57 protein-coding genes and 1 pseudogene (1 of these 58 running past the window's edge) are annotated in these 57,671 nt (G+C 30.7%); 10 read left to right on the forward strand and 48 right to left on the reverse strand.

Features of this window, described 5'->3' with window-relative positions; genetic code table 11:
- Window positions 1-133 precede the first annotated feature (133 nt).
- The 14 genes from P3X86_RS18715 to P3X86_RS18780 form a co-directional block, all read right to left on the reverse strand.
- Window positions 134-583, reverse strand: coding sequence for a hypothetical protein (locus P3X86_RS18715; RefSeq protein ID WP_483294258.1), 450 nt, complete (start codon window positions 581-583; stop codon window positions 134-136).
- A gap of 265 nt (window positions 584-848) precedes the next feature.
- On the reverse strand, window positions 849-1,640 hold the full coding sequence (locus P3X86_RS18720; protein ID WP_483294259.1) for a hypothetical protein: 792 nt from the start codon (window positions 1,638-1,640) through the stop codon (window positions 849-851).
- Window positions 1,641-1,673: 33 nt separating this feature from the next.
- Window positions 1,674-1,970: a hypothetical protein gene (locus P3X86_RS18725; RefSeq protein ID WP_483294260.1), complete on the reverse strand. Its 297-nt coding sequence runs from the start codon at window positions 1,968-1,970 to the stop codon at window positions 1,674-1,676.
- Window positions 1,971-2,077: 107 nt separating this feature from the next.
- Window positions 2,078-4,639, reverse strand: a complete 2,562-nt coding sequence (locus P3X86_RS18730) for a PEP/pyruvate-binding domain-containing protein (protein WP_483294261.1) — start codon at window positions 4,637-4,639, stop codon at window positions 2,078-2,080.
- Window positions 4,640-4,858: 219 nt separating this feature from the next.
- Window positions 4,859-4,981: a hypothetical protein gene (locus tag P3X86_RS18735; RefSeq protein ID WP_483294262.1), complete on the reverse strand. Its 123-nt coding sequence runs from the start codon at window positions 4,979-4,981 to the stop codon at window positions 4,859-4,861.
- 52 nt (window positions 4,982-5,033) lie between these two features.
- Complete coding sequence (locus P3X86_RS18740; RefSeq protein WP_483294263.1) at window positions 5,034-5,642, reverse strand: TetR/AcrR family transcriptional regulator; 609 nt, start codon at window positions 5,640-5,642, stop codon at window positions 5,034-5,036.
- A 439-nt stretch (window positions 5,643-6,081) separates the two neighbouring features.
- A complete protein-coding gene (locus P3X86_RS18745; protein WP_483294264.1) occupies window positions 6,082-6,909 on the reverse strand; it encodes a flavodoxin family protein in 828 nt (275 codons plus the stop codon).
- Between the two features lie 360 nt (window positions 6,910-7,269).
- Entirely contained in the window at window positions 7,270-7,395 is a 126-nt protein-coding gene (locus P3X86_RS18750) for a hypothetical protein (RefSeq protein ID WP_483294265.1), read from the reverse strand.
- Between the two features lie 367 nt (window positions 7,396-7,762).
- On the reverse strand, window positions 7,763-8,224 hold the full coding sequence (locus P3X86_RS18755; protein WP_483294266.1) for a hypothetical protein: 462 nt from the start codon (window positions 8,222-8,224) through the stop codon (window positions 7,763-7,765).
- Between the two features lie 137 nt (window positions 8,225-8,361).
- Window positions 8,362-8,802 carry a hypothetical protein gene (locus tag P3X86_RS18760; RefSeq protein WP_483294267.1) on the reverse strand — a complete coding sequence of 147 codons (441 nt, stop codon included), beginning with the start codon at window positions 8,800-8,802 and terminating at the stop codon, window positions 8,362-8,364.
- Between the two features lie 597 nt (window positions 8,803-9,399).
- Window positions 9,400-9,933, reverse strand: coding sequence for a sigma-70 family RNA polymerase sigma factor (locus P3X86_RS18765; RefSeq protein ID WP_483294268.1), 534 nt, complete (start codon window positions 9,931-9,933; stop codon window positions 9,400-9,402).
- Between the two features lie 13 nt (window positions 9,934-9,946).
- Window positions 9,947-10,219, reverse strand: coding sequence for a sigma-70 family RNA polymerase sigma factor (locus tag P3X86_RS18770; RefSeq protein WP_483294269.1), 273 nt, complete (start codon window positions 10,217-10,219; stop codon window positions 9,947-9,949).
- Window positions 10,220-10,457: 238 nt separating this feature from the next.
- The gene (locus tag P3X86_RS18775; protein WP_483294270.1) at window positions 10,458-10,856 is read right to left on the reverse strand and encodes a hypothetical protein; all 399 of its coding nucleotides are present in this window, start codon (window positions 10,854-10,856) and stop codon (window positions 10,458-10,460) included.
- Window positions 10,857-10,884: 28 nt separating this feature from the next.
- Entirely contained in the window at window positions 10,885-11,715 is an 831-nt protein-coding gene (locus P3X86_RS18780) for a hypothetical protein (RefSeq protein WP_483294271.1), read from the reverse strand.
- Between the two features lie 234 nt (window positions 11,716-11,949).
- Here P3X86_RS18780 and P3X86_RS18785 point away from each other — a divergent pair, with 234 nt between their 5' ends.
- Window positions 11,950-12,072 (forward strand): hypothetical protein, encoded by a 123-nt coding sequence (locus tag P3X86_RS18785; RefSeq protein ID WP_483294272.1) that lies wholly within the window; start codon window positions 11,950-11,952, stop codon window positions 12,070-12,072.
- Window positions 12,073-12,241: 169 nt separating this feature from the next.
- Here P3X86_RS18785 and guaA read toward each other — a convergent pair whose 3' ends face one another.
- The 14 genes and pseudogenes from guaA to P3X86_RS18855 all read right to left on the reverse strand — a co-directional run bounded on the left by guaA (window position 12,242) and on the right by P3X86_RS18855 (window position 28,558).
- On the reverse strand, window positions 12,242-13,786 hold the full coding sequence (gene guaA / locus P3X86_RS18790) for a glutamine-hydrolyzing GMP synthase (protein WP_483294273.1): 1,545 nt from the start codon (window positions 13,784-13,786) through the stop codon (window positions 12,242-12,244).
- Window positions 13,787-13,799: 13 nt separating this feature from the next.
- Window positions 13,800-15,254 carry an IMP dehydrogenase gene (gene guaB / locus P3X86_RS18795; RefSeq protein ID WP_483294274.1) on the reverse strand — a complete coding sequence of 485 codons (1,455 nt, stop codon included), beginning with the start codon at window positions 15,252-15,254 and terminating at the stop codon, window positions 13,800-13,802.
- 182 nt (window positions 15,255-15,436) lie between these two features.
- Window positions 15,437-16,695, reverse strand: a pseudogene (gene larC, locus P3X86_RS18800) (nickel pincer cofactor biosynthesis protein LarC).
- Window positions 16,696-16,712: 17 nt separating this feature from the next.
- Window positions 16,713-17,459 carry a nickel pincer cofactor biosynthesis protein LarB gene (larB, locus tag P3X86_RS18805; RefSeq protein WP_483294275.1) on the reverse strand — a complete coding sequence of 249 codons (747 nt, stop codon included), beginning with the start codon at window positions 17,457-17,459 and terminating at the stop codon, window positions 16,713-16,715.
- The gene (gene larE, locus P3X86_RS18810) at window positions 17,452-18,273 is read right to left on the reverse strand and encodes an ATP-dependent sacrificial sulfur transferase LarE (RefSeq protein ID WP_483294276.1); all 822 of its coding nucleotides are present in this window, start codon (window positions 18,271-18,273) and stop codon (window positions 17,452-17,454) included. The genes larB and larE overlap by 8 nt, the downstream gene beginning before the upstream one ends.
- Before the next feature lie 45 nt (window positions 18,274-18,318).
- Window positions 18,319-19,722: a GntP family permease gene (locus P3X86_RS18815; protein WP_483294277.1), complete on the reverse strand. Its 1,404-nt coding sequence runs from the start codon at window positions 19,720-19,722 to the stop codon at window positions 18,319-18,321.
- A 157-nt stretch (window positions 19,723-19,879) separates the two neighbouring features.
- On the reverse strand, window positions 19,880-20,545 hold the full coding sequence (locus tag P3X86_RS18820) for a GntR family transcriptional regulator (protein ID WP_483294278.1): 666 nt from the start codon (window positions 20,543-20,545) through the stop codon (window positions 19,880-19,882).
- A gap of 232 nt (window positions 20,546-20,777) precedes the next feature.
- Window positions 20,778-22,418 (reverse strand): chaperonin GroEL, encoded by a 1,641-nt coding sequence (groL, locus tag P3X86_RS18825; protein ID WP_483294279.1) that lies wholly within the window; start codon window positions 22,416-22,418, stop codon window positions 20,778-20,780.
- Between the two features lie 28 nt (window positions 22,419-22,446).
- On the reverse strand, window positions 22,447-22,728 hold the full coding sequence (locus P3X86_RS18830; protein WP_483294280.1) for a co-chaperone GroES: 282 nt from the start codon (window positions 22,726-22,728) through the stop codon (window positions 22,447-22,449).
- 269 nt (window positions 22,729-22,997) lie between these two features.
- On the reverse strand, window positions 22,998-24,113 hold the full coding sequence (locus P3X86_RS18835) for an AI-2E family transporter (RefSeq protein ID WP_483294281.1): 1,116 nt from the start codon (window positions 24,111-24,113) through the stop codon (window positions 22,998-23,000).
- A gap of 95 nt (window positions 24,114-24,208) precedes the next feature.
- A complete protein-coding gene (locus P3X86_RS18840; RefSeq protein WP_483294282.1) occupies window positions 24,209-25,093 on the reverse strand; it encodes a DNA-3-methyladenine glycosylase family protein in 885 nt (294 codons plus the stop codon).
- Window positions 25,094-25,287: 194 nt separating this feature from the next.
- On the reverse strand, window positions 25,288-26,634 hold the full coding sequence (gdhA, locus tag P3X86_RS18845) for an NADP-specific glutamate dehydrogenase (RefSeq protein WP_483294283.1): 1,347 nt from the start codon (window positions 26,632-26,634) through the stop codon (window positions 25,288-25,290).
- 373 nt (window positions 26,635-27,007) lie between these two features.
- The gene (locus P3X86_RS18850; protein ID WP_483294284.1) at window positions 27,008-27,829 is read right to left on the reverse strand and encodes an Asp23/Gls24 family envelope stress response protein; all 822 of its coding nucleotides are present in this window, start codon (window positions 27,827-27,829) and stop codon (window positions 27,008-27,010) included.
- 84 nt (window positions 27,830-27,913) lie between these two features.
- A complete protein-coding gene (locus P3X86_RS18855) occupies window positions 27,914-28,558 on the reverse strand; it encodes a redox-sensing transcriptional repressor Rex (RefSeq protein WP_483294285.1) in 645 nt (214 codons plus the stop codon).
- Between the two features lie 594 nt (window positions 28,559-29,152).
- Between P3X86_RS18855 and P3X86_RS18860 the strand changes: the two genes are divergently transcribed.
- Entirely contained in the window at window positions 29,153-31,063 is a 1,911-nt protein-coding gene (locus tag P3X86_RS18860; RefSeq protein WP_483294286.1) for an ABC-F family ATP-binding cassette domain-containing protein, read from the forward strand.
- Between the two features lie 161 nt (window positions 31,064-31,224).
- Here P3X86_RS18860 and tsaD read toward each other — a convergent pair whose 3' ends face one another.
- Window positions 31,225-32,241, reverse strand: a complete 1,017-nt coding sequence (tsaD, locus tag P3X86_RS18865; RefSeq protein ID WP_483294287.1) for a tRNA (adenosine(37)-N6)-threonylcarbamoyltransferase complex transferase subunit TsaD — start codon at window positions 32,239-32,241, stop codon at window positions 31,225-31,227.
- Between the two features lie 166 nt (window positions 32,242-32,407).
- Between tsaD and P3X86_RS18870 the strand changes: the two genes are divergently transcribed.
- Entirely contained in the window at window positions 32,408-32,569 is a 162-nt protein-coding gene (locus tag P3X86_RS18870; protein WP_483294288.1) for a hypothetical protein, read from the forward strand.
- Between the two features lie 71 nt (window positions 32,570-32,640).
- Here the strand turns inward: P3X86_RS18870 and P3X86_RS18875 are convergent, their stop codons facing one another.
- The 5 genes from P3X86_RS18875 to tsaE all read right to left on the reverse strand — a co-directional run bounded on the left by P3X86_RS18875 (window position 32,641) and on the right by tsaE (window position 35,363).
- A complete protein-coding gene (locus tag P3X86_RS18875) occupies window positions 32,641-32,841 on the reverse strand; it encodes a hypothetical protein (RefSeq protein ID WP_483294289.1) in 201 nt (66 codons plus the stop codon).
- Window positions 32,842-32,912: 71 nt separating this feature from the next.
- A complete protein-coding gene (locus P3X86_RS18880; RefSeq protein WP_483294290.1) occupies window positions 32,913-33,674 on the reverse strand; it encodes a Yip1 family protein in 762 nt (253 codons plus the stop codon).
- Between the two features lie 51 nt (window positions 33,675-33,725).
- Window positions 33,726-34,217, reverse strand: coding sequence for a ribosomal protein S18-alanine N-acetyltransferase (gene rimI / locus P3X86_RS18885; RefSeq protein WP_483294291.1), 492 nt, complete (start codon window positions 34,215-34,217; stop codon window positions 33,726-33,728).
- Window positions 34,198-34,899 carry a tRNA (adenosine(37)-N6)-threonylcarbamoyltransferase complex dimerization subunit type 1 TsaB gene (gene tsaB / locus P3X86_RS18890; RefSeq protein WP_483294292.1) on the reverse strand — a complete coding sequence of 234 codons (702 nt, stop codon included), beginning with the start codon at window positions 34,897-34,899 and terminating at the stop codon, window positions 34,198-34,200. The genes rimI and tsaB overlap by 20 nt, the downstream gene beginning before the upstream one ends.
- A gap of 17 nt (window positions 34,900-34,916) precedes the next feature.
- On the reverse strand, window positions 34,917-35,363 hold the full coding sequence (tsaE, locus tag P3X86_RS18895; protein WP_483294293.1) for a tRNA (adenosine(37)-N6)-threonylcarbamoyltransferase complex ATPase subunit type 1 TsaE: 447 nt from the start codon (window positions 35,361-35,363) through the stop codon (window positions 34,917-34,919).
- A 159-nt stretch (window positions 35,364-35,522) separates the two neighbouring features.
- Between tsaE and P3X86_RS18900 the strand changes: the two genes are divergently transcribed.
- From P3X86_RS18900 to P3X86_RS18915, 4 genes are all read left to right on the forward strand, one after another.
- On the forward strand, window positions 35,523-36,215 hold the full coding sequence (locus P3X86_RS18900) for a response regulator transcription factor (RefSeq protein ID WP_483294294.1): 693 nt from the start codon (window positions 35,523-35,525) through the stop codon (window positions 36,213-36,215).
- A 5-nt stretch (window positions 36,216-36,220) separates the two neighbouring features.
- On the forward strand, window positions 36,221-37,471 hold the full coding sequence (locus P3X86_RS18905) for a HAMP domain-containing sensor histidine kinase (protein ID WP_483294295.1): 1,251 nt from the start codon (window positions 36,221-36,223) through the stop codon (window positions 37,469-37,471).
- 103 nt (window positions 37,472-37,574) lie between these two features.
- Window positions 37,575-38,273: an ABC transporter ATP-binding protein gene (locus P3X86_RS18910; protein ID WP_483294296.1), complete on the forward strand. Its 699-nt coding sequence runs from the start codon at window positions 37,575-37,577 to the stop codon at window positions 38,271-38,273.
- On the forward strand, window positions 38,254-40,779 hold the full coding sequence (locus P3X86_RS18915; RefSeq protein WP_483294297.1) for an ABC transporter permease: 2,526 nt from the start codon (window positions 38,254-38,256) through the stop codon (window positions 40,777-40,779). The genes P3X86_RS18910 and P3X86_RS18915 overlap by 20 nt, the downstream gene beginning before the upstream one ends.
- Window positions 40,780-41,008: 229 nt before the next feature.
- Here the strand turns inward: P3X86_RS18915 and P3X86_RS18920 are convergent, their stop codons facing one another.
- Entirely contained in the window at window positions 41,009-41,644 is a 636-nt protein-coding gene (locus P3X86_RS18920) for a response regulator transcription factor (protein WP_483294298.1), read from the reverse strand.
- 14 nt (window positions 41,645-41,658) lie between these two features.
- Entirely contained in the window at window positions 41,659-42,768 is a 1,110-nt protein-coding gene (locus tag P3X86_RS18925; protein ID WP_483294299.1) for a sensor histidine kinase, read from the reverse strand.
- Window positions 42,769-42,922: 154 nt separating this feature from the next.
- Between P3X86_RS18925 and P3X86_RS18930 the strand changes: the two genes are divergently transcribed.
- Genes P3X86_RS18930 through P3X86_RS18940 form a run of 3 tightly spaced genes read left to right on the forward strand, consistent with a single transcriptional unit; the run spans window position 42,923 to window position 46,143 of the window.
- On the forward strand, window positions 42,923-43,858 hold the full coding sequence (locus tag P3X86_RS18930; RefSeq protein WP_483294300.1) for an ABC transporter ATP-binding protein: 936 nt from the start codon (window positions 42,923-42,925) through the stop codon (window positions 43,856-43,858).
- Between the two features lie 10 nt (window positions 43,859-43,868).
- The gene (locus P3X86_RS18935; protein WP_483294301.1) at window positions 43,869-44,999 is read left to right on the forward strand and encodes an ABC transporter permease; all 1,131 of its coding nucleotides are present in this window, start codon (window positions 43,869-43,871) and stop codon (window positions 44,997-44,999) included.
- 1 nt (window position 45,000) lies between these two features.
- Entirely contained in the window at window positions 45,001-46,143 is a 1,143-nt protein-coding gene (locus P3X86_RS18940) for an ABC transporter permease (protein WP_483294302.1), read from the forward strand.
- A gap of 90 nt (window positions 46,144-46,233) precedes the next feature.
- Here the strand turns inward: P3X86_RS18940 and pseG (P3X86_RS18945) are convergent, their stop codons facing one another.
- The 12 genes from pseG (P3X86_RS18945) to P3X86_RS19000 form a co-directional block, all read right to left on the reverse strand.
- Window positions 46,234-47,202, reverse strand: a complete 969-nt coding sequence (gene pseG, locus P3X86_RS18945; RefSeq protein ID WP_483294303.1) for a UDP-2,4-diacetamido-2,4,6-trideoxy-beta-L-altropyranose hydrolase — start codon at window positions 47,200-47,202, stop codon at window positions 46,234-46,236.
- 23 nt (window positions 47,203-47,225) lie between these two features.
- Window positions 47,226-47,966: a cytidylyltransferase domain-containing protein gene (locus P3X86_RS18950; protein WP_483294304.1), complete on the reverse strand. Its 741-nt coding sequence runs from the start codon at window positions 47,964-47,966 to the stop codon at window positions 47,226-47,228.
- Between the two features lie 108 nt (window positions 47,967-48,074).
- Window positions 48,075-48,749, reverse strand: coding sequence for a class I SAM-dependent methyltransferase (locus tag P3X86_RS18955; RefSeq protein ID WP_483294305.1), 675 nt, complete (start codon window positions 48,747-48,749; stop codon window positions 48,075-48,077).
- Between the two features lie 245 nt (window positions 48,750-48,994).
- Window positions 48,995-49,255: a hypothetical protein gene (locus tag P3X86_RS18960; RefSeq protein ID WP_483294306.1), complete on the reverse strand. Its 261-nt coding sequence runs from the start codon at window positions 49,253-49,255 to the stop codon at window positions 48,995-48,997.
- Window positions 49,256-49,286: 31 nt separating this feature from the next.
- A complete protein-coding gene (locus P3X86_RS18965) occupies window positions 49,287-49,556 on the reverse strand; it encodes a hypothetical protein (RefSeq protein WP_483294307.1) in 270 nt (89 codons plus the stop codon).
- Window positions 49,557-50,084: 528 nt separating this feature from the next.
- Entirely contained in the window at window positions 50,085-51,170 is a 1,086-nt protein-coding gene (locus tag P3X86_RS18970; RefSeq protein WP_483294308.1) for an N-acetylneuraminate synthase family protein, read from the reverse strand.
- A gap of 223 nt (window positions 51,171-51,393) precedes the next feature.
- On the reverse strand, window positions 51,394-52,581 hold the full coding sequence (locus P3X86_RS18975) for an ATP-grasp domain-containing protein (RefSeq protein ID WP_483294309.1): 1,188 nt from the start codon (window positions 52,579-52,581) through the stop codon (window positions 51,394-51,396).
- A 101-nt stretch (window positions 52,582-52,682) separates the two neighbouring features.
- Window positions 52,683-53,690 (reverse strand): radical SAM/SPASM domain-containing protein, encoded by a 1,008-nt coding sequence (locus tag P3X86_RS18980; protein WP_483294310.1) that lies wholly within the window; start codon window positions 53,688-53,690, stop codon window positions 52,683-52,685.
- A 241-nt stretch (window positions 53,691-53,931) separates the two neighbouring features.
- On the reverse strand, window positions 53,932-55,092 hold the full coding sequence (locus P3X86_RS18985) for an amidohydrolase (RefSeq protein ID WP_483294311.1): 1,161 nt from the start codon (window positions 55,090-55,092) through the stop codon (window positions 53,932-53,934).
- Between the two features lie 84 nt (window positions 55,093-55,176).
- Complete coding sequence (gene pseC / locus P3X86_RS18990; RefSeq protein ID WP_483294312.1) at window positions 55,177-56,325, reverse strand: UDP-4-amino-4,6-dideoxy-N-acetyl-beta-L-altrosamine transaminase; 1,149 nt, start codon at window positions 56,323-56,325, stop codon at window positions 55,177-55,179.
- 4 nt (window positions 56,326-56,329) lie between these two features.
- Window positions 56,330-57,310, reverse strand: coding sequence for a UDP-2,4-diacetamido-2,4,6-trideoxy-beta-L-altropyranose hydrolase (pseG, locus tag P3X86_RS18995; RefSeq protein ID WP_483294313.1), 981 nt, complete (start codon window positions 57,308-57,310; stop codon window positions 56,330-56,332).
- A 19-nt stretch (window positions 57,311-57,329) separates the two neighbouring features.
- Window positions 57,330-57,671 carry the final stretch of a cytidylyltransferase domain-containing protein gene (locus P3X86_RS19000; RefSeq protein WP_483294314.1) on the reverse strand. 399 nt of this gene lie beyond the right edge of the window, so 342 of the gene's 741 nt are visible here — the last part of the coding sequence; the start codon falls outside the window, past its right edge — the gene reads right to left on this strand; the stop codon is at window positions 57,330-57,332.

The raw sequence follows: 57,671 nt of genomic DNA on the forward strand, positions 1-57,671 counted from the left end.
ATGATAGGACTTGTGCTTTTTATTATTAATATATTTAGAAACGGCTATATTTTTATGTATACCCGTTTCTATTTGAAATAATTATAATAAGGATGACTAAACATCTAACCTCTAGTACATGTTACTAAAAAACTTAATGTAATCGTGAAAGTAGCTGGTACGGCTCTTTTAAAACTCCAGAATTATACTTGATTTTTAAGTAATACGTTTTATATGCACTAATATGTTGTCCACAGATTCCTTTAAAATCTATTCTTCCATCCTCATGCCAGCTACCCTCTTTAGCTTTAGCTATCTCATTTCCGTTCTCATCATATAAATAAAGATCTGCATCAAAGCCTTCAGTCTTATACATCAAATATAAGCTACAAGTTCCTGATGTATTTGTTCTAAACTTAAACCAATCTTCTTTATCATAGTCTCCCATTGTTCCAAATACGAACTCATCTTCATTTCTAACCGGAATACAGGTTGCCTCTTTAATTGTGTCATTCGATTCTTGCTCCAAACTAAAAGCAAAACCAGTTGAAGCCATTAACAATGTCATAATTACAATAATCAAAATATTTATAACCCTTCTCATATTATTGCCTCCTTATATTCTATATATTGTAATTATATTGCTTAATAGTTAATTTGTCTATATTTTTATTAATTATAACATTTCCGTCGTATTTAGAGTTGTTTTGTCTCATGTGTGTTTTATAATATGGAGTTGCTATTCAAATTTATATTGTTTTAGTCGTAATAATATTATTAAAACTTAAAAAACCCATAGTAAGCTACGGGTTTTAACCCTTTGGGTTTTGCAGATATACTGAGATTTTTAGAACCACTTAGTTTACTTTTCACACCTTAGTACCGTGAGGTGTTTTCTGACCTTTTTTCTTTTTTTGCATACTTGCCAGTTCGCTATCTAGCCATATTTCTAATTCCTGACTTATATCAAGTAATGATTCATTCAAAGAAAAACTAAACCCTTCACATCCTCTTTGGCAATTGCCATGACCACTTCCTTTTTTTCTATCACATCCGTATCCTTTAGATATCTTTTCCTGTAAAAACTCCGGGAATTTCTCGATTACATCAGCATATTTTGAGCTATTTTTTGTTTTAAGGATGATACGGTAACCGTTATGCAAAGATGTTGAAAACCTCCATATTACTTTGCCTTTATACGAATAGATAAAATGAACACAGAACATCCATAAATCTACATTACATTTCATTCCGGAATCCAAATAATGTTGATGTAATTTAAAGACGAATTCTTGCAAAGGAGTTGATAACGGATAAACAAATTCTTTCAAAATAGAGGTGACTTCCGTATCCCCGTTTTTCAATGCCCTGTAATCGCACCTGAGTAAAATATCGTCATTTTTTCGAGATGATAGTTCATTCTGGGCAATCCCCAAAGCCTTCCAACCTGTTAGCATAATCGGCGAATCAGGATATGTAATTTCTACTGCTTCAATTTTTGATACATCAGGTTTTTTCATACTCAAGTCAATACCATCAAAATCAATACCGCATTGAGTCAGAAATCGCATGCTCTTAATCATTTGAGAATCAGAAATTTTTGCAGTTGAATTTTTATTAAGAGATCTTTTGAGGCTAAGTATTTCCCAGCTATTAACCAACAGTGAATCACCTTTCTCGGATAATACACCATGCTAACCTATGTTTAGTAATATACTTTTAATGTTGTTTAAAGACGGAAACTCCACTGTCAAAGTTGTTTCGTCTGAAAACTTTTTCTTGCCTTTTTTAGGTATGTCACATAAACTATTGTCAGCAATTAAACAATCGCAAAATCGATATATGAAATCTCTGAAAGCAATGACGCCGTTTCGTATGTCCTCTTCGTGTGAAATGTTTAAAAACATAGATTTAATTGTATATGTTTTTGGAATATACACTGGTATTAATTGTTTTAAGAATTTTGCCATGTCTCCCATTGTTTTTTGCATAAGAAATTCTCCTTTCATTTTGCATAAAATAACGTCATCATCTATTTTACCTTTTCAGTTACTGACAATCTTTTATCGTAGCGTCCATATCCATTATACTCTTTTATCTATTGTAACTCTTTAAGAATTTTTACAATACCATTTGTACCATCAACCTCAATCATATCGCCATCTTTAATCATAGAAGTCGCTCCTGTCAATCCACCAACACACGGCAACCCATACTCCCTAGCTATAATCGCTCCATGCTGTAAAGTCCCTCCAATTTCCATGACAACAGCTGATGCATTGCTAAAAATCGGCGTCCAAGAAGGTTCTGTGGCAAAAGTAACTAATATTTCACCAGGCTCAAGATGTTTCTCATCAGGTGCGTGCATTACCTTTGCATACCCTCTTGTAATACCCTGTGAAATTGGATCTCCAATCAAATCTCCTTCTTTGCTTTTTTTAATTGCATGGAATATTTTCCCTCTAGAATCTATGATAATCGGCCAATGTCTGACGTGTCTAACTGTATCATAGGGCTCAAGATTTTTAGCTCGTTCATTTCTCATATTAAATGTTTCATGCTGCTCCGCCTTTTGAATCTGAGAAATTGTCAAATCAAATATTTCTTCCTTTCTATCTAATCTTCCTTGTGATACAAAAACCTCTCCTTTGGCAAGTGCGATTTTTCTTAGCTTGTTGATCATTAATACCATCATAACCTTTTTCTCTTCACGGTAACCAAAAAGATTTTGATAAACTTCTGCATTTTTCCTGAACTTCTTCTCAAATCCGCCTTTTTTGGCTAATTCAAGTAACTTATTATACCCCTCTTTACTACGTTCTTCGGAACTTGACATCTTATTATCGACTAAATTTATGTCTTTAAGTCGCATAAAAAAACTTGATGGATCTTCATAAGCTCTCGTTGTTGCTACATCAATTTCCCTATACCCTCTTGATCCATACTCAAACATATACGCTTCATAATCATCTATGAATTTTTTGCTATATTCTTTTCCACTCAGACGACGCGCGAATTCTTCAGGTGTTTTGGTCTCTTGCACCTCTGTGTAAGAAGCCAATCTGTACATATGAATCCCCATAAGACTTGTAGGATTCACTTTTGCGCCCATAGCAGCAATATACGATTCAACTTCCTGATTCTTAAACATTTTCTTGAGAATCCTTTCAGCATTCATCCCGGCGACCACAGCCCCTTGTTGCATCACAACATTATTTAAAACATTGAGTGCATCTTTTGTAGCATCAGCAAAAGGGATATTTAGATTCAGCTCTTCCTTAAATCGTTTTCTTGCATTTTTTGTAACTTCAAGATACTCGGCTTGCACCTTTTTATAATCAAGTAGACTTGCACGTATCAATGAAGGTGCTAATGATAAATACATCTTAAGCATATTTCGTTTCGCTTTTTTCACTCTTGGTAGTTTCTTGTTGTGCATATACTCATCTAAATTAATGCTATTTATTATTCTTTCAACAGAGCCATCATAATTGTAGATCATATATTGCCCCATTTTTCCAAGTCCAGCTAGTACATTAGGAATATGGAAATAGTGTCGGCCGTGGTAGTAAAACGTAATACCATCCATACCTTCTGGAAGATCGAATCCTCCAAGTTCTGAGAACAGCTTTTTCCAAATTTCCAGCCCTAGAACAGAGAAGCTTTCTGTGAATCCTTGGGTCATACAAATCATATCTAAATACAAATTTTTTTTATCACCCGGTTGTGTAACAAGTTCTTTGAAAAGTGGCAAATAAGTCGTTATAGGCCTTGATTGAAGCAAATATAGTTTCGAGTCCTCAAAAGCCCACTCTGTATCCATAGGCATATCAAAGTGTTTTTCACAATTTTTAATTAACGCTGCAAGTTCTAAGATTTGTTCATCCTTTAACGCTTGTTTTTTAGGCTCATGGTTATCCTTCTCGTAGATACCACCATCATTTTTTAGCCAAAGTCCAATCTGTTTTTCATTAACTTGCTTCTCAGTAATCTCGTTTTTTATACTATCAACGATATAAGTATCTGGTCTTACAATACCGGACACAATCGCTTCTCCAAGACCAAAAGATGCATTGATCATGACTTCATCATAACAGTTATTTAGTGGATTTAATGAGAAACCTACCCCGCTGACATCCGATACAATCTGACGCTGAACAACCACTGCAATAGATGTGTTTTCAATATCCATACCATGTTGCTTTTTATATGACATAACTCTAAAATCAAAACATGAAGAAAAAGCCTCTGCTATCGCTTTTTCAAGTGTCTCTCTTCTTTGCCCTAACAATGTTTCATACATACCTGCAAAACTAGTACCTTCTAAATCTTCTTCAGGTGATGATGAACGAACAGCAAAAACTTCACCCTGAAGTGATGCCATCTCAGCTTTAAAGCTCTTTTCCATATCAGCAGAAAACTTAAAATTCATTGCTTTGTTTTTGACCAAATTACAATTTTCTTTATTGGTATTATCTAACATCGCCTGCCATTCTTCGCTTGATTTTATTGCTGTTAACCATGAATTAAAGAATTCAACAGATAAGGCAATACCCTCTGGTACTGGGAAACCTGCCTTTGTTGTTTCTATTAGAGCTTTTGCTTTTCCTCCTACTTGTTTAACTTTTGGCACTTCATTTCCACTAAACTTATAAATCATAATTTCCTCCTTATATATTTTAAATTCTTCCATTTTTATAATTTACTTATTAATTTTGCTGTTAGAACAAGAACATTTATACCTGCTATTATCCCATTTGTATGAATTGTTTATCCAGTGCGCACCAAGAAGCATACCTCCTTTACTGATTACACCGACAATAAAGAACACTCTTGACATATAGTCTGGTGGTGTCTGCTTACCAAAACGGAGGCAACATCATGACTGTAAATCCCAGAAGCACCAAATACATATTCCAGTACCACCGATAAATGTTTTCTTTACTTTACCACTCTTAGAACTCAATCCAGCTATTATACTATCTATTAAAGTACCTACCATGAGTCTATCACCTATTACTCTGCAAAAGGATTATATTAATATCATTACCACCTTATTTGTATATATGTGATGCAAGCACTTGATAATAACGATCACATTCTTCTATAAGTTTTGATATGGCTATTTCGTCAGGATTTTTCCCATTTATATTCAACAAGTTTATAAAAAGACCTTTATATGTCCATTTGACCATATGGATAACTTCTTTTGAACTGGATACATCTTTCAACTTTTGCAAATTAATATTATGAGTATAGAACTTTTCTCTCCATACATCTCTATTATCTATATCTGAACTTTCGAAAATCAAGCCTGAAAACTTGTCGTAGAATCCAGTCATAAACAGATAATCTTTAGTGATTTCCAATCTATACTTAGAAACATCGCATATTCTCTTAATAATGTCATCGTCATTCCAGTCAATTTTACTGCTAACGGCATTCAGACATATATCAGCAGTGTAATTAATTAGAAATTTAAACAGATTTTCTTTATCGTTAAAATAGTGATAGAATATACCTTTAGAAATACCCGCTGTTTTAAGAATCTTATTCAACGACGCTTTGTCTTTACCGAATTTTGCAAATTCTTCCAAAGAAGCTTTTACTATTTTTTTAATCTTTTCATTGTTTATATCTATGTCTTTAAAATTCTCAATCATAGAATGCTCCCTTCCGTAACATTACTTTCAATATTTATTGTGAATATATCTGTTTTGTTAGACCATTGTGGTCTAATTTCATTTTACCTCAGATAAATATTATTGTCAAAAAAACAATCAAACCTCTACAATCCTTAGAATTAAAGGACTGTAGAGGTTTATATTTATACTCACTCATAAAATCATATCTCTTTAGGAGTAGTAGAACCTATTTTTTTCTATCTATTTCATTATATCACCAGTGATGAGACAAATTCATCCCTTTATATGTTTAATAAAATTGTTTCATTATATATAATTACTCTAGTAAAACCTTTGATTTTTCAGCATATTTATTTTATATGAAGAAGGCTAAATCTTCTATAACTTTTTTCCCATTTTCCAAATTACTAGGTTCCATTAATAACTGAAATTTTCATCCTTTTCTCCATTTTACACTCTAATTGTTCTTTAAATATTCAGCTAATGCTTTACTTGCATCTTTTCCAAGTAATCGTCGATATACCACTTTCATCATACCAAATACAACAAAACCTACACACTTAAACAATGGATTGATTTTTGTTTCATAATAATAATCACTTCTCATCCAACCATTTTCTTCCCAAACTTTTGTTCTATATGGCATTACATCTGGCGATACCTCAAGTTCTGTTTTATTAAACATAAAATATATATACTGTCTGAAATTGGGACTTACATTTATCTTATTGCTAGTTGCTGATATCAGTTTATCAGCTGCTGAACTCAATCTTTTGTTATACTTCATATGTGTTTTTCTATTATTGGTATAAAATGCATGTCTAATACCTATTATATCCACTATGTTGCATCCCCACCAATAAAAAGAATTATTTGCCATAAATTTAGGTGCCCCCATAACTCCATCTCCGCCAGAAGTTGAAAGTACCATTACAGGTTTTCCAACAAATTCAGGTATATGATCCAAATACATGAATCGATCTAGAAAATTTTTAAACAGTCCCGATACCATGGCCGAATAACCGGGAGATGCAAAAATGATTCCATCTGCTTCATGCATTTTTCTAAGTATTTCATCTTTATCATCTTTAAGGGGACATTGATTACCACCTTTTCTCAAGCACAAACAACACCCAATACAATATTTAAGTTCTTTATCAATTAAATGTAGATACTCAACGCTGATATTATCATATTTTTTATTCATTGCTTTTTCCACATAGTTTACCATGCTCATTGTATTTCCGCTTTTTCTGGGACTTCCTGATACTACTAAGATATTCATTTTCTCAATACCTCCTATCTTAATTTATATTCGTATTTATTTACTTATCGTTTAGTAAGTCGTTTAGTAAGTGAAATGTATAATATATTCTGCTTATTTCTGGTACTCATACCCAACTGAATTTTTATTATTATAGGGTGCGCCCGTCTGCTTTTTCTCCTTAGCCCAGTTATAACATTTCACCCAAGACTTTATTGTATTGATACTAACTTTGATTTTTTTCCTAGTTCTTTATATTTCATGCCTTTAAATAATATTGTTTAGCATCTTCTTTATTATCGGGTACCTTTATATCAGCCATAACCTCACTTTGTTTGTTTTGCATGCACAAAAAAAGAGTCTTGTTATCGGCTCTAAGTCTTATCTTCTTACACTAACCAACAAGAAATATGGTTGATAGAATTCTCCTGAGTTGTATTGATCTTTTAAATAATATGTTGTATTTGCTCTTATGTACAATTTTGAATGTTTTTTTTCGCTGTCCATTTGTCTCTCTTACAGAAGTGCCCATATGAGGTCCTTTATTATCATATAAATAAAATTTAAAAAAATATTGCCTTAAATCACTTCCTCCTGTTTTTCTTGACATAATTCTAAACCAGTCTACTTTATCAAAAACAAACCATTATCAGAATTTGATAAAGAGGTGTTTGACGCAGTTATAGCCCAGCATAGATAATAAAGGCAATAAACATCCTCATCAATTAACCTTTGTACTTAAATCAGGATTAACAGAGAATATAGATGGATCAAAGAAAGCACAAATATCTTTCTCACAATCAAATTACGCACCTCAAAATGTTAGATTTTTGTCTAACATTTGGGGTGCACTTCATTATCAGCTCTTCGTTATTTAATTTATCAATTCAAACGATAAATAATATGGCCTTGTTGGAGCGGGTCCACTAATGTATTTTATTTGCATATAATATATTTCATCTTTGTCAATATAAATATGATTTATACGCTCATCTTCATCGCCACCTTTCGTTGATGACCCAAGTAATTTACCTCTCTTGTCATATACAAATAAATCGTAATTCATACCCTTTTCTGTAATAGCTATCCAAAAATCACCTCTTCCGCTTACGCTAGACTTAACCTTATAGAAGTCGGTTTTGTCTGCTTCAGAAGCCACTCCAAAAATATAAATTACTGACCTACTATCTTTGTCTAGAGTATACGGACCCTCAGCAGTATCCATTGTATCATTAGCATTACCAGATTTCATTTCTGGCCAGTATTGAACATGTGCAAAAGCCATTGTTGAAAACATCATACATACCACACATAAAACTATTATAAATTTTTTCATGAAATAAACCTCCTTAATTTTGTTTATGTTAATTATATGATTTTTTGTCCATATATATTGCAAAAATGATGTGCCTTCCGTTTTAAAAGAGGCTGAAAAAAAGAGCCTTGTTATCGGCTCTAATTTTTATTAAGAAGTTATTTTTTCACGTCTAGAATTAGGGTATAATTAGGTAGTTCATGATGCCCGCCATCAAAAACAACTCTTACATAATAAGTTTTATCTTTTCTGATGAAAACATTAGTAACACTTGATTTAATTTCTCCTCCTGGATTTAACAGTCTCCCATGTTCATTATATAAATATAATTTGTAGTTGTTTTTCCATCCAAATACAACTATCCAAGATTCGCCAGAAAATGATGATGTATACTTAAACCAATCTTCATAATCACCAACAAAAGCTTCTCCCTCAATTTCTACTTTTTCAGTCTCAGTTATCTTAGGTGTATCATTTGCTGAATACCTATCATTATTAGGTTCAATATCCTTTGCAGTCGCACTCTGTTTGACATTGGCAAACGCTATTGATGAAACAATTACAAATACAACACATAAAACTACTAAAAATTTTTTCATAGAACCCCTCCTTTGTTTTATGTTAATTATATACTCATTTGTTAAATATGTACATTTTATTGCGAAAATGTAATCTTTATTTGTCCTTTATTATACCTTTTTTAACTTACATAAATCTTCAGATATATACTCTTTCCCATCTACCCCAACCATTATATCACCTCTGCATTATTTATATAACATGTGTTCAAAATTTCCATTATACGTGATGAACTAGACAAGTGCAAGAGTTATTAACGCTGTTCTAAATGTTGTGAGAGAATGGAAAATAAATTGGCCAGATAGTTCAGAGAAGTATAGAGAAATATTCCCAGAACGCTATGATTTTTAATTCTAGGATTTAATATCAAATTAATATCAAACGACATAAAAAAACCTCTGCAACTCTTAATTTATAAGGATTACAGAGGTTGTGTTTACTATTCCCACTCTAGCACTTTCAAAAAACAAGTGCTGTCAAACACTGATATTTACACATTTTTATTATTTGTATTTTTTCTATTTTAGGATAAAAAAGCACGTTCTCAAAATTTTTAGAGCCAAAATAGAGCCAAAAAACAATTTATCAACTGGCTATATTACTCACATTTTAACTGCTCATTGATCCCCTAAAATATTTACTCGTTTAATTGTATCTAGCAAACTATTATATATGAATGACTGTCTATCTTCTTTGTTCATAAAACGTTTATCGTCTATGTTAAATGAACTTTTACCATCTTTAAAGAACTCATATTCTCTTTGTCTCTCCCTAAAAAGGACAGTATTAAAAACAGACTCACGACCTCGCTTATAAAAATCTGTCTTAATATCAAGATACCTTTCAAATAAATAATCTCTTTTATTTAATTTTCCCAAAGCATTATTACATACCTCTCTAGCACACGAAGCGCTCACTTTTAAATCCTCTGCTATAGATGTATATGTTCTATTCTTGATACACTTTTCTATAAATACAAACTTCTCTCTTTCGCTCAATACCTCATCTATTATTTGAAATATAGCTTTCTCGGCTTCTCTGTCTGTAATCTCTTCTACGAACCTAATGTTTGTATCTTCTAATGTATCTATTATTGTAGTATCTCCATCACTATTTAAAGGCTTTTCCAGTGATACAGTTGATATGGTCATCTTCTCTCTAGTCTTAACCCTTAGTTCCCTTATGAATATACCACTTGATATATGAAAAAATATAGGATGAGAACTTAGCCCCTTTATCAAACTGGTACTTCTCTATTGCTTCCAATAAACCCATATATCCTATTTGTATTAAATCGTCTATATCCATATATGCAGCAGCTATCGGTTTGTATCTCTTAGCTACTTTAAAAACTGCACCTCTGTTATTTTCTATAATGTCTTTTAATATCTCCTTATTACCATCACAATATAATTTAATCATTTCCTCATTGGACATAATATCACCCTTTTTATTATTGGCATATGCCTATAATTCTTTAAGGTTATTATATCATATGTTTTAGTAAATTCAAATTTATATTTAGATATTATGAAGCCCTATTGTATCGTCTAATTTTGGTATGTCTTGCCTTTTTATCTCATGCATCAAATTAGTGCATTAGTAAAGACTAGCTTACGCTAGTCTACTTTGATACTCTGTGCACTATTTTTTTAGTGCAACAACCCCTAATTTATTACTCTTTATAATATTCTTCTCTTCCAACAACTATTGATTCAACTTTACCATAAGGTGCGTATATCCCTATTTGAAATTTAAATGAAGTGAAACCATAACCTTCTTCATAATCAAGATTATTATCGAGTTTTTCAAACATGTCTTTTACTTTAATATAATCTTCACCAATTAATTGAATATCGTTAAAAAAAACTTCTGGCTCCCAAAATTCTATAGCTTCACTTCTATCATTTTCATCATAGTATACGTGAAAAATCGAAAAGTCATCAGTTGGAGTCTCATTTGCTTTTTTAAACCTTCCAAGATAATTATTAGGGAAAAGATCTTTTATTTCTTTACTCGTTAAATTTAATTTAAGCTTATCAGTTCCTTGGAAAGGAAGTATTGTGAATTTCATTTTTGACACCTCGTTTTTATTTTTGCTATTATATTTCAACATCACCTTTTTTAATATACTTTTTACTTATTGCGTATTGAACCATTTCATGAAGAGCTCTATCATATTTATCACCAAAAAGCTCTTGTACATTATCAACATCCATTTGCATTGCTTTACCAAATTCGCCTTTGTCAATATATTTTTTTTGTTTCGCACGATATTTCTTAGCAGAAGGACCAGGCCCACAACTTGCTGTCCTTCTATGATCAGCTTTTAACATTCTAATAGCAGGTCCACTATAAGTACTTAAACCGTTAATTTTATCAGCAGGACAATGATGTCTTTCTCCACCTAATGCATCCATTCTACCATAAGCTCCACCAACGAAATTATATCTTTTATGTTTCTTATATCCATGTTGTGTTTCTCCTGCCTCAGTTAAGATATAGGTCAATTCGACTTCTTGTTCTAATACATTGCCAATTTTTTTATCCCAAGTGAACTCAGTAGTACCAATAGGTAATGGTTGAGTAAACGGAAATGGTGACCACTCATCTACACAAATACCATTATTATAAAGTTTTACGGTTGCCTCAAAAGCATCTATTTGATCCAAACCTATATTTCTAGCTTTTATTGTAATAGACTCTCTATTTGTAATAAACGTAATTTTAACATCATTTGGGATATCTATAAGTGCTTTGTATTCATTTTTTTCATTTTCCAATTTGCTTTCTGAAAAATGATGAACAGCAGTAGGTGCTGTAGATTCTGTTATAGTATTTATAGATTGTACATCGGCATATATGCTTACATTTAATCCCAAAATGCAAAATACTAACGTTAATGCTAATAATACTCTTTTCAATTTTTTCATTTAAAATCCTCCTTTTATTTTTATACCAATAGAATGATAACACAAAATTTGCTCTATTTCAATAATATTACAAAAAATAATAAAATATAAAAACTTAAATATTTTTACCATTTTAGATTTTTTTATAGAGCTTATATTATAGTCTCATCAGAAGCTATATTTCTAGCACCAGCTTTATCGTATTCACAAGAAATTGTTCATACATTTTATTTAGATGAGTATAATTCAATTGATATGGAAGCAGAAGAAATAATAATGGAAAATGGTGAATCAGGAAAGAAAATTAAATTGCATTTGATGGGACTTGATCATCTATTAGAAGAATGGTATGACAAGAAAAAAGCTCTTGAGTGGTAAAATATCTCAAGAAGAATATTACGATTGGAAAATGAATTGGTCTGTAGATGACTTATAAAAGTTAAAAATTTATATACTATTATCCGTTACTTAATATCAATTTAATATCAAACAACATTAAAAAACCTCTGCAACCCTTAGTTTATAAGGATTACAGAGGTTCTGTTTTCTACTCCCACTCTATAGTCGCTGGTGGCTTACTTGTTATATCGTATACTACTCTATTTATGTTTTCTACGTTGTTTACTACTTCTTTTGAAATCTTGTTAAGCACATCAAATGGTATTCTTGCCCAATCGCTCGTCATTCCATCTGATGATGTTACTGCTCTTAGTGCTATTGTATGAGTGTGTGTTCTTTCATCACCCATTACTCCTACCGTCTTGATTCCCGGTAGTACTGCAAAGTACTGCCATATATCTTTGTCTAGTCCTGCTTTTCTTATTTCTTCTCTAAACACCCAGTCTGCTTCTCTTACAATTTCTAGCTTTTCCTCTGTTATATCTCCTATTACTCTGATTGCAAGTCCTGGTCCTGGGAATGGCTGTCTTTGTACTATTTCTTGTGGAATATTTAGCTTTGTTCCAACTGCTCTAACTTCGTCTTTAAATAGTTGTCTTAATGGCTCTACTAGTTTGAAGTCAACATCTTCTGGAAGTCCACCAACGTTGTGATGGCTCTTTATTACATCTGCTTTATCTGTTCCACTCTCTATTACATCTGGATATATTGTTCCTTGTACTAAGAAATCAATATTCTCATATTGTGCTTTAAGCTTTTCTTTTTCTTCTTCAAATACTCGGATAAATTCCTCTCCTATAATCTTTCTCTTCTCTTCTGGATCAACTACTCCAGCAAGCTTTGATAAGAATCTTTCTTGAGCATTAACTCTTATGAGATTTAGATTAAATTTATCTCTAAATACTTCCTCTACCTGATCTCCTTCATTTTTTCTAAGCAGACCATGATCAACAAATATGCAAATAAGATTTGAACCTATAGCTCTATTTACCATAACTGCTGCCACTGCTGAATCAACTCCACCTGACAATGCACAGATAGCTCTTTTATCTCCTATCTCATCTTTTATTTGCTCTATCATCTCTTTTGCAAAATCACCCATATCCCAATTTGGCTTTAATCCTGATACGTTATATAGGAAATTAGCTATGATATCTTTACCTCTGTCTGTATGCTCTACTTCTGGATGAAATTGTATTGCTATTAGCTTACCATCTTGACTTTTCATTGCTGCCACAGGACAGGCCTTTGTTCTTGCTGTTATTACAAAGTTTTCTGGTACTTTTCCTATAAAATTTGTATGACTCATTAAACACTTGATTTCTTCATTTATACTCTCAAAGATGCCATCGTTATGCATGATATCAAGTTTTATCTGACCATATTCTCTAGTATCTGCTCTTGTTACCTCTCCACCAAATACCTGAGCCATTAATTGGCCCCCATAGCATATTCCCATTACTGGTACACCCATTTTAAAAAGCTCTTCATCGCATTTTGGTGCATTTTCTTCAAATACGTTTGATGGCCCTCCTGACAAAATTATCGCTTTTGGATTTTTCTCTTTTATTTTGTCTAATGAGTAATTATATGGAATTATTTCACAGTATATATTTGCTTCCCTTACTCTTCTAGCTATTAGTTGGCTATATTGTCCACCAAAATCTAATATCAAAACCACGTCATTCTGCATTTTTTTACCCCCGTTATTTAATACTATAGTTTGGCGCTTCTTTTGTTATGCTTATATCGTGCGGATGACTCTCTATTAATCCTGCACCTGTAATTCTAATAAATTGTCCTTTTTCTATTAAATCATTTATTGTAGCACTTCCACAGTATCCCATACCTGCTCTTAATCCACCTACTAATTGATATATAGTGTCACTTAATGGTCCTTTGTATGATACTCTTCCCTCTACTCCTTCTGGAACTAGCTTCTTGCTATCTTGCTGGAAGTATCTATCTTTGCTACCTTTGTCCATAGCAGCCATTGAGCCCATGCCTCTATAAACCTTGAATCTTCTTCCTTGATATAACTCTGTTTCCCCTGGACTTTCTTCTGTACCAGCTAATAATGAACCTAGCATGACTACATTTGCTCCTGCTGCTATTGCTTTAACTATATCTCCTGAATACTTTATTCCTCCATCAGCTATAATAGGAACTCCATATTTCTTGCCTACTTGATAACAGTTGTACACTGCTGTTAGTTGTGGTACACCTACTCCTGCAACAACTCTTGTAGTACATATAGATCCTGGTCCTATACCAACTTTTACAGCACTTGCCCCTGCTTTTATAAGTTCCTCTGTTGCCTCTGCTGTTGCTACGTTACCAGCAATAAGCTCTAAGTCTGGATACTTTTGTCTAATTTGCTCTATTGCCTTTAACACTCCTATAGAATGTCCATGTGCTGTATCTATAATTACTACATCAACATTAGCCTCTACTAATGCGTCTAGTCTATCCATCATATCGTTTGTTACACCAATAGCTGCACCAGCTAATAACCTTCCACCTTTATCTTTTGCTGCATTTGGGTATTTTATTGATTTTTCAATATCTTTTATTGTGATTAAACCAACTAAGTAACCATTGTCATCTACTAATGGAAGTTTCTCTATTTTATGTTTTCTAAGGATATCTTGGGCTTTTTCCATGGAAATATCTTGTTTAGCAGTAACTAAGTTCTCACTTGTCATTGCTTCTGATATTTTTTTAGACATATCTGTTTCAAATCTTAAATCACGGTTAGTTATTATGCCTACTAATTTTTTTGAATTGTCTGTGATAGGAACTCCTGAAATGTGGTATCTCTCCATTAATTCTAATGCATCAGCTATAACATTTTCTGGATGTAAGTAAAATGGGTCAACTATTACACCATGCTCTGATCTCTTTACTTTATCTACTTCTAATGCTTGCTTGTCTATAGGCATATTTTTATGTATTATGCCTATGCCACCTTCTCTTGCCATTGCTATTGCCATTTTAGCTTCTGTAACAGTGTCCATACTTGCACTCATCATAGGTATGTTTAATTTGATATTTTTTGTTAGTTTAGTTGAAAGCTTAACGTCTTTAGGCAAAACTTCTGATTTAGCAGGTACTAATAATACATCATCAAAGGTTAAACCTTCTTTTATAAATTTCTCCACTATAATCCTCCTTATTCGTTTTATATTTTGGGTATTTCCCGTAGATTAGTTTTTAATAGATTAACAAAAGTTATTTTCCTTGTCAAGCAGTTTATAATGTTTTCAATTTTCAGATTTTTATTTTATTAGCAAAAAGACTTTTGTTTTCTGTATTTACAAAAGTCTCAACATATTAAAATTTTTTATATTCTATTTAACTTATTGTATATATTTTGTGCTTCATTATAAATCTTTATTATGGATATATTGTTCTTGATAGCCAATTTTTTGCAGTCTTCGTATTCAGGAATACATTTAATAACTTCTGAGTTAACATAACCTTTTTTCATTCTCACCTGTCCATATACTGTATCTACTGTTATAAAATCTCGCTTTAAACTATATCTATCTACTCTGTATGTTCTTACTCCAAATGTAGTTGTTTCTCTAAAAATAATATCTGTTAATGTTTTTGCATTAATCCTTCTACAAAGAACACTAAGTTTTGTAGCTGGTCTATTCTTTTTCATGACTATACTTGTTGTAAATACATCTAAAGCTCCCTCATCAAACAGCTTAACTGTTATATATGAGTATATCTCAGGGTTCATATCATCTATATTTGTCTCAAGCATTACCAGTTTTTCATCAGTTTTTTTTTACCTAATATTACTCTTAATGCGTTAGTTATCTCTAAATCTTTTTTACCCAAACCATATCCTATTCTGTCTACTGTCATCTGTGGCATAGGTATAAAATCACTTGCCACTGTCTTAATAATTGCGGCACCTGTTGGAGTTACTAGTTCACTTCTTATACCGTTTGAGTACACTGGTATACCTTTTAAAATCTCTATTGTTGCAGGGCATGGTACTGGTATCACTCCATGCGCAGCTTTTACAAATCCTGTACCCAAATGCAATGGTGATGAATACACTTTATCTACATTTAGCATATCTAAGCATATTGAGAAACCTATTATATCAACTATAGAATCTACTGCTCCAACTTCATGGAAATGAACCTCTTCTATAGGCTTATCATGAACTTTAGCTTCTGCTTTTGCCACATGACTAAATATTTTTTTACTCAATTCTTTTACAGTGTCATTTAAATCACTTTGATCTATTATTTGCTCTATATCGCTAAGATTTCTATGAACATGACTATCGTGGTGATTGTGATGATGGTCTTGTTCATGATGATTATGATGTTTATGGTTATGGCAATGATTATGTCCGTGATCATGAGTGTGCTCACAATCAAGTATTACATCAAAATCCGTACCAGTTATACTATTTTTTTGAGCCTTTTTAATTTCAATACTATAACCATCTATATTTATTTTTTTTAATTCATTTAGAAACTGTTCTTTGTCTATTCCTAAGTCAAGCAAAGCTCCTATTGACATATCTCCGCTTATTCCCGATAGACAATCAAAATACAATATCCTCTCTTGCATTTTTGCACCTCTCTTTCTTATAGTTTATTTATTGTGCTAGCCAAATAACCCGCACCAAAACCATTGTCTATATTAACTACTCCTATACCACTTGCACAGCTATTGAGCATAGCTAGTAATGTCGTTATCCCTTTTAAATTTGCACCGTATCCAACACTTGTAGGAACTGCTATCACAGGTTTGTCTACTAACCCTCCTACAACACTTGCTAATGCTCCTTCCATTCCAGCCACTGCTATTACAACTCTAGCTTCTTTTAATTTATCTATATTTGATAGAAGTCTATGAATCCCTGCTACTCCTACATCATATAATCTATCTACTGTATTACCAAATGTCTCTGCTGTTATAGCTGCTTCTTCTGCAACAGGTATATCTGATGTACCTCCTGTTACGACTAGTATTTTGTGTTCTGATTTTTTAACTCTTTTAGCATTGATTACTATAATTCTAGCTTCTTCATAGTACTTTATATCTTCACAAATATCAGCTATGCATACATATTTTTCTTTATCAGCTCTTGTAGCTAATATTGTACTATCTTTTGCTAACATTGTCTCTACTATACCTCTAAATTGCTTTATGGTCTTTCCTTCGCTATATATTACTTCTGGATATCCATTTCTCATCTGCCTATGATGATCTATCTTTGCATAACCAATATCTTCAAACGGTAAGTTTTTTAGATTTCTCAACGCATCATCTACGCTAACAGTTCCACTTTTCACTTGTTTTAAAAGATCTTTAATAGTTTCCTCATTCATGTTGATCTACACCTACCTCTCTATTCATACTCCCTGTTTTGTATCCTTCCATATCAATACACACATATTTAAATCCCACACCTTTAATATTTTTTATGATATCTAAGACTACACTTTTATCTAGTAACTTTGGTATATCTTCTGGTAAGACTTCTATTCTTGCAACTGCTCCATGATGTCTCACTCTAAGTTGCTCTAGATTCATATTTGATAAGTATTCTTCTGCTCTTTCTACCATGTCTAATTTTTCTTCTGTAATACCACTATCATATGGTATTCTAGCTGCTAGACAAGACATTGAAGGTTTATTCCATATTGGTATTTCTAGTTCTTTTGCTAATGTTCTTATTTCTTGTTTTGTTAATCTATTTTTGAGTAAAGGACTCTTTATATCAAGTTCTTTCAATGCTCTCATGCCTGGCCTATAATCGTCTTTGTCATCATAATTTGACCCATCTAGCACATTACTGTATCCGTGTTTTAATGCTATGTCTTTTATTTTGTTAAATAGAATTTTCTTGCATATATAGCACCTGTCTTTTGAATTTGTTTGTATATCTACTAGATCATCCATTGTAAACTCTATTACTATGTGTCTTAATTTCATTGCTTTTGCTATATTAATAGCATCATTTATTTCTTTTCTAGGTTGCAGTGGTGTATTTATTGTTATACATATAACACTTTCTCCTAAAACCTCACTACATGTTTTTGCCAAAAAAACGCTATCTATTCCCCCTGAAAATGCTATTGCTACTTTTCTCATTCTTTCTATGTCTATTTTTAATTCTTTATATTTCGATTTAATGTTCATGTAATCACCCACCATATTTAATTTTCATTATATCATATACGTTTATTAGATAAAAAATAAGGCATTTATTACTATCAGCAATACACTTGCACATATTGGAATAATAGCTGTTGCTACACTCCATGTTTTTAAGCTTGTTTCAACCCTCAAACCTGAAAATCTAGTCACTACCCAAAAATAACTATCATTTGGATAAGATATAAACATAGATGTAGAACATAACGCTAATGCAGCAATAAGAGGATTTAAGCCTAGTGTTGGCAATATTGGTGCTAGTATTGATCCTCCTGTTACCATAGCAACTGTTCCTGAGCCTTGAGGTATTCTCATTAGTGCTCCAAGCAACAATGGTACAAATATTGCTGGTATTTTTAAACTAATTACAAAGCTTGCTATTTCTTGTCCTAAATTTGTAACTCTTATTACATTACCTAGAGATCCACCGGCTCCTGTTACGAGTATTATTAAGCCTGCACCACGCATAGCTGATTCAATGATTTCTGTTGATTCTTCGTTCGTTATTTTTGGTGCAAGGCCATATATGCTTAACAATAGTCCTATAAATACAGCAACTATAGGATTGCCTAGTAATGTTAAAATTTCCTTTGCTACTACTGGTAATTCTATAGATGTAACCTGTAATACTGTATTTAGTAATAGTAATAAAACCGGTAATACAACTGGTGCAAATGACATCATTGCACTTGGAAGTTCTTCTTGATTATAAAAATCCAAGTTATTAATATCGTTGCCATTTATTGATTTTTGTATTATATCTATAGCCTTCTGTCTTTTATCTGATGGTAAATTTTTTAAATCTTCTTCTATGTTTGGTATCACATCAGGATATTTATTGCCTACATACCTAAAGTAGTATACTGAAATTATAAAAAGAGGTATAGATAACAACATCCCTCCAAGTATCATAGCGCCTAAATCTACTTTGAAAAACTTTGCTACTGCAAGTGGTCCTGGCGTAGGTGGTATTAGGAAGTGCGTTATGTATAACCCCATAGCAAGCATTCCACCTATGCCAACCATTGACTTTTTTGTCTCTTTTGAAAATGCTTTAGCTAACTGCGATAAAACTACAAATCCAGAATCACAAAATACTGGTATTGCTACTAGTAACCCTGCAAGCCCTAATACAACATCCACATTTTTAATACCCACTAATCTTATTAAACAAACAGCTATTTTCTTTGCTGCTCCACTTTTCTCTAGAAATTTCCCCATTATACATCCAAAGCCTATTATCATACCAATACTACCTAATGTTTTTCCAAATCCCTCCGATACAGCTACTAGAACATCATCAACTGAAAGTCCTGCCATAATCCCTACTAATATTGATACTAAAATCAACGATGGAAAAACATGAATCTTAGTATTGATAATTAAGAAAAAAAGTAATATTATGCCTATAAATAAGCCTAAAAATGAAATCATAAATCCCTCCTATATGCTGCCTAAATTTTTATGTCTTTTGTTTTTTAACTTTTAAGGCATATATTTTTAATTGTATTATTTTTTTATAGATTTTTCAATAAAAAAGGACTGTCTCAAATTCTTAGAAACAATCCGTTAATATCTAAAACTATATCTTTTATTCTTCTTCTAGGTATTTTAATATTTGCTCTTTAGCATATTTTAAATGATGAGAATTATACTTCCATGACTTGCTAAAGTCTTTTTCTTTAATGCCTTCAATAATCATTTTGTGCTCATTAAATGATTCTTCAAATCTCTTTTTATTATGTAATGATATTATTCTGAATGGTTGCATCAAAGAGAATATATTTTTAAACGCATTATAAGCTACCTTGTTTTCACTCATAACTAATATTTGATCATGGAGCTGTACATCAGTTTTACAGTATTCATTGAAATTACCTTCTGAATAGCTTTTTTCCATCTTGTCTAATATTTCATCTAACAGTTTTATTTTATCTTCTGTAAGATTTTCTATAGTCTTTTGTAGAGCATACTTTTCCATAACATATCTAAGTTCATAGATATCTATTATGTCTTTTTTGCTCAACTTTCTAACTCTTATGCTCTTATTAGGGATACTCTCTAATAATCCTTCTCCAATAAGTTCTTTTAATACCTCTCTAACTGGAGATCGGCTAACATTTAGTTGTTCTGCTATTTTCTTTTCTTGTAATCTTTCTCCTGGCTTAAAATTACCATTTAAGATGTTTTCTTTTACTATATTGTATACTTGTTCTTTTATGGTATATACCTGATTAGTATTTTTTATAAATTCCATACACTCACCTTTCTCAATACAAATTGTATTGTATATTTATAATAATCCCCAATTATTATTTTATTTGAATTATGTAAAAAGTCAATGGTTTTAAGTTTTTTGTTATGCATTTTGCTAATATATATTAAATTTTATGAATATACACTAAAAGAAAGGGACTAAAATCCATGGTTTCAAGCACCTAGATTAAGTCCCCTTTAAATCATAACTTTATTGTAATATTTTATACTTTCTACATCATCGGCATTCCGCCTGGCATACCTCCCGGCATTCCAGCTGGCATTCCACCTGCGTTTTCTTCTTCTTCATCTGTTACAACACTTTCTGTTGTTAATATCATAGCAGCAACTGATGCTGCATTTTGTAATGCTGATCTAGTCACTTTGGTTGGATCCACTATACCTTCTTGTATCATATTTACATATTTTTCGTTTAAAGCGTCAAATCCAATTCCTACTTCTTTACTTCTAACTTTCTCAACTATTACCGAACCTTCTAATCCAGCATTTTCTGCTATTTGTCTAACTGGCTCTTCTAACGCTCTAGCTATAATACTAACACCTGTTTTAGCGTCACCTTTTTCTTCGTTTAGAAGCTCTTCTACTGCTGGTATAGCGTTAACTAATGCCGTACCACCACCTGCTACTATACCTTCTTCTACTGCTGCTCTAGTAGCCGCTAATGCGTCTTCTATTCTAAGCTTTCTCTCTTTCATCTCTGTCTCTGTAGCTGCACCAACTTCTATAACTGCAACTCCTCCAGCAAGCTTAGCTAATCTCTCTTGTAATTTTTCTGTATCAAACTCAGATGTACTTTCTTCTATTTGAGCTTTTATTTGCTTTACTCTATCATTTATATCTGATTGAGTTCCACTACCGTCCACTATAACTGTATTTTCTTTATCTATTTTAACTGTATTAGCAGTTCCTAACATATCTATAGTTATCTCTTTAATATCATATCCTAATTCTTCTGATATAACCTGACCACCTGTTAATATAGCTATATCTCTTAGCATTTCTTTTCTTCTATCTCCAAACCCTGGAGCTTTTACTGCAACGCAGTTGAATGTTCCTCTTAATTTATTAACAACTAATGTTGCAAGAGCTTCTCCTTCTACGTCTTCTGCTATAAGTAATAATGCTTTTCCTTGTTGTACTATCTGCTCTAATATTGGTAATATGTCTTGAATATTTGTGATTTTCTTATCAGTTATTAATATATAAGGATTACTTAGTACTGCTTCCATTTTTTCTGCGTCTGTTACCATGTATGGTGATAGGTATCCTCTATCAAACTGCATACCTTCAACTACATTTAAAGTAGTTCCCATAGTCTTTGATTCTTCTACTGTGATAACCCCTTCGTTCCCTACTTTTTCCATAGCTTCTGCTATTAAATTACCGATTTCTTGTTCACCTGCAGAAATAGAAGCAACTTGCGCTATAGCTTCTTTACTTGAAATCTCTTTTGAATAAGACTTAATCTTATCTACTGCTGTATCTACAGCTCTACGAATACCTTTTCTAAGTATCATTGGGTTAGCACCTGCTGCAACGTTCTTTAAACCTTCTCTTATGATTGCTTGCGCTAAAAGAGTTGCTGTTGTCGTTCCATCTCCTGCTACGTCATTAGTTTTTGTAGCAACTTCTTTAACTAATTGTGCTCCCATATTCTCGTATGGATCTTTTATTTCTATTTCTCTTGCTATTGTAACACCATCATTTGTAATAAGTGGTGATCCAAATTTCTTGTCTAATACTACGTTTCTTCCTTTTGGTCCTAATGTAACCTTAACTGTGTCCGCTAACTTGTTAACACCTTGCTCCATCGCACGACGAGCATCTTCGCCAAATTTAATTTGCTTAGCCATTTATTATCACTCCTTTTATTCTTAATAATTATTCCACTACTGCTAATATATCGCTAATCTTAAGTATTGTATATTCTTGTCCGTCAATCTTTATTTCTGTTCCTGAATATTTTGAAAAGATAACTTTATCTCCAACTTTTAATTCATTTTTCTTTTTATCATCTTCTGTTATTGAAGGTCCTACAGCTAAAACCTCTGCAACTTGTGGTTGTTCTTTTGCTGATGTTGGTAATACTATTCCACTTTTTGTTTTTTCCTCTGCTTCTACTTTTTTGATAACTACTCTGTCGCCTAATGGTCTAATATTCATGTTTCATCCTCCTTAATAAATTTATTTTTTAAGACCCGAAATATTCATAAAAAATTATGTAGTAACTAATATTTCAGTTAAATAAATTAGCCTGACTATCTATTAGCACTCGTTACACTTGAGTGCTAATAATTACATGTATAATGTTACATAATCAAGCATCATCAATCAAATGTCATACTTAACCATTTTTTAGTGTGATACCTGATTATGCTTGATTATGTTCGTTTTTCTAAGTTTTTTATTTATTTCCTCTTTATTTCTATCTATTACATATCTGCCATACCTTTGCTATCAAGCCTTCTTTTTATTATTCTTTCTATAAAGATTTTAATAACTGCTATTAAAGGTGCTCCTATAAACATTCCTACTAAACCAAACAACGCTCCACCTATTAGTATACCCGTTATTATCCAAAACGGTTTTATACCAACTTGATCTCCTAATATCTTTGGTCCTAGTATCCATCCATCAAATTGTTGAAGCCCTAATATAATCAATGCTGTCCATAATGCTTTGATAGGACTTACAAACAATGTTATGAGTATTGCAGGCCCTGCACCAATGAATGGTCCAAAGTATGGTATCATGTTTGTTATCCCTACTATTGTAGAAAGTATCAACGCATACGGGTTCCCTGTAATAAGCAATAATACAAAACATATTACTCCTATAATAGCTGAATCTAGTATCTTACCAATTAAGAATCTTGAGAATGTGTCATCTATCTCTTTATATATAGCTAATGTTTTATTTGCATTTTTATTGTCCATAAATGCAAATAACATTCTTTTCAATCCTTTGACAAAATCTTCTTTGTTATACAGCAAAAATATAGCTATTATACTGTTCACCATTAAATTAAACATCACATGCGTGAAACCTAAGGCTGTTGATGCTATGCTACCTATTCCTTGACCTGCATAATCCATAAGTTTAGCTATATTGCCAGTTTTGCCCAAATTAGCTATGGCATTGTCAATATATTCTGCTATGTTATATTTTTGAAGCAATTCGATATTATTTATGTCATTCTTTAAAAAGTCCCTCATTTCATTTATGAAGTCTGGCAAATTTTTTGCTAACTCAACAAAGTTATTATATATTTTTGGTACTGCTATTATAATTATGAATATAACTAATCCAAGAACTAATAGATATGAGATAGTTATACTTAGTACCCTCTTGCACTTAAGTTTCTTTTCTAACATTCTTATGAAGGGATTTAATATGTATGCTATCAAAAATCCTCCTAAAAATGGGTTTATTATTTTATAAAACATTGGTGCCACATTATCGTTGTTTACTATCTTGTATAATAGCATGATAATTACAGCTACTGGCACAATGTTCAAATATGGTATCTTGATTTTTTTATTATCCATATGACTCTCTCTCCTACTATAATGTATTTACATTATTATAACATAATCTATATATAATAATCACTACATTATTATTACAACATACGCTTTTGTAATTATTTTTTGCCTAACTTTGCTTCTCTCGCATAATAGAATAAATACTGCTGTGCAAAGCCTGCATACTTTCCGAATTTGTCCTGACCATATTTCTGTATATATTTTAATGAACTGTCTTTTGGCAAATAGAAATATTCCATGACCCTTTTTACCCATACATCTATTGGAAATGCATCATGTTTACCAATAGAAAACAACATTATACAATCAGCTACTTTTGGCCCAACTCCTGCAAGTAACATTAATTCTTTTCTAGCATCTTCTGTTGAAAGGTTTTTAAGGTTATATATATCCATTTGCTTTGATGCAACTACTACTGCTGTATTAAATATATAGCTAGCTCTATAACCAACTCCACTCTCACGTAAATTCTCCGCTCTTATTTTTTCTAACACCTCAGCATTTGGAAAGCTATAATATTCTTTACCTTTATATTCACCAATTTTCTCACCATATTTCATACTCAAATATTCTATACTTTTTTTTATTCTACTAATACCATTGTTAGCAGATATAATAAATGAGATAAGTGTCTCGAAAGGATCTTGATTTAATATTCGAATACCTTTGCCAAACTTCATTGCATGTGCAAGTACATTGTCTTTGCTAAGTTCTTTCTTTATTTCATCATAGTTTCTATTAAAGTCAAAATATTCCACCCATATATTATTGAAGTCTTCTATATTACAGTTATCTATATATAATATGTTATTATCTAATTTCATATTTATTACTCTATCATACGCAACTCCTGTATAACTACCATCATCTTCTTCATTCCATCTAAAACATTGTCCACAATCAAAAGTGTGCTTTGGCACAAAGTTCTTTATGTTTTTTACTATCACTCCATTATCTGTTTGCTGTATATCTAAATTTTTCAAGTTATCACCTCTATATCTATTTTATGTTATGATTATACCCAATTATTTAGATGTTAAAAATATATTGTTTCATTAAAGCATAAAAACCGTCTTATAGCAAGTTTTAAGCCTGCTATCCTAATTACTTTGTCATTAATCTAAAAAACCGCCTTACGGCGGTTTTTATTATCTATATTTTATTCAGATATTAATTTCTAGTAAGAACCTTGCTTAACCATAGCATCTGCAACTTTAACAAAACCTGCGATGTTAGCACCTGCAACTAGGTTATATCCAAATCCATAATCTTCTGCTGCTTTCATAGCGTTGTCATGGATGTTAATCATTATTTGATGTAATTTAGCATCTACTTCTTCTGCTGTCCATGAGTATCTCATGCTGTTTTGGCTCATTTCTAACGCTGATGTAGCAACTCCACCTGCATTTGCTGCCTTAGCAGGTCCGATGATTACTCCATTTGCTTGTAAATACTCTATTGCATCGTTTGTTGTTGGCATGTTTGAACCTTCTGATAGATATTTAACTCCATTTGCTACCATTGTCTTAGCATCATCTATTAATATTTCGTTTTGTGTAGCACATGGCATAGCTATATCAACTTTAACTTCCCAAGGCTTCTTACCTGCAAAGAATTCTACACCAAACGTCTTAGCATAATCTTCTATTTTATCTCTACCTGATGCTCTTAGCTCAAGCATATACTCTATTTTCTCTCCTGAAACTCCTTCTGGATCGTATATGTATCCGTCTGGGCCAGAAAGCGTTACAACTTTTCCACCTAATTCTGTTATCTTTAATGCAGCGCCCCATGCAACATTACCAAAACCTGATAATGCAACTGTTTTGCCTTCAAAAGTTTCTCCTTCATGCTTTAACATTTCTTGACAGAAATAAGTACAACCAAATCCTGTAGCTTCTGGTCTTATTAAACTTCCACCGTAAGATAAGCCTTTTCCTGTTAATACTCCGTTTTCAAATGCTCCTCTGATTCTTCTGTATTGTCCGTATAGATATCCTATTTCTCTTGCTCCAACTCCCATATCTCCTGCTGGAACGTCAACATCTGGACCTATGTGTCTATAAAGCTCTGTCATAAAGCTTTGGCAGAATCTTAATATCTCTGCATCTGATCTACCTCTAGGGTCAAAGTCAGATCCTCCTTTACCTCCGCCTATTGGAAGTCCTGTTAATGCATTCTTTAATATTTGCTCAAATCCTAAAAATTTAACTATACCAATGTAAACTGATGGATGGAATCTTAGTCCTCCTTTATAAGGTCCAATAGCTCCATTAAATTGTACTCTAAATCCTCTGTTTACATGAAGTTTACCATTATCATCATACCAAGGTACTTTAAACATTATTTGTCTTTCAGGCTCACAGAATCTGTCTAAAAGATTTGCCTCTACGTATTCTGGGTGTTTTTCTAAAACTGGTCCTAATGAATTTAAAACTTCTTCTACAGCTTGTAAAAACTCCGGTTCATGTGCATTTCTTTGCTTTACTCTTTCAAATACTTCTTGAATATAAGTGTTGGACATTGTAATGACCTCCCTATAAATTGTTAAATTTTTAACTTCCTTATGTTTTGAAAATGTTTTCCTTACTATAAAAAACTTTACCCCTTCTTTACACTGTAATAATAACACAGGCTAATTTCTTTGTAAACGTTTTTTTATTAATCATTTTTAACATTATTTTTATGCTAAAATTTTTTTGCAGGGTGTTATTATGTTTAAGTCGTTATCATTATTTATATATCTAATTCATTCATTTTCAAAAAACAAAAAATATGCTATTTCAACAGATATTAAGTGTTAAAAAAACATATTTATTAGTATGTTAAATATTAGTCATATGAAGTATTTCTTTCATTTCTGAATCGAATTTATTTATTTCTTGCAAAATACTGAATTATTTTATTTTGTTTATATTTAATTTTTTTATGTTTACGTCTACTGACAATATATTTAATGATGTCATTTGTTCTATTTCTTTAATAATTTGCTTTTGTAAAGTTTCTATAATCTCGGATATATTCATTCCATAATACAGTATGACATCTAGCTTTATTGCTATACTCCCTGCTTTACTAAGTACTCTAATATTACCATATTTGTCAACTTCATCTACCTTGGTGCATGCAATTCTTATAAGATTCTTGAGAACATTTTGTGATATTGTGTATCTTCCCAAATAGCTATATGTTGGCCTAACTACTGATTTTTCAATATATTGCTCATTTATTTTACCTTTTTTCTTAAATATCTTTAACTTATCTATAAAGTAACCTGAGAAGTCTTTTTTTATCTCAAATGTTGGCACTGGTATAACATGTTTTCCTTCCTTAAATCTACAATTATGGGCTGCTTGTAATTCTTCTTTTGTAGATATTTCGTTTATATCTATAAATTCATCTATCTTATCTAAGTGTAATGCAGCTGCTATTTTATTTACCATTTTTATTGATGTTCCTAATATTAGTAGTTTCTTTGGATGCTGTATTCTCAGCGCATCTAGTACACTTACTTTATGGTCTTCATCTAAAAAAACAGCTCTTTTTGTTGCACTTATCTTTGTGCTCTCACTCTTTGCGGATACACCTGTAATTATTTTATTTCCTTTAATTAATAATCCATCATCTATAATATATTGTATGTTATGTTTTTTTGCCACCAGCATAGCTTTATAGCTTTTTCCTGTGCCACTCTTACCAACTAATGCAAATACCTTCATTGTATCCTCCTTAAATAAAAAGGTTGTCTCAAACTGAATTTCTTTAGTCAAAATCCACTAGTTTTGAAACAACCTAAAGGAGCTTTAAAGAGCTCCTTGGTCACTGTTCTTCATCAAAAATGATAGTGTAAACAAACTTTCGTTTAAATGAACATTCTCTATAACTACACCTTCTGGCACTTTTAAATCAGTCGGTGCAAAATTCCAAATACCTTTTACACCATTATTTGCCAGTATATCTGCTATCTCCTGACTTCCTTCTTTAGGAGTACATATTATACCTATTTCAATGTTGTTAGCTTCGATATAGCTTTCAAGTTCATCTATATCATGAATCTTTATCCCTCTAATGTTTAGACCTATCATTTTTGGGTTTTTGTCAAATAAAGCAGTTACTCTAAAACCTGCTGATAAAAACCCTTTGTAATTTGCTATTGCTTGACCTAAGTTACCTGCCCCTATCAAAATAGTTTCGTAAGTCCTATCTAGACCTAATATTTTACCAAGTTGACTATGGAGATCTTCTACGTTGTATCCATAGCCTTGTTGTCCAAAACCTCCAAAATTGTTCAAATCTTGCCTAATTTGTGAAGCGGTAAATCCTGTTAGTTTACTCAACTCTCCAGAAGATATTCTCATAATATCCTTTTCTTTCAAGTCTGATAAATACCTGTAATATTTAGGTAATCTCCTAACAACCGCCATAGAAACTTTATTGTTTTTAGCCATAAAATATCCCTCTCTACTTTTATCACTTATTTTATAGTTTATATAAAATAGGAAATAAAATACTAACATCATCATGAAATTACTAAATTATTTACACTTTTGTGTTAATTATAAAACAATCTTTACGTTTTAGTCAATCTTTTTGATGATATTTCTTCATGACTAGACAAAGCATATTATCTATTTTATTGTAGTTTCGTGATAATATCAATGTAATCAGCATGAATAAATAATAATCATTCACTTGTCAAAATTATATCAATGTAAACTACTGTTACCAGTCCATTGCTTTCTATCTACAAATATCAAATAATCTAAGTTACATCATATTATAATACAATTCTTATACGTTTTCTATATGAATATTAAAAAAAATTAAAATTTAATATGAAATATTATTTTCAGAGTAGAAGCAAATTGCGTTCTCTCCACATTTTAGTAAAAAATCAAATTCAAGGCAACTAATATATTGTTTTTTCTATAATCTTACTAAAAATTGTTTAATTTAAGCTCTATATTTGCATAATACACTAATATTAATGTATTATATAAGTTGAAACACTGAATTTTAAGCTTTAGTTTTAGGAGGACATCATGATTGTATTATCATGTACTAATATAAGCAAAACTTATGTAACTGACAAAATTTTAGATAACGTCACTTTTTCTATTAATGCTGGTGAGAAAATTGGCCTTATTGGTATTAATGGTGCTGGTAAATCTACATTGTTTAATATATTGACTGGTAAAATTTCAAGTGATGATGGTCAAATATATACATCTAAAACATCAAAAATAGGTTATATGAAGCAACACACTAGCGTAGATAGTTCTAAGAATATTTATGATGAGTTACTTGAAATATTTAAACCTGTCATTGAACTTGAGAAAACACTTAGATCCCTAGAAAATGAAATAAGTGAAAAAAGTCAGGATCACGATTCTAAAGAATTTGAAAAGCTTCTTGACAAATACTCTAAGCTCACTGATGAATTTGAGAAAAGTAATGGATATGGATACGACAGTCAAATTAAAGGTGTTTTGGTTGGTTTAGGTTTTAATAGTAGTGATTTTTATAAACCAATAAACCAGCTTAGTGGAGGACAAAAAACTAGAGTATATCTCGCAAAATTATTGCTCCAAAAGCCTGATATTCTTTTGCTTGATGAACCAACTAATCATCTGGATTTGGATTCGATTGATTGGCTTGAAAAATATCTTAAAGACTATAAGGGATCTGTTATTATTATTTCTCATGACAGGTATTTTTTAGATAATGTAGTTTCTCGAATACTTCAATTAGAAAATACCGAGCTAAAATCCTACAACGGAAACTACAGCACTTATATGGATAAAAGGAAAAAAGAAATTGAATTGGAAAAGAAAAAATTCGAACAACAAAAGAATGAAATGAATAGACAAAAAGAAATAATAAAAAATCTTTCTTTGGGTGGAAAAAGAGCAATAAGACAAGCTCAAAGTAGAGAAAAAATGCTTAAAAAAATGCAAGAGCTAAAAAATCCTAGCGAAAGAAAAAAAGCTTCTTTTAAGTTTACTCCAAGTGTGAAAAGTGGTAATGATGTGTTACGCATAGAAGATTTGAAAAAAAATTATGATGGTAAACTGCTATTTGACAGTATAAACTTTAATATATATAAAGGCGAAAAAGTAGGTATCATTGGTCCTAACGGTATAGGTAAATCTACTCTCTTTAAAATCATAATGGGTATTACAAGTCTTAGTTCAGGAAATTATACTTTAGGCGCTAATGTTAATATTGGTTATTTTGATCAAGAGCAGAAGTATCTAAATACTGAAAAGACTATTGCAGATGAAATATGGGATGAACACCCTCTAATGGATCATTTTCAAATTAGAAGCATTTTAGCGCAGTTCCTTTTCACTGGAGATGATATATTTAAAGAGATTGGCTCTCTTAGTGGTGGTGAGAAAGCAAGATTAGCTTTATTAAAATTAATGCTATCTAAATCGAATTTTCTACTTATGGATGAGCCTACAAATCACTTAGATGTTGACTCCAAAGAAGTTCTTGAAGATGCATTAAAAAAATATGAAGGAACTGTATTAGTAATATCTCATGATAGATACTTTTTAAATAAAGTTGTAGATAAAATACTATATTTTAATAGTGATAAAATAACTGAATACCTTGGTAACTTTGATTACTATATTGAAAAAAGCAAACTCCTTAGCAGTAACAATGATGATTCGATTAATACTGGTATCACTAAAACTCAAATGAAACTGGATAGGAAAAAACAAAAAGAACTCGAGAAAAAAGAGCGTGCTAAAAAGCAACAACTGAGTAAACTCGAAGAAAATATAGCTCTTCTAGAAAACAAAATTAGTGAATATGAACATCTGCTATGTAGTCCAGATATTTATAATGACCCTGTTAAAAGCACGCAAATAAATAAAGATTTATTAAATATTAAATCTGACCTTGAACAAGAGTATGAAAAATGGGTAGAATTAAGCAGTTAATTTTTATCCACAATATACACCATTTATCCACAGTTTTATCAACAAAATCACATAATTTTATCAACATTATTGATATTTTACTGCTACAATGTATAAAGTTATGCACAGTTACCATCTGTTTTGTGGATAACTTTGTGCATAACTTTGTTAATACAATTAAATTACTGACCAATTTTTAAATTTGCAACTCCGTTAAGACTTATATCTGATATCTTTCCATTTAAGTAGTTATAATATCCCGCACATCCTATCATTGCTGCATTGTCTGTACACAATATCTTACTTGGGCATACTAGCTTTAGTCCTTCACTTAAACATCTATCCTGCATTTGTTTTCTTAATCCACTATTAGATGCAACACCTCCCGCTAGCGCAATTGTTGATAAGTTCTTAAGCTTTGATGCTTTTATTGTCTTATCCACAAGTACATCAACTACGGCTTTTTGAAAACTTGCTGCTACATCTTCTACTTTTATTTCTTTATTTTTCTGTTTATTGCTATTTAAGTAATTAAGTACTGCAGATTTTAGACCACTGAAACTGAAATCTAAGCTATCTGGTTCTAAATATGCTCTAGGAAAATCTATAGCATCACTGCTACCTTTCTCTGACAATCTATCTATGATTGGTCCTCCTGGATATCCCAACCCCATAGCTCTTGCTATTTTATCAAAGGCTTCCCCTGCAGCATCATCTCTAGTTCTCCCTAGTAATTCGTACTTTGTATAATCTTTTACATGTACTAAGTGTGTATGTCCTCCAGAAACAACTAAACAAAGAAATGGTGGCTCTAAGTGTGTATTTTCTATATAGTTTGCACATATATGTCCTTCTATGTGATTAACACCTACTAGTGGTTTTTCTAATGAATAAGCTAGTGCCTTTGCGCTAGAAAGCCCAACCAACAGTGCCCCAACTAAACCTGGTCCATATGTAGTAGCAACAATATCTATATCTTTAAATTTAACATTTGCTTCATCTAGTGCTTGTTGCAAAACTGTATCTATTTGCTCTATGTGTTTTCTTGATGCAACTTCTGGCACTACTCCACCAAATTTTTTATGTAGATCTATTTGAGATGCTATAATATTTGACAATATTTTCCTGCCATCTTCTAAAACTGCTACTGATGTCTCATCGCATGATGTTTCTATTGCAAGTGTTAGCAATTTAATCACTCCTATTAGAGAATTTATATTCTTAACTATGACTAGAATTTATTATACACTTTTGTGTATCTAGTGTAAAGGTGATATGAACTAACCCAGTTATGGAATATTTTAAATTAATAGTTTTTCTATTTTATCAGAAAATAATTATATGCCTTTGTTTGGGAGTGAGTATATGAGTGTTCTAAATAATATTGCTAAAGCTAATATTATGCCAGATGGTATGCTAAGTACTGTTAGTGGCACTGAGGAAGCTTTCATCAACATTATTAAGGATAAACCAAATCCGACTAGCACTAAATTTTTATCGGATAAAGGCGAACATAAGAAAAAATAACCTTATGTGCTACAAAAGGGGCTCTCATAGTCTGAGTTTGCCCCTTTTAAGCTTATAATTTGTTAATTGATTTAATCTGTACCTTCATCCATATTTACTAATATCTCATCTACTAAATCTAAATTACACTTATGATCTACAAAATGTTCACAGTTATTACATGTTACTCTTGATGTTTCTTCTCCTGTACTTGAAGAAAGTCCTGTGCTTCTAACAGCATTAAATTTACTACACCTTTGTGCTACTCTTTCTAGTTGAGAATTACTCGCCATAATATACCTCCTAAAATATTTTATAGGTATATTTTTTCTATTATTAGAATTTCTATTCAGAGTATTGTTTTTTACATTGCCGTTTTGACTAAGTTATTTGCACCAGCATATATAAGTATCCACACTCCCCAAGTAGCTAGTACTGGTATAGCTGCTATTCTTTTCTTAAGATCATACAAGTAAGAAAATCCTACTATCGCTAAAGCTTGATACCAAATTGTAAATAGGTTAAGTTGTGATAAGAATTCTTCAAGAAATGATCCATCGTATGCACTAGGTAAAAGAGCTCCAAGACTAAAGTTTAGACTAACATTAGACGTAAATAAGATCAGTGATACTATTATTTGCCCAGCAAATACGGGCAAGTATGAGTACGCTAATACAGCTATTGTATCTTTAAACTTCCTCTCTTTTCCTCCTAGCATTGGACCAAATCCACTAACTATAAAACCTTTAACAACCCATATAAGAATAGGTCCTAATCCAACCATCAATTTCGTAGTGTAATATTGTGTTTTAAGTGCGTCTACCGTTGGCGGTACTATGTTATTAGCTTGGTATTCGTCTATCATCATCTGTATGAATTGCTCTTTATTTTGAAGCAAAAATGATAATATTGGTAACCCAATTAAAACGATAAGCATAGGAACTATCAAATCTGTATGTACTGCTAAGTTTCTGAATGCCTTGTTTGGATTAGTAAAAACTTTAATAATCTTTTGTAAAGGACTTAGTTTTTCACCTTCTATGAATATATCATCATCATACATATCGTCAAAAATGACCTCTGGTTCATCTTCTTCTATTTGAATCCTGTTTTTTTCATCATCCACACTATCACCTCTCGTATTCTAATAGTTTTAATATACCATTATTACATATTTCTAGTCAATAATATTATTACAGTCCATATCTAACCACATTATTATTGCATCTTCTTTTGTATCCGTATAATATCCTATTCTTTTTCCAAACTCATAAAAACCAAATTTTTTATATAGTGATATAGCTGTTTTGTTATACTCTCTTACTTCTAAAGTAACTTTTTGTATTTTTTTCTGTTTACAGCTATCTAAAACACCATTTATTAAATGATTTGCTAATCCTTTACCTCTATAGTTAGGATGTATTGCTACATTTGTTATGTGTGCTTCGTCCAATATGAGCCACATTCCTGCATATCCTACTACTGATTTTCCTGATTTAATTACTATGTAGTATGCTAATTTGTTATTTTTTATTTCATCTATAAACGCATTTTTAGACCAAGGTGTTGTAAATGACTTATTCTCAATCTCACAAACTGCTTCTATATCGCTTAATATCATTTCTCTAATAGTCACGTCGCTCATATTATCACCTGTTCTTTTCTTCATATTCTCTTTCAGCTTGAGATTTTCTTAAGTACTCTGGAACTAAATCATAGTAAGATTCAAGTTGATTATTTTTTGCCCTCTCCAATGCCATCTGAGCTAATGATGAAGCCTTTGCCATATTTACATAAGCTGGTGAGAATACTACTTTTTCTCCTAGTTTCTCTTTAATTATATCTCTATATACTACTCCACCATCACCACTTATAATTACTTCTTCATCTCTATCTCGTAAATCATCAAGGATTTGCTCTATTTCTATTACATCCTGAGCTTTTATAACTTCAAATTTATTATCTCTCCATGTGTAGATTCCTGTATACACTCTATCTCTTCTCGCATCCATCATCGGAACTATCAAACTATTACAATTGAACATATTATATGCCATTGAATCCATACTAGGAATACCAACAACTGGTTTATCTACACTATGAGCTAATGCTTTGATTGTCGCTACACCAATACGTAAGCCTGTAAATGATCCCGGCCCTATTGAAACGGCAAATACATCAATATCACCTGTCTTCAATTGGCAAGAGTCTAGCACTTCTTTAATCATTGGTAGTATAGTCTCTGAATGAGTTCTTTTATAATTTACTGTATACTCGCAAAGCAACTTGTCATCATCTATTAATGCAACTGAAGCTACTATACTTGATGTATCAACTGCTAGTATTTTCATGATTTATCACTCCTATTTTAAAGCATTTTTACAATATCTTTATTTGACTGTCCGTGTGCTGTTATATATATAATTCTCTCATTTCCTTTTTTTGTAATATTAATATCTATTCTGTCTTTTGGCAATATTTCCTCTATTAGATTAGCCCACTCTATTACTGAAACACCCTCTGAATATATGTAATCATCATAACCTATATCGTACATTTCATCTATATCTGAAATTCTATATACATCAAAATGATACATCGGATATCTTCCAATGTATTCGTTTACTATTGTAAAAGTAGGACTTGTAACATAGTCCTTTACATCTAAACCCTTAGCTATGCTCTGCGTTAAAGTAGTCTTGCCAGCACCCAAATCTCCCATAAGACAAACTACACTTCCCTCTATTAGCTTTCGTCCTAGATTAAAACCTAATTCACTAGTTTCTTTTTCGCTAGATGATATAATCTTTTTCATAGCCTTCTCCTTTATTGTTGACTTTATCTTGACAAATTAATATTATTAGTTTATATATTAATTAGTTTTGACATATATTAATCATTATATAATGGTTATGTAAGTTGTACAAGTGACAATAGTATGTGTTTAGATTATAAAATCGAAGGGAGAAATACTATGAATAATATACTTCTTGTTGAAGATGACCTTAACTTATCTTTCGGTATCGAATTTGCACTAAAAAATGAAGGTTTTAGTGTCACTACTGCAAATACTATAGATAGTGGAAGAAAATCTTTTAAAAACGGCAATTTTGACCTTGTAATTTTAGATGTAATGCTTCCAGACGGTAATGGATATGAGTTATGTGAAGAAATCAGAAATACATCTAATGTATCTATAATATTCTTAACTGCTTGCGATGAAGAGGTCAATGTAGTAATGGGACTTGATATGGGAGGAGATGATTATATCACAAAACCCTTTAGAATAAGAGAACTCATATCAAGAATTAAAGCAGTGCTTAGAAGAAAAACATCTAGTAACACTAAAGGAAATATACTGGTATCTGGTGATATAAAAATAAATACTCTTGAAGGTTTAGTTTCTAAAAATAATAACCCAATATTGTTAACTGCACAAGAATATAAACTTATGCTGATGTTCGTAAAAAATGCTAAGCAAATAATGAGTAGAAAAATATTACTAGAAAAATTGTGGGATGTTGAATGTGATTTTGTTGACGATAATACTCTTTCTGTATATATAAGACGACTTAGAGAAAAGATTGAAGACAACCCCCAAAAACCTAAATATATCGTTACTGCAAGAGGTTTAGGCTATAAATGGGATGTTAGTTTAAGGAGATGATATATTTGACAGTTTTTAGAAATCGCGAATTTAAATCTTTTGCATGGAAATTAGTCCTTATAATGTGTATTTTTGCCCTTTTTACGTGTATTTACGCTAATCTAGAAATCGAAATGTTTAATAATGAGCTTATTAATCACAATACTGCTATTGTAGGCCAAATATTATCAAACCACCCAGAACTTAAAACTGAACTGCCAAAATATTTTACATCTGAACCTACTGATAAAGAAATCGAATTAGGAAGAAGTATTATGAAAACGTATGGTTATCATGAAGATGCTAATATAGTTATTCAACCAACGTTATCAAATTTTTATTCTAACTTTAGTGACAAAATAAGTCTATATGCACTATTTATGTTAATACCTATACTATTACTTACGATTTATGAGTATAGAAAAATATACAAAAAAATCAAAAGTATATCCTTAGCTTCTGAAAAAGTTATAGATGGTGATTTTTCGTATTTGTTGCCTGTTGATATAGAAGGTGATTTTGGTATATTATATAATAATTTCAATCAGATGGCTCATAGACTCAAGTTAAGTTTAGATAGATTAAATCAAGATAAGATATTTCTAAAAAATATTATTTCTGATATTTCTCATCAATTAAAAACTCCTTTAGCTTCACTTATCATGTTCAATGACATATTGATTGGTAATGAGGGGTTAGATAAAGATGATCGCAGAAAATTTCTTGAAAAAAGTAACTCTCAACTGAACAGAATGCAGTGGCTTATAATAAGCCTTCTAAAAATGACTCGTCTTGAAGCAGGGGTTATTGAATTTAAGAAAAAGCACACTCCTTTGATTAGCCCTATTAAAAATTCTGTTGATACTCTCATGATGATGGCTAATAAAAAAAATCAGACTATTAAAATATTTGGAGATACAAAAAATGTATACTTAAATGTAGATAGCGAATGGCTAAGCGAAGCACTTATAAATATAATAAAGAACTGTATTGAACATACAGATGAAAATGGAAAAATAGATATTTATATTAGCGAAACACCTCTCTTATCTCAAATAGTTATACGAGATACTGGCGAAGGTATTGCTCCCAAAGATATTCCTCATATATTTGAGAGATTCTATGCTGTCAATAACTCTGTTAAAAGTAACAGTATTGGGATAGGATTAGCTCTTTCAAAACTGATAATTGAAGGACAGAATGGCTCTATATCTGTTAGGAGTAAACTAGGAAAGGGTACGGAATTTACCATAACTTTTTTAAAAAAAATATTTTAAATAATTATATTCTTACTAAATTGTAAGATGCTATTCACTCATTAGTAATATTTGCATATTAGAATTATAATTGTTAAAAACGCAAAAAAGGTAGGAGGATAAAATGGATATATTAAAAACTGTTGATTTATGCAAGAGTTATGGTAAAGGTAACAATAAAATAGACGCTATAAAAAATATGAATTTATCTGTAAAACAAGGTGAATTTGTTGCTATTATAGGACCAAGTGGTTCTGGTAAAAGTACACTGCTCCATTTATTAGGTGGTGTTGATAGACCTACTTCAGGTAAAGTTATCATTGATGGAGAAGATATTTATAACTACAAAGAAAAACAATTGGCTATATTTAGAAGGAGAAAGGTTGGATTTATATTTCAGTTTTACAATCTGATACCTGTTCTAACAGCTAGAGAAAACATTGAATTACCTCTACTTATGGATAATAAAAAAATTGATAAAGCTTATATAAATGACTTGATGAATATCTTAGGGCTTGAGAATAGAAAAAAACACCTTCCATCTGAATTGTCTGGTGGACAACAACAGAGGGTATCTATTGGAAGAGCTTTAGCATATAAACCATCTATTATTCTTGCTGATGAGCCAACTGGAAATTTGGACAGTAAAAATAGTAGAGAAATTATAGACCTGTTAAAACTATCTGTTAGGAGATACCATCAGACATTGATTATTATTACTCATGATTTAAATATTGCTTCTCAAGCTGACAGGATTATATCAATAAATGATGGTATTATAACTAATGAAGAGGTGATGGATAATGAAAAACATCTCTTCTAGATACTTAAAGGTTCAAAAGAAAAGAACTATACTAACTATTCTTGGTGTAATAATGTCTGTTGCCCTTATCACTGGTATATTTACTATAATAACAAGTGTACAGGATAAACTAATACGATCTGAAATTAATAGAAATGGTAGTTATCATATAACAATAAAAGATTTGACCCCTGATAAAGTAGATATACTAACTAATTACACCAATGTAAAAAAACACAGCATATCAACACCATTTAAAACTGGTGTTTTAGAAGATCTGGGAAAGAACTATGATGGTAATAACAGATATAGAAAAATAAAAATAAAAAGCCATTCTAATTTTTCTCCTGACATAACACCCGTTAAATTAAAAGAAGGGTCTCTTCCAACTAACCCAAATGAGCTAGTTGTCGACACTTGGGTTTTGAACTATCTACCTGGAAATGCCAAAATCGGAGATAATGTTACATTAGACTTAGGTGAAATTAATAAAGGCATCTTTGAATCTAGCAATAAAAAAGAATATAAAATTGTTGGTACAATGTACCCTAATCTTACAACCTCAGGTAAAATGAACGCTATGGGGTTAACGTTCTTAGATGAAAATAATCTGAAAAAAAATGAAGTTTATTCTATGGACATAGAGTTAAAATCTTATAAAGATATTAACTCCAAAATAAAAACTCTAGCAAATGACGTAGAAATTCCAATAGACAACATTCGTGTACACAATTCATTACTTGGATTTTATGGAGAAAGTTCTAATACAGAGTTAAATGTAGCTCTATTTATGCTTGTAGGATTTATAGTTTTGTTAGTTGTCATCAGTACAATAGCTGTCATTTTCAACTCATTTAATATATCAGTTATAGAAAGAGCTTCTCAATTCGGTGTGCTTAGATGTGTTGGATCTACACCCGCTCAAATTAGAAAAATAGTATTTAAAGAGGCTGTTATTATAAGTATCATTGGTATACCTATTGGATTATTATGTGGTACTTTTGCTATGAAAGTTGTATTCTATGTAATTGGTCATATTGGTGCTGATAAAGTATTTAGCGATATAAATGTAGTAATATCTCCTCTTGTTATAATTGTTAGCTCTATAATAGGTTTTTTGACTATTATTGCTTCTGCATTTTTACCTGCTAGAATTGCAGCAAAAGTATCTCCACTAGAAGCTGTTAGGAGTACTGGTCAATTCAAAAAAGATAATATTAAAAGATCTAAATTAGGAACACTTATACACAACATATTTGGTTTTGAAGCTGGACTTGCTTGGAAAAACCTGAGAAGAAATAGAAAAAGGTTCTTGATAACTGTCTTCTCTATGGTAATTAGTATAGTATTGTTTATAGTGTTTAATAGCTTCTTAAAATTCACTTTTGATGGTAATTTTATGGATAATACAAATATGTATGAATTTATGATATCTAATAGAGATGGGAGCTCAATAACTGAAAAAGAATATAATGATTTACTCAACATATCTGGAATTGACAGAGTATTTCCTAATATGATATTCCCTGTCAAGGCTACTGTTAGTACAGACACTTTGACAGATGAATTCAGTAAATATTGCAAAGGTGAATACACTGTAACAAATAATACAGTTCAATTTGATAGTACAAATATCATGTGTTACGGAGATAACAATTTGGATTTATTTGGTGAAGTAATAACATCAGGTGAGATTGATATTAATGCAATGAATAAAAATAATGGTGTAATATTAATAAAGCAAGCATCAGAATATATTAGAAATCCTGAGACTGGTAAACTTAAAAAGACTTACTTTGATTTAACTAATACTAAAGTCGGAGATACTATACCTGTGACACCTTACAAAAATAAAACTATAAATGTCAAAGTAGCTGCTATCGCTGATACTGGTATATTTACGTATAAAAAATATTGTCATTCTGATGGATTTATAATGATAACTTCAAAAGATGTTTACAAAAATATTATAGGTAACGATAAATACAACTCTATGAATGTAAGTATAGTTGATGATTCGGATAATGATGCTGTAGCAAAGAGCATATCAGCTTATTGTGAAAAAAATGACTTTGACTATGTTGACTTGATTAAACAAGCTAAAGAATATAAAAGAAACAATTTAGTTATAAAAATATTCTTATATGGGTTTGTATCTGTTATTACGTTGATTAGTTGTTTAAATATAATAAACACTATAAATACGAACCTATTATTAAGAACTAAGGAATTCTCTATCTTGAAAGCAGTAGGCATGTCCGAGTTTAAGCTAAAAAAGATGGTATGTTTTGAAGGATTATACTATGGTATTATTTCTTCGCTCTATGGTGTTATCATAGGTGTTGGACTCAGCTATTTGTTATTCAATATAGTGACGCAAGTTAGTGATTTTGGTTGGAACACTCCTTGGAATGATATAGCTGTAGCAATAGCAGGTGTATTAGTATTTACACTACTATCAGCCTATATACCTCTTAGAAGAATGAATAAGCAGAGTCTAGTGGACAACATCCGTAAGGAACACTAATGGATTTGTTCTAAAATGGCCAATCCCGGCGTTACCGAAAAAATACCGACTAGTCACGTACATTAGTACGCTCCTATCCGCTATTTTTTCAGTGGCTTAAAATTTCCTTATTTACAAATCAAGTATTTAAAATACCCTATATAAATACTCACTCAAGTTATATTATAGTATATACTTTTGTGAGTATTTATGTTTTATTATCAACATTAAATGAGATTTATTAACATGCTTACGTAACGATTTCTCCTTTTATAAACATAATTGCTATTTGTGTTCTATGTTTTAAATTAGTCTTACTCAGTATTGAAGTTATGTAGTTCTTAACTGTTCCTTCTGATATAAATAACTTCTTTGATATTTCCTTGTTGGATAACCCCTGTGCTATTGACTCTATTATTTCAAGCTCTCTAGGCGTGAATGCTTCTGTATTCAAAACTTTGTTTACTTTATTTGATATGCCATCTCTAAGCTTATCTAATACTACATCTTGCAAAACTGTATTGCCATTATAGATTGTTCTTATAGCATCTTTGATTTTTATTGGTGAGTTATCTTTAAGCAAGTACCCCTTTGCTCCATTTTTTATGGCCTCTTTTATGTATTTATCTTCATCAAATGTTGTCAATATCAATACCTTTGTGTCAGTTTGTTTTACTATCTCCCTTGTTGCTTCTACTCCATTCATAACAGGCATTCTTACGTCTAAAAGTGCCACATCAATTTTTCTTTCTTTACACTCTTCTACTGCTTCGAAGCCGTTTTCTGTACATGAGATAACTTCAAAATCTTCGTCCATATTTAGTATAATTTTTAAGCTTTCACGTATTAATGAATCATCATCAGCTATTAGTATCTTTATAGACATAATACACCTCCTTTTTATTCTATTACTATTGGTAACAAAGTTATTACCGAAAACCCATTTGATCCATCTATTATCAATTTTCCATTGGCACTTTCAACTCTCTCTTGCATTCCTAGTAATCCTAACCCCTTCTTTATAACAAGGTTTCCTAATCCATTATCTTTAACCTCTACCTTAATAATCTTATTTAATACTTCTACTTTTAGATTAACCTTTGTGGCTTTGGAATATTTTAAGGTATTTGTTAAACACTCTGTGACGTTTGAGAGTATTATTTTCCACTGAATATAAGATATCTTGTCTATATCCTCATTATAATAAAGAGTAGTTTTCAATCCTTCTGCTTTTTCCAATTTACTTATAAATAACTTTAGATTATGTATCCCAAGCTCTTCTGTATTTGGTTTTATTTCTCTTAGAGTAGTCCTTATCTTTTCCATACCAACTTTCAATACATTAATAGTATTTTGTATCATTTTATCTGATTTTTTTATATCTTTATTTATCAATAATCTTGTTGCCTCTAATTGCATAATACTTGCCGTTATGGTATGTCCGACGCTATCGTGTATAGACTGAGCTATTTTGTTTCTCTCCTCTAGCTGTGATATGTGCTTTATTTCATCTTCATAACATTTTTGCTTATCTATAATATCATAAAGCTGACTGTTTTTATTCCTTAATCTATCATTTTCCTCTGTGATGTGTTTTATTTTCTGAACTGATTTTATGTAGACTTCTATAAATAAATATTCAAATCCTGCAATTAGCGCAAATTCTGCTAATGGAGTAATTTTTAAGAATAGTATAATCATTAATATAAGTACTACATTTGTCAAATGTGAACATCTAAAATAATGTGTTAGAAAATACATATTAATAGGCAATAGCAAAATATAACTATTATCTAATAATTTATACATAACTACAATGTAAATTGTTATCAATGTCGATAAGTATTTTTTATGCCTTGTATCATGAAATATATAATTTAGTAACCTAAAACACAGATATATTAATACACTTAACACTAAAAATGTAACATCAATATCTGTGTTTTTAATGCTATAGCAACAATAATATATAACTAAAAAAATCTCATTAAATATCAGCCATCTATACATAACACCCTCCTATAATAAATAATTATATCATTTTTTATTTGGTTTAGCAGTGAACATATTACTTTAGTCATATATAAAAGTGACTTTTTTCAACTATTTTTAAAGTTGGTTTATTAGTATAATTAAATTAATACAATAGATAGGAGAAATGCTTATGAAAATAGTAAAAATTGAAAAATTGATAAAAAAGTTTAACGATACTATTGCAATTGATAATACAAGTTTAGAAATCAATCAAGGAGAAATTTATGGTCTACTGGGCCCTAATGGTGCGGGAAAAAGTACTATTATAAATATTATTTCTGGCTTACTAAAAATGGATAGCGGTACTATTGAAATACTAGATAAAAATATAACAAAACATTCAACTTATGTAAAGAAAAATATGGGAGTAGTTCCTCAAGAACTTGCTATATACGATGATTTAACCGCTTACGAAAATGTTAAATTTTTTTGTAAGTTGTATGGTATAAAAGGTGCAGAGCTAAAAAAAAGAACCATAGAGGCATTAGAGTTTGTAGGACTGAGCGATAAAGCAGACAAGTTTCCTAGTAGTTTTTCTGGCGGTATGAAAAGAAGATTGAACATTGCATGTGCTATAGCTCACAGACCAAATCTTATAATTATGGATGAACCTACTGTTGGATCTGATCCTCAATCAAGAAACTATATCTTACAATCTGTAAAAAAGCTAAATGAGCTAGGTAGCACAGTTATATATACTACTCACTACATGGAAGAGGCTGAGGCTATTTGTAGTAGAATAGGTATCATAGACCACGGAAAATTGATTGCAGAAGGAACAAAAGAAGAACTAAAAGCTATTGTATCAGATATACAGTCAATTGTTTTTACAGTTGATAATAGTAAAAGTGTGAATATAGAAAAACTAAAGTTAATAAATGGAGTTGTAGATATAACTGTTAATGATAACGATATAAAAATTGAAAATAGAAAAGAAATTAACAACTGGGATAAACTCATAATGTACTTCAATGATAACAATATAACTATAAAAAATATTAAAAGCAATGAAATAACTCTAGAAACTGTCTTCTTAACTCTAACTGGCAGAAAACTTAGGGATTAGAGGTGATATAATGTTAAATATCTTAATTAAAGAACTTAAACAAGGCTTTAGAAATAGAAGCTCGATGGCTTTAATGATATTATTCCCTATAGTTTTGATATGGATATTAGGAACTGCATTTAATAACCAATTTGCAAGTAGTAGTTTAGATTACGATGGTGCCACTGTTATATATTCATACAGCGAAGAAGGTCCATTGTCTAGTTCGTTTGAAAATTTTATTGAATCAATAAAAAAATCTAATATTGAATTTATAAAAATTGAAAAAGATAAATATTCACCTGATATGCTAAAGGGAAATTCATATGCATGTTATATATCAATAAATGAAAAAGAAGGTAAAATAACAGTTCTAAAAAATCAAAAAATACAAGTTGTTTCTGATTTTATTGAAAATACGATTTCTGCATTTGTGCAGAAGTACAATTTTTACTATGAGGTATCTAAAGTTAACAGCAGTGCATTAGAAACTATATTAAATAAAAAATCACCTAGTAATATAAATACTTCTATGGTATCTGTAGCTGGAGATAGAAAACCTCGTTCAATTGATTATTTCTCTATTACTATGCTCACTCTTATTATCATGTACACTTCAAGTGTAAGCTTTGCAAGTGTAAAAGATGAAGATATTCTGAAAACTGGCGATAGAATACATGTATCCCCAATCAATATGTATAGTTTGTTTTTTGGAAAAGTATTTGGTAACATTTTATTATCAATTTTGAGAGTTGCAGTTGTCATATTGTTCAGCATGTTTGTATATAAGGTTTATTGGGGAAACAATATACTGATATTGTTAACTATAATATTTTCTCAATTGCTAATGTGCATATCAGTTGGAATAGGGGTAGGCTATTCTACAAAGGATCAATCCGCTGGTAATAGTATCTTAAACATACTCATTCCTATATTTGTATTTTTAGGTGGTGGCTATTTTCCTTTAGAACAATTCGGTAATAACATATTAGTTAAGATTTCAGTCATCTCTCCTATAAAATGGATAAATGAAACAATGTTTGATGTGATATATCTAAATGATTTTAAAAATGTGAGTTTTGTCATTATGCTAAACTTATCTATTTCATTTATGTTTTTATTGTTATCCTTATACAAATTCAAAAGAAAGGGAGTGGTTTAATATGAATAATATACTCATACTGTCATTCAACACCTTTAAAATGTTATTCAGAAAAAAAATAAATATATTTGTATATCTGATATTTCCTACTCTTTTAGTCTGTGGAATAATGTATCTAGGAACTAATTATAAAATAACTAAGCCAAATATGGGAGTAGTTGACAATGATAATACTATATATTCTGCTGATATGATAAATTTTCTTAATAGTACAGATAAATTTAATATAAAGCCTATTAATGAAGCTGAAATAAATGATAAAATAAATTCTAGGACTCAAGATTTTGTACTTGTAATACCTAAAGGATTTGAAGATAGTATTTATTCTGGCAAAAAAAGCACTATAAAAATAGTCTCAATAAAAGGTAAAACAGCAACTGTATTTATTGAAATATATACTAAGTATTACTTAGATATACTTCATGATACATTGATAGCATCTAACGGAGACAAAACAGTATTTAATAAAATTTTTAATAACTTTAAAAATGGACCAATTAAGATTGATTCTGAGTATGTCAATAAATATACTGTCAAGCAAGTTAGCGGAACTTCTTTAGGTATGTTTCTGATGTTTATTATGATTATATGCTCAAATATAACAAGTCTAATGCTAAAAGAAAAGCAGAACAGAACATATTACAGAATCTGCACATGTCCTGTTAATCCAAAAGAATTTGTATTAGCAAACATGTTTGTAAATTTAACTTTACTATTTACTCAAATTTTGCTCGTTCTTGTATCTATTAACTATTTGTTTAATATAGATATGCAGATTTCATTCTTATATCTTATTATAATACTATTTGTATTCGGGATTGTATCTGTTGGATTAGGAATGTCGATTGTAATATTCTCTACATCTAGTATTGGTGTAAGTGCATTAACTAACCTAATAATAGTTCCAACATGTATGCTTGGTGGCTGTTACTGGCCTAGAGAAATAATGCCAAACATATTGCAAAAGCTTGGAAACTTCGTTCCTCAAGCTTGGGCAATGAACGCAATTAAAAAAATTCAAATGGGTCGACCTTTTGGTGATATATGGATGGATCTATTAATACTAGGTGCCTTCGCCTCGTTTTTTTTCTTAATAACTGTTTACAAGGTTAAAAACAATAATACTAATAGGAGTTTTGTTTAATTTAAAATCAATATGCATACTTCATAAAAAATAATCAAAAACCTAACTGAGCCACTTTTATGTGGCTCTTAGATACTATTTATAAAGGTTCTAAATTGACTGTATTACTTCATCTACGATTTTCTCTGTTCCTTTCCCATCAACCAATGTCCTTTGCTTGTTTATCATATTTTTTCTTTTTTCAAAATCATTTATAAGGATATCCAAAGTGTTGAATATTTTATTTTTTGTCAAGTCACTATACCAACCTATATTTTTTATATACCCTAGTTCATCCATCTTTGTCACAATCGGCTCTTGATTCTTTGCTAAAATAACTCCTAAAGTTACTACACCACAAGCGCATAATTCATAAATAGTTCCTCCACCTGCTGATATAGCAATATCTGAGAGTAACATTATCTCAGATATTTTATTCACATTCTCGTATATTCTAATTTTTTTAAATTCCTTTAGTCTATTTTTTAAATTATTCTTATTAAGAAAACTATCTCCTATAATTACATTTAGATTTATTTCATCATATTTCTGATTACTTCTAATGATGTTAACTATTCTGCTAGTCGTATTATAATAATCTGCTCCACCTGTTGTTATCATAATATTTTTCACTTTTTCACGTACAATTATTTTGTTAATATTTCTAAATTCATCTCTTAATATGTTATATTTAGTGCCTAGTAACATTTTTTTATTAGGATTATTGTACTTATTATAGCCTAAACTGTGAGCTATAAGGCTACCATTAATGATAATATCAACTGGATAATCAAAGTCGTTAGTATCATCAATATATACTAATATTTTGCAATGCCTTCTGAGATTATCAAAGAATACTTTGTCTAACCCATATTTATCTACGACAATAATGTCATAGATAGTCAATTCATTCACAATGACAAAATTGTTTTCTTGCAATCTCTTGATGCCTTTGCTCCCATTACTAAAAAATAAGACACCAAAACCTCTCCTCTTAAATTCACTTGCTAATGCCATACATCTCATTATATGCCCTAGTCCTACCTTTGAACCACCACTAGCTATAAAGCATACGTTCATTAGACCATTACTCCTTAATACAATTAAACTTTATTTTGAATTATGTTTTTATTTATCTCTAGTAACTCAGGATTATTCCTTAATAATTTTAAGACATCATGTATATCTATAATTTGATTTTTCTTATAAAGGCATGTGTATATCTTATTTATTAGCTTATAGTCTTCTATCTCATCAACACACAGTCTAATTTTAAAACTTTTTAGCTTTGTTGGCACTTTGAATGAACCTATTTTAAACATATTTGGATTTTTATACATATATAAGGTTACATGTTCTCTAGATGCTTTGTCTCTTGCAAGTTTATCCGCTTTTTTCAGAGCCTCCATTGAAAAGATTTCAACATCTAAACCTCTTATAAGTCCACATTTTGACATAGGACTCAAATAGTCATACTCCGAATGAACAAATTTCTTAATTACACTATTTATGAGAGTTGGATCTATTAGAGGGCAGTCTCCTGTAATACGTACAATAATATCTGCTTTTTTTTGCAATGCTAAATCTGCATATCTTTTTAATACATCTTCTTCTGACCCTCTATAATAGCTAATATTCTTGCCTTTTAAAATCTTACACAAAGTATTGTCCTTATACGATCTTGTAGTCGCTACAATCACATCATCAATTAATTTTGATTGTCTAGCTCTTAAGTATATGTGCTCTATCATAGGTTTACCACATAAGTTGCACAACATTTTTCCTGGAAACCTTGATGAACCCATTCTAGCCTGTATTATACAAACCACTCTCTTTGATTTCATTTGCTTACCTTCCCCTTATTTAAGATGTTCCCATTTTAAAGCTTATTTTCACTTAAGTTCCTGTTATGATATCGCCAGACTCTATTTCGAGATTATAATTACTTGTATTTATCTTCTGACTGAAAAGATCCACCAACTATGATGTTCCTGTAAATTGTTTTTCCAAAAATCTACACGCTCTTTATTTTCAACTGTAAAACCACTATCTGTGAGCATTTTTACAGCCTCATCTAAGTCTAAAAATGTATACAGCATATTTTCATATGGCCCTGTTCTATCATCTAATAAATATGTGTTCTCACTAACTTGTTTTCCTTTTTTATAGTTATAATCTTCTTTGGTTCTAAAGTTAATAATCATCTTGCCATTTTTCTTTAATAATGAATTTATTATCTTTAAGTCTTTAGCTATTTCCTTCTGTTCTCTTAAGAAAATAACACCAAAACATATAATAAAATCAAAGAAATTATCTGCGTAGATTTTATCTCTTAAATCCGCTTTTGTTATTTTAATTCTATCTTTATAATCACTCAATATATCTTTGGCTATTTCTACACTTTTATCGCTATAATCAATACCATATGTATTAAATCCATAATCTAATAGTAACTTTAAATGTCTTCCTGATCCAAATCCTATATCTAGTCCGTTTTTTCTGTTATTTTCTTTTATTTCTTTAAAATTTTTTGCTAAACAAGCAATTACTCTTTCGTTTGGATATAACATCTGATTTTTTGCTATCTGTTTGCTCCACGCCTTAATATTTGATTTATCATAACTCATAATACCACCTCTTTATTTTATTTAAAATTTATTAATTATTTTTCTATAATGTTTAATGCCCTAGTTGATACTCCTGTTGCAATAATGAACCTCTTCTTAAAATATCTTTGCTCTCTATCATTCCCCTATCTTATCTACAACTTTTAGATTAATTTTATAATCTAATATATTCCCGTTATTGGTCTTTTTTACTAGGTATTTTATCAACATATCCATTTTCTAAGTTCAAAAAACTATACAGAACCTTAGGCTCTTTTCCTTGAGGTTGTTACTTCTCTCCCTATACTTAACCTTATACAATCTTTTATAATATCTATTCTTGTTGCTTTCTGCATAAAAGAGCTACTCATACTATAGCCAGAAGTTCTGCCTGCCATTTCTATTAGAAATGGTACTTTTTTGTTCTTCATTATTACATCTGCATGAATTGCGCACCGATTCATCTTGAATACTTTACAGTATTTGATTACTAATATTTCAATATCTTTTATCTGGTTATCAATCATCTACACTTACAGGATAAATATAGTCTATTTCTTACCTGTATGGTATTGGTGTAAGGTTTTTTCTTATCAGTATAATATATACCTTACCATCATTAATAATTCCATCTATTCCATATTCAAATCGGCTAATGAATTGTTCTATTATAGAATCCTCTTCACCTCTTGATATAATGTTCCTATATAGATTTAATCTTATTTCTTCTTTATCTGTTATAGCAGTTACTTGCACTATACTTTGGTTCGCAGTTTCGAGACCTCTGGCATCTTCATTTTTATCTAGTGCTATAACATTTAATCCCAACTCTTTTGCTTTTTTATACTATAACATTGCTCCAATCATGTTCCAATACACATTATTTGCTTTTTATTTATATTACTTTTGTTAACTCAATTATCATATTATTAGGATATGTCTTTATTTCTCTATGGATTGTGTCATTTATATTCTCCTTCTTTATAATATTCATCTAACCACTTCCTTATGATTTTTTAAAAGTATTATATTTTACAATAGTTTAATTCTAAAAATCTTGTGAATATATATAAATAAACTTTCGGAAAACCACCCCAATCTGACTAATATAACAGGTCGCAATTAATCATTAGGATTAAATAAAACTATGATATTTAACAATAGTTTAAAATTCTTTAAAAGTGTTTTCAAACAATTTCAGTATTACAAAAAGAACTGCTTATAATTAAAACAGTTCCTATTTTGTTACTATATTTTTTATCTATATAAACAACCTTGATTATATTTGGTAATCTAGTTTATACTTCAATCCTTGCTTAAATCACACATACTCTTTCTTATCAACACTTTACATTTCTACTTAAAATGTTCCCATTTTAATACAGTATTTTTTCTTAAGTCTCTATTTATCTTCAAACCTATAATTTTCTCTTTGTCATAAGGACTTATTCCATATCCTGGTCTTACGATTTTAACATGATTTTTAGTTATCCGTTCACCTTTATTGATGTCTTTAGCAAGGCTAATTGATCTTATAGATTTGTACCTTTCATCTATCTCACATTTCATAACCCTTTTTCTTGAATGTCCTAATGCACTTTCCATATTCCTTATTTCAGTGACTAAATTTTTCATATCTTTTTGGTTCATACTGAACCAATGATCTGGCCCGACCAATGTTTTGTCTAAAGTAAAATGTTTCTCTATAACTTTCGCACCTAATGCAACCGCACCTAGAGTAGCTGTAATACCTAAAGAATGATCTGAGAATCCAACTATACATTCTGGATAAATCTTCTTTAAGCTCTCTATAATTCTTAAATTCATTTCTTCCATTGGTGAAGGATACTGTGCCACACAATGCATAATTACTAATTTATCACACCCATTTTCAAGAAGTGTTGTAACCGCAATATCAGCTTCAGCTAGTGTACATTTTCCAAGCGATATCATTACTGGATTTTTGGAGATAGCTGATGATCTAAGTAAGTCTAAGTAATTCACATCAGATGATGCTATCTTGATACAACACATTTTACACTCATCAATTAAATAATTAAGCCCCTCTATGCTAAATGGGCTTGAAAAAGCTATCAGCCCAAGCTTATCTGCATATTCAAATAATTCATTAAAGCATTTTCTTGGTAAAGAAATTCTATCAAACATCTCGCCAATCTTTTCGCTCATTTCCTTTCCTTCTTCACCCCAAGTTATTATTCTATCATAATCGCTTACTAATTCTTTACCTGTATAAGTCTGAAATTTGACAGCATCCACGCCACATTGGGCAGCCGCATCTATAGTTTTTTTTGCTAGTATAATATCTCCATTATGATTAGCTCCTATTTCAGCAACTATAAACGCTGGTTGTTTTTCTCCTATTTTTCTATTTCTTATATTAAATGTGTTGATAATAATTACCTCCCCACCGTAAAAATCCACCAACTACGATGTTCTTTTAGATTAGTTCAATTATGAAACCACAAAAACTATCTAGATATATTTCAGCTCTTATCCTTTCTTTAAAGTTGTCCAAAATTCCATTAACTATTTTAGTACACACACATAGTTTCTTGCTAAACAAGCTACTATTTTTTGTTTATGTAATATTCGATTTTTATAATTTCCTTACTCCATGCTTTGATATTAGATTTCATAATTATGTCTATATATCCTTTATTATGAATTTGGCCATCAATTTTTCAATATTAGCTAACGCAGATTGAACGGAATCACCAGTTACTGCTATAAACCCTCTTCTTAGTATATCTCTTCCTTCCTTTACTAGACCTATATAATCTCCTTCCTTTAAATTAATCTTATAATCAACAATGTTTATATCATCAAAATCTTCATCTTTAGGTATTTTTTTTATATAACCTTCTTTTAAATTTAATAACTTATATACTAATATTTGGTTTTTTATGTTTTCTACATAAGTTATTTTTTTACCTATACTTAAGTTGACACATTCTCTAATAAAATCTATTCCAGTTGCTTTTGGAATAAAAAAACTACTCATACTATAGCCAGCGGGTCTACCAGCTATTTCTATTAAATATGGTCTTTGGTTCAGATTCATAATTATATCTGCGTTTATAGCACAATTATCAATTCCTAATGCTTTGCATGAGTTTTTTAGTAAGTCTTTTATGCTACATATTAGCTCTTTGCTCAAATTAGCAGGCGAGAAATATCCCACCTCTTGTCTATAAGGTAACAATGTTAAAATTTTCTCTCTTATTAAAACAATATACATTTCACCATCTTTTACAATACCATCAATACCATATTCACTACCATCGATAAATTTCTCTACAATTGTATCATCATCACCTTTTGTATGAATATGTTTATTAATATTGATACTTATATCTGTTTGGTCAAAAATCGTTATAACTCCTTTACTCCCTGAACCAAATCTGGGTTTTAGAATACATGGAACACCAATTTTTTCTATAGCTATTTTAATTTCTTTTTTATTTTTACATATAACCTGCTTTGCACATGCTATATTATTGTTTTGTAATATATTGGTACACAATACTTTATCAGTACAATTTGTTGCTGCATTAAAACTTATTCCTTTTAATCCAAGTGCATCATTCACTGCACCTACAACAGTCAAATACCTGCCTATGGGAGTTGGTATTGTTGCTTTAATGTTATATTGATTAGCAATACCAATTACTTTATCCATCTCTTTTATATCTTGTACTATACCTTTGTTCGCTATTGCCAGACCTCTAGCATCTTCATTTTTATCTAACGCTATAACATTTAGTCCCAATTCTTGTGCTTTGATTATACTATAACATTGCTCTACCCCTGCCCCTATACACAACACATTCATGATATTCCTCCAAACTATATTAATATTAGTTAGGTTTTGATATGATTTGCTTATTCCTTAGATTTTTAGTCATAAATATTATTTTATCAAATCATAATTATTTACTTTTCATTAAAATGATTTAATCTCCTACGAATGATATCTATATCTTCTTCTAAGTTATTTTTATGCTTAGTTGCATATTCTTTTACTAATGGCTTTACATCTTCGTTAGCATTGTTGATACAGTTATAACATGCTGTTCCCGACAAATCGTTGATTATGTGTCGATGTCTTAATTCTCTCATTTCTTTACAATTCCATGCTTCCTCTAGCGAAACTTTCTTCAAATCAGCTACTGCAAGATAATTATCAAAATCAACACAACACGCATTTAAATACCCGTCATAAGTAATATGGAATCTATTAAAAATCATATTACACGGTAACTTAATTGGTTTGTACTTATCATCTAGTATTATATGTGAGTTTATTTCATACATATTTCCCCCTTGGTTATATACGTCATTGCATACGATAGCATCGACATATTCATTTAAAGTTTCTCTGAGCAGTTTATACTCATCATTGTTCTGTTTCGTTTTTATGAAAGAAATGTAAATTTTAATATTCAAATTACTTTTCTTTCTATATTTATCGAATTTTATAATATTTTTTATCACTGAATCAAAATCATCTTTGCCATGAATTAAATTATATGTCTTATTAGTTCCAGCATTCACAGAAAATTTTATACTGTTTAATCCAGCTTCAACAATTTCTTTCATCTTGTCATCAGTCAATAGTGCTCCATTAGTTGTTAAATAAATATATTTATAACCAATTTCTTTTGCTTCTTTAATATATATTGGAAGCTCTTTACACATCAAAGGTTCCCCTGTTGCATAAAACCCCACCCTAGATGTCCCTAACGAGTAAGCTTCTTTTAAAATTCTACAGGCAAACTCCTTATTTATATATCCTCTTTTTCTAGCCATTTTTCTATTGGCACAAAATATACACCTATGATTACAGTAGTTTGTTAACTCAATTATCATATTGTTAGGATATATCTTCATATCTTCACTATAAATTGTTTTTTTTATATTCTCCTTCTTTATAATATTCATCTAACCACTTCCTTATGATTTTTTAAAAGTATTATATTTCACCATATTAAACTATAGAAAATATTGTGAATATATCTAAATAACCTTTTAGAAAATCATACCTATTTGTCAGATATAACATGTTGCTAGTCATTAAATTAGAGTATTAAAAATCTAGTTTGAATTCCACTAATTTTTTCATGTATTATAAAAGGAACTGCTTATGTTAAACAGTCCCTTTTTTTATCACTATAATTTTATTTTATCTCTTATACACAACTTTACCATCTATAATAGTTGCTACAGTCTGATATCCTATATCCTCTAATGGATGCCCCTTACATATTAATATATCTGCATCTTTACCTGCTTCTAAGCTACCTATTCTATCATCAACACCTAATATTTGGGCAGCGTTTATTGTTATGGCCTTTAACGCCTCCATCTTGTCTAATCCTGCCTTTACAGCTAATCCTGCACACATTGGTAAATGCTGAAGTGGTATAACTGGTGAGTCAGTAGTAATCGCAATCTTAACTCCTGCTTTGTGTAACTCTGCTGGCGTCTTGAATGTAAGGTTTTGTAACTCAAATTTTGATCTATGAGTTAAACTAGGACCTACTATTGCATACTTGCCTTCCTCTGCTAAATAATCTGCTATTAGGTGTCCTTCTGTACAGTGGTCTAGTGTTATATCCACGCCAAACTCTTTTGCTATTCTAAGTGCTGTAAACATATCATCCGCTCTATGCGCATGTGCCTTTAGAGGTATTTCTTTCTTTATGACTTTAGCTAATGCTTCTAACTTCATATCAAACTCTGGCTCTTTATCTAACCCATTTATAGATGCTTCTTGCTTTGAAACGTATTTCTTAGCTTTAAACAATGCTTCTCTAAGTAATGCAGCTGTTGCCATTCTAGTCATAGGTGTTTTTTTCTGTTCATTGTATACTCTCTTTGGATTCTCTCCAAAAGCTATCTTCATTGCCGCAGGTGCTTTAACAACCATATCGTCAACTTTTTTACCATACATTTTAATCACAGCTGCTTGTCCACCTACCACATTACCACTTCCTGGACCTGTACACGCACAAGTTATGCCACCCTCTATAGCCTCTTTGAGGTTTCTATCCATAGGGTTAATACCATCTATTGCTCTTAAATGTGGTGTTATAGGATCTGTCATCTCATTGATGTCACTACCTTCAAATCCTATACTATCTTCTTCAAGTCCTATATGACTATGTGCTTCTATAAATCCTGGCATTACATTACAACCACTTGCATCTATTATCTCGGCATTTAAAGGTACTACTAAATCATTACCTATTTCTTTTATCTTACCATTCTCTATTAGTATATCAGCGTTTATTATTTCATTATTTTTCATAGTAAATACTTTACCATTTTTTATAAATAACAATTTAAACCCTCCTGTAAAAACAATTTAATAGCTTTATTTGTCATTATATCAAAATTGTTTTGAAAAATATAGTATAATCTACTACTACAATTTACTATATCTATCTATAGTTTTCTTAAGTGCATTTATAACTTGCTCTACATCACTATCACTCATCTGCGGATATAGTGGGATTGTTATCATTCTATCATATAGTTCTTCTGCCTTTTCACAAAGTCCTTTAACGTATCCTAACTCTTTATAATATGGATGATAGTAAACAGGTATATAGTGTACATTAACACCTATTCCCGATTTTTTTAGCTCATCAAATATATGCTTTCTGCCTACTTTCAATCTATCTAATTTAAGTTTTATAACATACAGATGATAACTTGACTTTGTGTTTTTGTCTTGGTATGGTACTATGATTTCATCTATTTTACTGAGTTCTTCATCATATTTCTTTGCAATTGCTCTTCTTCTTTCAACAAAGCTCTCTATTTTTGAAAGCTGGCTTATTCCAAGAGCACACTGTATATCTGTAATCCTATAGTTATATCCTAAATCTACTTGCTCATAATACCAATCTCCTAGATCTGATGTGTTAATATTTCGAGTTATACCATGAGTTCTAAATAACGATAATTTTTCATAAAGCTCTTTATTGTTAGTTGTAATCATCCCACCCTCGCCAGTAGTTATATGTTTCACTGGATGAAAACTGAACGTAGTCATATCTGATATGCAACCAATCATACTGTCTTTGTATGTAGCTCCAAGGGCATGTGAAGCATCTTCTATAATTTTTAGATTGTATTCATCTGCAAGCTTTAAAAGCTCATCCATATCACAAGGTTGTCCTGTGAAATGGACTGGTATTATTGCCTTTGTTTTATTTGTTATTTTACGTTTAATATCTTCTACATCAATATTATATGTCTCTGTATTTATATCTGCAAATACAGGTGTTCCTTTGCAGTAAATCACAGCGTTTGCTGATGCTGCAAATGTAATAGGAGATGTAATAACCTCATCTCCTTCTCTTATCCCAGCAGCATGGCAAGCTGCATGTAATGCCGCTGTACCATTTGATATTGCCACAGCATACTTTGCACCTACGTAGCTAGCAAATTTCTGCTCAAATTCTGCTACTTTAGGCCCTGTGGTTATATAGTCAGCCTTTAATATTTCTATTACCGCTTTTATATCTTCTTCATCTATCCATTGTTTTCCGTAGGGGATGTATTTCATTTTTTCACCTTCTTTTATTAAGCAGTTTTGTTATTTCATCAACGATTCTCTCTGTTCCTTTGCCATCTACTAGTTTTTGTTGCTTTATTATCACACTTTCTCTTTTATCTTTACTTTTAACTAGACATTCTAGACTTTCTAATACAACCTCTTCCGATAAGTCGTAATACCATCCAATATTATTGATAAATCCTAACCGCTCCATCTTGTTTACTATTAATTGTTGATTTTTAGCTAATATAAAAGCAAGAGTAGGTACACCACACACACATAATTCATATATTGTTCCCCCCCCTGCTGAAATTGCTATATCGCATATTGACATTATTTCAGACATTTTGGCTACATTTTCATGAATTGTTATATTAGTATATCTTTTTAAATCCACTTTTAAGTTATTTATATTATGAAATCCGCTTCCAATAATAGCATGGATATTAATTTCATCATATTCTGAATTTCCACGTATATACTCTACAATTTTACTAGTAACATTATAATTATCAGAGCCACCAGTAGTTATCATAATATTTTGTACATCTTCTTTCACAATACGTTTAGGTATATCTCTAAATTCATTTCTTAATATATTATATTTAGTCCCGATTAATATTTTTTTGTTCTCATCATCTTGTTTGTAGTTAAGCTCAATAGCAACTAAACTACCATTAATTAAAACGTCAACTGGATAATTATAGTTGTTTAAGTCATCTATATATACCAATATTTTAGTAATCTTTTTTATGTCATAAAAAAAAGCCTCATCTATATCATATTTGTCTATTATAATGACATCGTAAATATCGTGCATATCATCTAATAAAGTGAATTCATTATCTTGTAATTTTTCTATCCCTTCCTTATAGGAGCTTAAAAAGAAAACATCACAACCTCTGATTCTAAATTCTTTTGCTAAAGCAATACACCTCATTATATGTCCTAAACCTATTTTTTTATTACCATCAACAATAAAACAAACCTTCATACTTATTCTCCTTAAGACTTTACGCATTTTTTTGCAATACATGCTTATTAATGTTTTTTAATTCAGGTTGTTCTTCAAGCAGTTTTAGAACCTCAGTAATATCAATCACTTCTTTTTCTTTATATAGATTATTATATATTCTTTCTATTAGTTCAAAATCTTTATTTTCATCAACACATAATCTTAAATCATAGTTTTTTAGATGTGGTGGTATTGGAAAAAATCCTAATTCAAATTTATCTGGATTTTTATACATATACATTGTTACATGCTCTCTTGATGGTTTATCATCAGCTAAACAATCAGCTCTTTTTAACGCTTCTATTGTAAATACTTCGGTATCTAACCCTCTGATAAGCCC

This window comes from Abyssisolibacter sp. ZYX002 (assembly GCF_056892235.1).

Excerpts from the sequence above, each read along its gene's own strand:
- P3X86_RS18715 (WP_483294258.1), bottom strand. The coding sequence starts at position 583 with ATGAGAAGGGTTATAAATATTTTGATTATTGTAATTATGACATTGTTA.
- P3X86_RS18725 (WP_483294260.1), bottom strand. The coding sequence starts at position 1,970 with ATGCAAAAAACAATGGGAGACATGGCAAAATTCTTAAAACAATTAATA.
- P3X86_RS18730 (WP_483294261.1), bottom strand. The coding sequence starts at position 4,639 with ATGATTTATAAGTTTAGTGGAAATGAAGTGCCAAAAGTTAAACAAGTA.
- P3X86_RS18735 (WP_483294262.1), bottom strand. The coding sequence starts at position 4,981 with ATGGTAGGTACTTTAATAGATAGTATAATAGCTGGATTGAGTTCTAAG.
- P3X86_RS18740 (WP_483294263.1), bottom strand. The coding sequence starts at position 5,642 with ATGATTGAGAATTTTAAAGACATAGATATAAACAATGAAAAGATTAAA.
- P3X86_RS18745 (WP_483294264.1), bottom strand. The coding sequence starts at position 6,909 with ATGAATATCTTAGTAGTATCAGGAAGTCCCAGAAAAAGCGGAAATACA.
- P3X86_RS18750 (WP_483294265.1), bottom strand. The coding sequence starts at position 7,395 with ATGGACAGCGAAAAAAAACATTCAAAATTGTACATAAGAGCAAATACA.
- P3X86_RS18755 (WP_483294266.1), bottom strand. The coding sequence starts at position 8,224 with ATGAAAAAATTTATAATAGTTTTATGTGTGGTATGTATGATGTTTTCA.
- P3X86_RS18760 (WP_483294267.1), bottom strand. The coding sequence starts at position 8,802 with ATGAAAAAATTTTTAGTAGTTTTATGTGTTGTATTTGTAATTGTTTCA.
- P3X86_RS18765 (WP_483294268.1), bottom strand. The coding sequence starts at position 9,933 with ATGACCATATCAACTGTATCACTGGAAAAGCCTTTAAATAGTGATGGA.
- P3X86_RS18770 (WP_483294269.1), bottom strand. The coding sequence starts at position 10,219 with ATGTCCAATGAGGAAATGATTAAATTATATTGTGATGGTAATAAGGAG.
- P3X86_RS18775 (WP_483294270.1), bottom strand. The coding sequence starts at position 10,856 with ATGAAATTCACAATACTTCCTTTCCAAGGAACTGATAAGCTTAAATTA.
- P3X86_RS18780 (WP_483294271.1), bottom strand. The coding sequence starts at position 11,715 with ATGAAAAAATTGAAAAGAGTATTATTAGCATTAACGTTAGTATTTTGC.
- P3X86_RS18785 (WP_483294272.1), top strand. The coding sequence starts at position 11,950 with ATGGAAGCAGAAGAAATAATAATGGAAAATGGTGAATCAGGAAAGAAA.
- guaA (WP_483294273.1), bottom strand. The coding sequence starts at position 13,786 with ATGCAGAATGACGTGGTTTTGATATTAGATTTTGGTGGACAATATAGC.
- larB (WP_483294275.1), bottom strand. The coding sequence starts at position 17,459 with ATGAATGAGGAAACTATTAAAGATCTTTTAAAACAAGTGAAAAGTGGA.
- larE (WP_483294276.1), bottom strand. The coding sequence starts at position 18,273 with ATGAACATTAAATCGAAATATAAAGAATTAAAAATAGACATAGAAAGA.
- P3X86_RS18815 (WP_483294277.1), bottom strand. The coding sequence starts at position 19,722 with ATGATTTCATTTTTAGGCTTATTTATAGGCATAATATTACTTTTTTTC.
- P3X86_RS18820 (WP_483294278.1), bottom strand. The coding sequence starts at position 20,545 with ATGGAATTTATAAAAAATACTAATCAGGTATATACCATAAAAGAACAA.
- groL (WP_483294279.1), bottom strand. The coding sequence starts at position 22,418 with ATGGCTAAGCAAATTAAATTTGGCGAAGATGCTCGTCGTGCGATGGAG.
- P3X86_RS18830 (WP_483294280.1), bottom strand. The coding sequence starts at position 22,728 with ATGAATATTAGACCATTAGGCGACAGAGTAGTTATCAAAAAAGTAGAA.
- P3X86_RS18835 (WP_483294281.1), bottom strand. The coding sequence starts at position 24,113 with ATGGATAATAAAAAAATCAAGATACCATATTTGAACATTGTGCCAGTA.
- gdhA (WP_483294283.1), bottom strand. The coding sequence starts at position 26,634 with ATGTCCAACACTTATATTCAAGAAGTATTTGAAAGAGTAAAGCAAAGA.
- P3X86_RS18850 (WP_483294284.1), bottom strand. The coding sequence starts at position 27,829 with ATGAAGGTATTTGCATTAGTTGGTAAGAGTGGCACAGGAAAAAGCTAT.
- P3X86_RS18855 (WP_483294285.1), bottom strand. The coding sequence starts at position 28,558 with ATGGCTAAAAACAATAAAGTTTCTATGGCGGTTGTTAGGAGATTACCT.
- P3X86_RS18860 (WP_483294286.1), top strand. The coding sequence starts at position 29,153 with ATGATTGTATTATCATGTACTAATATAAGCAAAACTTATGTAACTGAC.
- P3X86_RS18870 (WP_483294288.1), top strand. The coding sequence starts at position 32,408 with ATGAGTGTTCTAAATAATATTGCTAAAGCTAATATTATGCCAGATGGT.
- P3X86_RS18875 (WP_483294289.1), bottom strand. The coding sequence starts at position 32,841 with ATGGCGAGTAATTCTCAACTAGAAAGAGTAGCACAAAGGTGTAGTAAA.
- rimI (WP_483294291.1), bottom strand. The coding sequence starts at position 34,217 with ATGAAGAAAAGAACAGGTGATAATATGAGCGACGTGACTATTAGAGAA.
- tsaB (WP_483294292.1), bottom strand. The coding sequence starts at position 34,899 with ATGAAAATACTAGCAGTTGATACATCAAGTATAGTAGCTTCAGTTGCA.
- tsaE (WP_483294293.1), bottom strand. The coding sequence starts at position 35,363 with ATGAAAAAGATTATATCATCTAGCGAAAAAGAAACTAGTGAATTAGGT.
- P3X86_RS18900 (WP_483294294.1), top strand. The coding sequence starts at position 35,523 with ATGAATAATATACTTCTTGTTGAAGATGACCTTAACTTATCTTTCGGT.
- P3X86_RS18910 (WP_483294296.1), top strand. The coding sequence starts at position 37,575 with ATGGATATATTAAAAACTGTTGATTTATGCAAGAGTTATGGTAAAGGT.
- P3X86_RS18915 (WP_483294297.1), top strand. The coding sequence starts at position 38,254 with ATGAAAAACATCTCTTCTAGATACTTAAAGGTTCAAAAGAAAAGAACT.
- P3X86_RS18920 (WP_483294298.1), bottom strand. The coding sequence starts at position 41,644 with ATGTCTATAAAGATACTAATAGCTGATGATGATTCATTAATACGTGAA.
- P3X86_RS18925 (WP_483294299.1), bottom strand. The coding sequence starts at position 42,768 with ATGTATAGATGGCTGATATTTAATGAGATTTTTTTAGTTATATATTAT.
- P3X86_RS18930 (WP_483294300.1), top strand. The coding sequence starts at position 42,923 with ATGAAAATAGTAAAAATTGAAAAATTGATAAAAAAGTTTAACGATACT.
- P3X86_RS18935 (WP_483294301.1), top strand. The coding sequence starts at position 43,869 with ATGTTAAATATCTTAATTAAAGAACTTAAACAAGGCTTTAGAAATAGA.
- P3X86_RS18940 (WP_483294302.1), top strand. The coding sequence starts at position 45,001 with ATGAATAATATACTCATACTGTCATTCAACACCTTTAAAATGTTATTC.
- pseG (WP_483294303.1), bottom strand. The coding sequence starts at position 47,202 with ATGAACGTATGCTTTATAGCTAGTGGTGGTTCAAAGGTAGGACTAGGG.
- P3X86_RS18950 (WP_483294304.1), bottom strand. The coding sequence starts at position 47,966 with ATGAAATCAAAGAGAGTGGTTTGTATAATACAGGCTAGAATGGGTTCA.
- P3X86_RS18955 (WP_483294305.1), bottom strand. The coding sequence starts at position 48,749 with ATGAGTTATGATAAATCAAATATTAAGGCGTGGAGCAAACAGATAGCA.
- P3X86_RS18960 (WP_483294306.1), bottom strand. The coding sequence starts at position 49,255 with ATGATTGATAACCAGATAAAAGATATTGAAATATTAGTAATCAAATAC.
- P3X86_RS18975 (WP_483294309.1), bottom strand. The coding sequence starts at position 52,581 with ATGAATGTGTTGTGTATAGGGGCAGGGGTAGAGCAATGTTATAGTATA.
- P3X86_RS18980 (WP_483294310.1), bottom strand. The coding sequence starts at position 53,690 with ATGAATATTATAAAGAAGGAGAATATAAAAAAAACAATTTATAGTGAA.
- pseC (WP_483294312.1), bottom strand. The coding sequence starts at position 56,325 with ATGAAATACATCCCCTACGGAAAACAATGGATAGATGAAGAAGATATA.
- pseG (WP_483294313.1), bottom strand. The coding sequence starts at position 57,310 with ATGAAGGTTTGTTTTATTGTTGATGGTAATAAAAAAATAGGTTTAGGA.